The organism is Veillonella parvula (genome assembly GCF_040097785.1).
Lineage (GTDB): Bacteria > Bacillota > Negativicutes > Veillonellales > Veillonellaceae > Veillonella > Veillonella parvula_D.
Window position 1 is genome coordinate 288358 of the sequence record NZ_JBBNNS010000003.1, and the last position, 46825, is coordinate 335182.

47 protein-coding genes and 2 riboswitches (1 of these 49 cut by a window edge) are annotated in these 46825 nt (G+C 38.3%); of the genes, 39 read left to right on the plus strand and 8 right to left on the minus strand.

Annotated features, from left to right (window positions below):
• The 5 genes from AAA071_RS07515 to AAA071_RS07535 all read left to right on the plus strand — a co-directional run.
• Window positions 1-159 carry the final stretch of an amino acid ABC transporter ATP-binding protein gene (locus tag AAA071_RS07515; RefSeq protein ID WP_077708072.1) on the plus strand. Its footprint begins 597 nt before the window's first position, so 159 of the gene's 756 nt are visible here — the last part of the coding sequence; the start codon falls outside the window, past its left edge; its stop codon occupies window positions 157-159.
• An 8-nt stretch (window positions 160-167) separates the two neighbouring features.
• Window positions 168-1439, plus strand: a complete 1272-nt coding sequence (locus AAA071_RS07520) for a hypothetical protein (RefSeq protein ID WP_278456660.1) — start codon at window positions 168-170, stop codon at window positions 1437-1439.
• 169 nt (window positions 1440-1608) lie between these two features.
• Window positions 1609-2055, plus strand: a complete 447-nt coding sequence (locus AAA071_RS07525; RefSeq protein WP_004693853.1) for a universal stress protein — start codon at window positions 1609-1611, stop codon at window positions 2053-2055.
• Window positions 2056-2247: 192 nt separating this feature from the next.
• Entirely contained in the window at window positions 2248-2538 is a 291-nt protein-coding gene (locus AAA071_RS07530) for an ArsR/SmtB family transcription factor (protein WP_004693850.1), read from the plus strand.
• A gap of 119 nt (window positions 2539-2657) precedes the next feature.
• Window positions 2658-3533, plus strand: coding sequence for a DMT family transporter (locus AAA071_RS07535; protein ID WP_232192021.1), 876 nt, complete (start codon window positions 2658-2660; stop codon window positions 3531-3533).
• A 57-nt stretch (window positions 3534-3590) separates the two neighbouring features.
• Here AAA071_RS07535 and AAA071_RS07540 read toward each other — a convergent pair whose 3' ends face one another.
• Complete coding sequence (locus tag AAA071_RS07540; protein WP_316581470.1) at window positions 3591-4580, minus strand: AEC family transporter; 990 nt, start codon at window positions 4578-4580, stop codon at window positions 3591-3593.
• 383 nt (window positions 4581-4963) lie between these two features.
• Between AAA071_RS07540 and modA the strand changes: the two genes are divergently transcribed.
• From modA to AAA071_RS07555, 3 genes are all read left to right on the plus strand, one after another.
• Entirely contained in the window at window positions 4964-5752 is a 789-nt protein-coding gene (modA, locus tag AAA071_RS07545) for a molybdate ABC transporter substrate-binding protein (RefSeq protein WP_008715397.1), read from the plus strand.
• A 239-nt stretch (window positions 5753-5991) separates the two neighbouring features.
• The gene (modB, locus tag AAA071_RS07550) at window positions 5992-6660 is read left to right on the plus strand and encodes a molybdate ABC transporter permease subunit (protein WP_278618475.1); all 669 of its coding nucleotides are present in this window, start codon (window positions 5992-5994) and stop codon (window positions 6658-6660) included.
• 8 nt (window positions 6661-6668) lie between these two features.
• Complete coding sequence (locus tag AAA071_RS07555) at window positions 6669-7298, plus strand: ATP-binding cassette domain-containing protein (RefSeq protein ID WP_038125778.1); 630 nt, start codon at window positions 6669-6671, stop codon at window positions 7296-7298.
• Between the two features lie 135 nt (window positions 7299-7433).
• Here the strand turns inward: AAA071_RS07555 and cytX are convergent, their stop codons facing one another.
• Window positions 7434-8633, minus strand: coding sequence for a putative hydroxymethylpyrimidine transporter CytX (cytX, locus tag AAA071_RS07560; protein WP_316581471.1), 1200 nt, complete (start codon window positions 8631-8633; stop codon window positions 7434-7436).
• Window positions 8634-8685: 52 nt separating this feature from the next.
• A riboswitch (TPP riboswitch) is annotated at window positions 8686-8791 on the minus strand.
• An 81-nt stretch (window positions 8792-8872) separates the two neighbouring features.
• A riboswitch (TPP riboswitch) is annotated at window positions 8873-8967 on the plus strand.
• A gap of 64 nt (window positions 8968-9031) precedes the next feature.
• Here cytX and thiW point away from each other — a divergent pair.
• The 3 genes from thiW to thiM are packed head-to-tail and all read left to right on the plus strand — an operon-like array spanning window position 9032 to window position 11878.
• A complete protein-coding gene (thiW, locus tag AAA071_RS07565; RefSeq protein WP_004698006.1) occupies window positions 9032-9511 on the plus strand; it encodes an energy coupling factor transporter S component ThiW in 480 nt (159 codons plus the stop codon).
• Window positions 9511-10344, plus strand: coding sequence for a bifunctional hydroxymethylpyrimidine kinase/phosphomethylpyrimidine kinase (gene thiD / locus AAA071_RS07570; RefSeq protein WP_004697995.1), 834 nt, complete (start codon window positions 9511-9513; stop codon window positions 10342-10344). Before thiW ends, thiD begins: the two co-directional genes overlap by 1 nt.
• Window positions 10345-10357: 13 nt before the next feature.
• The gene (gene thiM / locus AAA071_RS07575) at window positions 10358-11878 is read left to right on the plus strand and encodes a hydroxyethylthiazole kinase (RefSeq protein WP_278622201.1); all 1521 of its coding nucleotides are present in this window, start codon (window positions 10358-10360) and stop codon (window positions 11876-11878) included.
• Between the two features lie 155 nt (window positions 11879-12033).
• On the opposite strand, the gene rbr is transcribed toward thiM, so the two are convergent.
• Window positions 12034-12579, minus strand: a complete 546-nt coding sequence (rbr, locus tag AAA071_RS07580) for a rubrerythrin (protein ID WP_004693830.1) — start codon at window positions 12577-12579, stop codon at window positions 12034-12036.
• A 750-nt stretch (window positions 12580-13329) separates the two neighbouring features.
• On the opposite strand from rbr, the gene AAA071_RS07585 reads away from it, so the two are divergent.
• From AAA071_RS07585 to AAA071_RS07615, 7 genes are all read left to right on the plus strand, one after another.
• Complete coding sequence (locus AAA071_RS07585) at window positions 13330-13533, plus strand: DUF951 domain-containing protein (protein ID WP_005387793.1); 204 nt, start codon at window positions 13330-13332, stop codon at window positions 13531-13533.
• Between the two features lie 9 nt (window positions 13534-13542).
• Entirely contained in the window at window positions 13543-14574 is a 1032-nt protein-coding gene (gene selD / locus AAA071_RS07590) for a selenide, water dikinase SelD (RefSeq protein WP_004697987.1), read from the plus strand.
• A gap of 128 nt (window positions 14575-14702) precedes the next feature.
• On the plus strand, window positions 14703-15302 hold the full coding sequence (gene yedF, locus AAA071_RS07595) for a sulfurtransferase-like selenium metabolism protein YedF (protein ID WP_316581472.1): 600 nt from the start codon (window positions 14703-14705) through the stop codon (window positions 15300-15302).
• Between the two features lie 124 nt (window positions 15303-15426).
• Window positions 15427-15684 carry a putative Se/S carrier protein gene (locus AAA071_RS07600; RefSeq protein ID WP_004693822.1) on the plus strand — a complete coding sequence of 86 codons (258 nt, stop codon included), beginning with the start codon at window positions 15427-15429 and terminating at the stop codon, window positions 15682-15684.
• Window positions 15685-15803: 119 nt separating this feature from the next.
• Window positions 15804-16511 carry an NAD(P)H-dependent oxidoreductase gene (locus AAA071_RS07605; RefSeq protein WP_316581473.1) on the plus strand — a complete coding sequence of 236 codons (708 nt, stop codon included), beginning with the start codon at window positions 15804-15806 and terminating at the stop codon, window positions 16509-16511.
• A 157-nt stretch (window positions 16512-16668) separates the two neighbouring features.
• The gene (locus AAA071_RS07610) at window positions 16669-16908 is read left to right on the plus strand and encodes a GlsB/YeaQ/YmgE family stress response membrane protein (RefSeq protein ID WP_012863894.1); all 240 of its coding nucleotides are present in this window, start codon (window positions 16669-16671) and stop codon (window positions 16906-16908) included.
• 78 nt (window positions 16909-16986) lie between these two features.
• Complete coding sequence (locus tag AAA071_RS07615) at window positions 16987-17223, plus strand: CsbD family protein (RefSeq protein WP_316581474.1); 237 nt, start codon at window positions 16987-16989, stop codon at window positions 17221-17223.
• A gap of 78 nt (window positions 17224-17301) precedes the next feature.
• On the opposite strand, the gene ychF is transcribed toward AAA071_RS07615, so the two are convergent.
• Window positions 17302-18408 (minus strand): redox-regulated ATPase YchF, encoded by a 1107-nt coding sequence (gene ychF, locus AAA071_RS07620; protein WP_316581475.1) that lies wholly within the window; start codon window positions 18406-18408, stop codon window positions 17302-17304.
• Between the two features lie 353 nt (window positions 18409-18761).
• Here ychF and AAA071_RS07625 point away from each other — a divergent pair, with 353 nt between their 5' ends.
• Window positions 18762-19934, plus strand: a complete 1173-nt coding sequence (locus tag AAA071_RS07625) for a cyclopropane-fatty-acyl-phospholipid synthase family protein (protein ID WP_316584269.1) — start codon at window positions 18762-18764, stop codon at window positions 19932-19934.
• 111 nt (window positions 19935-20045) lie between these two features.
• On the opposite strand, the gene AAA071_RS07630 is transcribed toward AAA071_RS07625, so the two are convergent.
• Window positions 20046-21017 (minus strand): diaminopimelate dehydrogenase, encoded by a 972-nt coding sequence (locus AAA071_RS07630; RefSeq protein ID WP_008602878.1) that lies wholly within the window; start codon window positions 21015-21017, stop codon window positions 20046-20048.
• Window positions 21018-21308: 291 nt separating this feature from the next.
• Here AAA071_RS07630 and AAA071_RS07635 point away from each other — a divergent pair, with 291 nt between their 5' ends.
• The gene (locus AAA071_RS07635) at window positions 21309-23531 is read left to right on the plus strand and encodes an autotransporter outer membrane beta-barrel domain-containing protein (RefSeq protein ID WP_349234103.1); all 2223 of its coding nucleotides are present in this window, start codon (window positions 21309-21311) and stop codon (window positions 23529-23531) included.
• A gap of 255 nt (window positions 23532-23786) precedes the next feature.
• Here the strand turns inward: AAA071_RS07635 and AAA071_RS07640 are convergent, their stop codons facing one another.
• The gene (locus AAA071_RS07640; RefSeq protein ID WP_120055584.1) at window positions 23787-25016 is read right to left on the minus strand and encodes an LL-diaminopimelate aminotransferase; all 1230 of its coding nucleotides are present in this window, start codon (window positions 25014-25016) and stop codon (window positions 23787-23789) included.
• A 337-nt stretch (window positions 25017-25353) separates the two neighbouring features.
• Between AAA071_RS07640 and AAA071_RS07645 the strand changes: the two genes are divergently transcribed.
• From AAA071_RS07645 to rpsR, 6 genes are all read left to right on the plus strand, one after another.
• Complete coding sequence (locus AAA071_RS07645) at window positions 25354-26436, plus strand: hypothetical protein (RefSeq protein WP_105086964.1); 1083 nt, start codon at window positions 25354-25356, stop codon at window positions 26434-26436.
• Window positions 26437-26445: 9 nt separating this feature from the next.
• Complete coding sequence (locus tag AAA071_RS07650; RefSeq protein ID WP_120055580.1) at window positions 26446-27621, plus strand: MBL fold metallo-hydrolase; 1176 nt, start codon at window positions 26446-26448, stop codon at window positions 27619-27621.
• A gap of 322 nt (window positions 27622-27943) precedes the next feature.
• Window positions 27944-29128: a multidrug effflux MFS transporter gene (locus AAA071_RS07655; protein ID WP_120055578.1), complete on the plus strand. Its 1185-nt coding sequence runs from the start codon at window positions 27944-27946 to the stop codon at window positions 29126-29128.
• Between the two features lie 142 nt (window positions 29129-29270).
• Window positions 29271-29555 carry a 30S ribosomal protein S6 gene (gene rpsF, locus AAA071_RS07660; protein ID WP_004693799.1) on the plus strand — a complete coding sequence of 95 codons (285 nt, stop codon included), beginning with the start codon at window positions 29271-29273 and terminating at the stop codon, window positions 29553-29555.
• A 19-nt stretch (window positions 29556-29574) separates the two neighbouring features.
• Window positions 29575-29973 (plus strand): single-stranded DNA-binding protein, encoded by a 399-nt coding sequence (locus AAA071_RS07665; RefSeq protein WP_004693797.1) that lies wholly within the window; start codon window positions 29575-29577, stop codon window positions 29971-29973.
• 39 nt (window positions 29974-30012) lie between these two features.
• Complete coding sequence (gene rpsR, locus AAA071_RS07670) at window positions 30013-30243, plus strand: 30S ribosomal protein S18 (protein ID WP_004693795.1); 231 nt, start codon at window positions 30013-30015, stop codon at window positions 30241-30243.
• Between the two features lie 88 nt (window positions 30244-30331).
• Here the strand turns inward: rpsR and AAA071_RS07675 are convergent, their stop codons facing one another.
• Entirely contained in the window at window positions 30332-30748 is a 417-nt protein-coding gene (locus AAA071_RS07675; RefSeq protein ID WP_316581477.1) for a MerR family transcriptional regulator, read from the minus strand.
• Between the two features lie 293 nt (window positions 30749-31041).
• Between AAA071_RS07675 and AAA071_RS07680 the strand changes: the two genes are divergently transcribed.
• From AAA071_RS07680 to AAA071_RS07735, 12 genes are all read left to right on the plus strand, one after another.
• On the plus strand, window positions 31042-32799 hold the full coding sequence (locus tag AAA071_RS07680) for a 1-deoxy-D-xylulose-5-phosphate synthase (protein ID WP_349234104.1): 1758 nt from the start codon (window positions 31042-31044) through the stop codon (window positions 32797-32799).
• A 329-nt stretch (window positions 32800-33128) separates the two neighbouring features.
• Window positions 33129-33815 carry a carboxymuconolactone decarboxylase family protein gene (locus AAA071_RS07685; protein ID WP_021147750.1) on the plus strand — a complete coding sequence of 229 codons (687 nt, stop codon included), beginning with the start codon at window positions 33129-33131 and terminating at the stop codon, window positions 33813-33815.
• Window positions 33816-34016: 201 nt separating this feature from the next.
• Window positions 34017-34676 (plus strand): tRNA (guanosine(46)-N7)-methyltransferase TrmB, encoded by a 660-nt coding sequence (gene trmB, locus AAA071_RS07690; RefSeq protein ID WP_227065516.1) that lies wholly within the window; start codon window positions 34017-34019, stop codon window positions 34674-34676.
• A 1-nt stretch (window position 34677) separates the two neighbouring features.
• A complete protein-coding gene (locus tag AAA071_RS07695) occupies window positions 34678-36003 on the plus strand; it encodes an FtsW/RodA/SpoVE family cell cycle protein (protein ID WP_316055554.1) in 1326 nt (441 codons plus the stop codon).
• A 128-nt stretch (window positions 36004-36131) separates the two neighbouring features.
• Window positions 36132-37415, plus strand: a complete 1284-nt coding sequence (gene uraA, locus AAA071_RS07700) for a uracil permease (RefSeq protein WP_101928946.1) — start codon at window positions 36132-36134, stop codon at window positions 37413-37415.
• Between the two features lie 197 nt (window positions 37416-37612).
• Entirely contained in the window at window positions 37613-38077 is a 465-nt protein-coding gene (locus AAA071_RS07705) for an NfeD family protein (RefSeq protein ID WP_004693763.1), read from the plus strand.
• Between the two features lie 36 nt (window positions 38078-38113).
• Window positions 38114-39070 carry a flotillin-like protein FloA gene (gene floA, locus AAA071_RS07710; protein WP_004693762.1) on the plus strand — a complete coding sequence of 319 codons (957 nt, stop codon included), beginning with the start codon at window positions 38114-38116 and terminating at the stop codon, window positions 39068-39070.
• Between the two features lie 8 nt (window positions 39071-39078).
• Window positions 39079-39735 carry a hypothetical protein gene (locus AAA071_RS07715; RefSeq protein WP_316581480.1) on the plus strand — a complete coding sequence of 219 codons (657 nt, stop codon included), beginning with the start codon at window positions 39079-39081 and terminating at the stop codon, window positions 39733-39735.
• A 252-nt stretch (window positions 39736-39987) separates the two neighbouring features.
• Window positions 39988-40719, plus strand: coding sequence for a sortase (locus AAA071_RS07720; RefSeq protein WP_287509537.1), 732 nt, complete (start codon window positions 39988-39990; stop codon window positions 40717-40719).
• Between the two features lie 54 nt (window positions 40720-40773).
• Window positions 40774-41712 carry a hypothetical protein gene (locus tag AAA071_RS07725; protein WP_287511241.1) on the plus strand — a complete coding sequence of 313 codons (939 nt, stop codon included), beginning with the start codon at window positions 40774-40776 and terminating at the stop codon, window positions 41710-41712.
• Between the two features lie 148 nt (window positions 41713-41860).
• Window positions 41861-42454 carry a DNA glycosylase gene (locus AAA071_RS07730; protein ID WP_008602839.1) on the plus strand — a complete coding sequence of 198 codons (594 nt, stop codon included), beginning with the start codon at window positions 41861-41863 and terminating at the stop codon, window positions 42452-42454.
• A 223-nt stretch (window positions 42455-42677) separates the two neighbouring features.
• On the plus strand, window positions 42678-43964 hold the full coding sequence (locus AAA071_RS07735) for an MFS transporter (RefSeq protein ID WP_323727139.1): 1287 nt from the start codon (window positions 42678-42680) through the stop codon (window positions 43962-43964).
• Between the two features lie 77 nt (window positions 43965-44041).
• On the opposite strand, the gene pepT is transcribed toward AAA071_RS07735, so the two are convergent.
• Window positions 44042-45265 (minus strand): peptidase T, encoded by a 1224-nt coding sequence (gene pepT, locus AAA071_RS07740; protein WP_287511240.1) that lies wholly within the window; start codon window positions 45263-45265, stop codon window positions 44042-44044.
• A 249-nt stretch (window positions 45266-45514) separates the two neighbouring features.
• Here pepT and AAA071_RS07745 point away from each other — a divergent pair.
• Window positions 45515-46825: OPT/YSL family transporter (locus AAA071_RS07745; RefSeq protein ID WP_349234105.1), on the plus strand; the 1311-nt coding region annotated here is incomplete at its 3' end.

Below are 46825 nucleotides of genomic sequence, written 5' to 3' on the forward strand. Positions count from 1 at the left end.
ATGATTATCGTAACTCATGAAATGAACTTTGCTCGTGAAGTATCGGATCGTGTTATCTTTATGGCTGATGGTGTTATTCAAGAAGAAGGAACACCAGAACAAATTTTTAGTCATCCGCAGAACGAAAGAACGAAAGCGTTCTTGGATAATATGTTATAGGAGGTTCTATGAAGTTACGTTTATTTGCGGCAACCTTAGCTGTCATGGCTTTGGGAACGACTTCTATTATGGCGGAAGGTTTACAGAAGACGCCTGATACACCTTTATCTATTGTGGAATCTCAGAAGGATTCCGCATCTATTTTGCCAGAACAATACAAATCCTATGCTACTAAGATGAACACGGTGGTGAAGGATTACAAAAATGGTTATATGTTCTCGATTCCTTGGCGTGTAGCTGATGGTGTTATGCTAGATATGGATGTACGTAGTGAAAGCGAACATATTCAAGGGTATTCCTTTAATTTAGCGGGCCCTACCCAAGAGGATTCCTATACAGTATCTTTTACTAAGCGCAATAATACACCGCAAGAAGGAGTATCTCAAAAAGAATGGAATACAACTTGGTATGGTGTACCTATTAAGGGCATGTCTAATGAGGAGTATTTGAATATTTGGCGCCAACATAGCAATAACTTTGAGCATAATGATATTGTTGGTGGGTTCTTTGCTAAGAAAGGTGCAGTTTCCGCACGCTGGGATAAGAGTACACCAAAATCTTATGCAGATATGACATCTACAGAGCCGGTTCAGTCTGTATTTGAAGCAGAATTTATCATGGAGAAAGATCCAACTCATCGGTACAATTTGTCTAGTACGTATGCACCTGTTCGTGCAGAGTTTATGGAGCTAGGTTTGATGGAGCATACAATTCCATCCTTTGAATTGATCAATAAGCGCGGTTCTAATGCTATTAAAGGGGTAAAAAAAATATTAACCGGCACAAGCGATATCAGTGTTGCAGAAGGTATCAAATTTACCTATCCAAAAGGTTTTACCCGTCTTAATGAAAAAGGTAAGATTGCTTTTACTAAACATAATGTACGCCTTGACATTGAGTCCTTTACAATTCCAGTACAAGCTGTCAGCTCCGGTATGCCAACTATGATGGCTAAGCAGATGCTTGGTGATTATTATCTTAAACAATTGGTTGATGTGAACAAGGCCACGATTACTCGTTATGAAACGCATATCATTGACGGTAATGTGATGTTCTATTTGGCGGGCCATATGAAAAATCCAAATACATCTGATACATCTGTAGCGGAACCAGTATCCTTTGGCGCAACAATTATTCTTGGCAATGAAGGTAATGTAGCAGTAGCTCGAATGATTGGTCCATCCACTAGCAATCTTGCTACTCAGGAACTTATAGATATATTAGATGGTTTTAAATTGACTACTACACTTAATACAAATCAATCGTCTCAGGTTCTTTAATATACGCATAATATTCTTTTATTTGTATAATTCTGTACGATTTGTGCTATAATGTAATAAATCCTCAGAAAAAAGAGGAGTTTTCCTTGATGGTCTAGAATATATTAGTATAGGCTAAACGATATTTGATCATATCCCCTTTGAGGGATTAGGAATAGGAGGGGTTATTATGGTTACCTACAAAACTATTGTCGTACCTACTGATGGTTCTGAAAATGCTAAACGTGCGTTGGAACATGCTCTCGCTGTAGCGGATCGCAACCAAGCTGAATTGATTGTTGTTCACGTTGCAAATATTGTGTCTGCTATTTCCAATTTTGATCAAACACCAATTTCTGGTGGATATGTATCTGAGCAAATTGCTGAGGATATGGAAGAAACTGGTAAGGAAATTCTTAATGATGTAGTGAAAGAAATTCCTGCAGGCGTAAAAGTTAAAAGCGTATTTGAAGTTGGCTCCCCTGGACCTGCACTACTTGCAGTGGCAAAAAAATATAATGCTGATCTCATCGTAATGGGTAGCCGTGGTCTTGGCCCTTTGAAAGGCTTATTCATGGGTAGCGTAAGTAGCTATGTAACTAGCCACTCCACTTGCCCTGTATTAATCATTAAATAATTTATATCTTATATCTTATATAGATATGATAAAAAAAGAGACTTTGGTTTCTCAAAGTCTCTTTTTTATGTTAAAAATGATATAATGTCTATATGTATGCCATACATATTGGTGTTATACGTTAAGACGTATCGATTAGTGACATAGAAGAGCTACAAAAAAGAATGGATAGGATTAAAAAAGGGGGATTATATGACCGACAAACAAGAATCATTGCTGAAGCTAGCAGAACTGTTTAAAATCTTGGGTGATCCTACACGCCTTAAAATAGTAGAGCTATTACTAGAAAATGAAATGTGTGTTAATCACATTGCAGAAACCATGGAGATGGGACAATCTGCTATTTCTCATCAATTGCGTGTATTGCGCCAAGCACGCCTTGTTACATATCGTAAAGATGGGAAAACAGCATACTATTCTCTAAACGATGATCATGTTGAATGTTTAGTTCGCATGGGGATGGAACACGTAGCTCATCAATAATTTAAATTTTTTATAATGAACACATTTCGTCCTACTTAGGATGAAATGTGTTTTTATATTTTATATATTTTATTTGAGTTGTATTTGATTATGGAGAAGTATATAAAGTGAATCTGTTAATGAAAAATATAGGAATATTAGTGGTGTTTTTAGCTACTGTATTCTTATCAACAAAATCTATATGGGCAAAACTAATTTATTTAGATTCACTGAGCCCCTTAAATGTTCTTGTGTGTAGGGCTGTTTTATCATTACCTTTTTTTCTTATACCAATGATTCGCTTTGATTGGAATAGCGTGAATAAAAGTAAGGTTTTTAAATACTCATTTTTGGGGGCTATTCTTTATGTATCTTCATCTATAACGGACTTCATAGGATTATTATATATATCTGCCTCATTAGAACGTGCTGTTCTATTTACATTTCCAATTTACGTTTTTCTGTTATCATCAGATTTATCACGCATTACATTTTCAAAAGTAGTTTTAATTGTATCTACTGTGCTAGGATTAGCAATTATGTTTAATCCTACCGTTGATAACCACCTTACAGATACTTTAATAGGCATTTCACTAGTCTTTCTTTCTGCCATCTTTTGGGCGTTGTTTATTATTTATAGTAAGAGGGCTGTTTCGAATATTAGTTCTACTATTTTTACCAGTACTTATATGTGTATAACTACAGTACTTTTACTTCTCGGCTTTATAATTGATAGCAAAAATTTTACTACATTTTCAACACTCCAAACACATACTATGATTTATTTAGTATTTTTGGCCATTTTTTGTTCTATCATTCCTTCATACTTGATGTCTTTTGGTCTTAAAAGAATTAATGCATCTCTTGCAGCCGTTATTAGTGCAATGGGACCAATAGTTACTTTAGCTTTAGATGTAGTTATTCTTAATCATAATTTAGCCTTGAATGAAATTATTGGTGCTATAATTGTTACAGCTTGTGTAACTTGTTTAACAAGGCTAAATGCTAAGGCATAAAAAATCACTCATAGTCATATGGCTATGAGTGATTTTTTATAACTATGATTTTTTATTTTAATATAATGGGAATAGATAATAGGCTATAGTAATAAACAGTGGCATAGTTATAGCGGATAAAATAGTTGTGCCCATTACGATTTGTGTAGCATATTCTGGATTATTCTTCATTTCAATAGCAATAAGAGACATATTGATAGCCGTAGGTACGCTGTAGGTTATGATGATGGTTTGTGCCGCTATTGGATGCATAGGACCGTAGAACATAATGAATAGTATGGTAATACCAGCGGCTATGAGTGGACTTACAATGAGCCGTAATGTAGTAGCAAGCATGACATCCATCTTAAAGAAGTTTAGCGGTGTTCTATTAATTTGAACACCCAAGGCAATCATAGCGACGCCAACGAAAGCATTGGCAAATATATTGAGCGGTGCAAAGAAGAAGAGACCGTGTAAATCGAAAGGGAATAGGTGGCAAAGTAGCGCCAGTGGGATAGCATATACCATGGGCATGTGGAATACGACTTTTAGTGCATCCCGAGGGGTTAATCGTCCTGCTCCCGCTTGGTAGAAACCGTAGGTATTACTGCTAATAGTTTGTATGATCATGATAGATACAACACTCACTAAACCTAGATTAGCATAGGGGGTAGCACCATCGATGACGTATGGAATGTTAGTAAATACAAAGATAGCAAGGGCGACACCCATATTCCCAACGTTATTAAACATAACGCAGTTTTTTAAGGTTGCAATCTTAGCCACATCATATCCTTGCATCTTACCTACCACATCTGAAAGGATGGAGTTTAATATGAGTACACAGAGCGCACAGAATACAATCTCCAAAGTACCTGAGTTAAGTTTAGCTTCATACATCGCTCGAAATATAAAGGTAGGTAACAATATATAAAAGTTTAGTTTACTCAGCGTATATAGATCGAGTTTAAATCTTCTATCTAATATAAATCCCACGCCTATAAGTACTAAGATAGGGACCATAGAATTCATAAAAATATGGCCTACTAATTCGAATAGATTCATCATCTCACCTAGAGTTTTTCTTTAATATATTAGTTAATATATAAGGCATAGTTTTAATTAATCGTATAACTATATGTAGTAAATATACAGTTGTTTTATATAAGCTGTAAGTGAATAAGTTTTTTAAAATATTTTTATCCTTTGTAGTATTATCATACCATAGTATCTATTGTTTGGGGCTTAAAAATTTATCGATTATAATTACTTATCATAATCATCAGAAATATCTATGCAATATGTGATTTTGGATATACGACTTTAACCATCGATTTATAGTATAATATGAATATATTGTATATTTTAGTTTGTTAGTACACGAGGTGTCTCTAGGTGTTACCATAGCTTTTACAGTGTGGCGTTTTAAGGGATGCACAGGAGGAATTATGAAACGAATTTTATTAGTGTTAATGAGCGTTTTCATGCTTGCCTTTTTAGTCGGTTGTGGCAATGATGCAAGTAAACCAGCTGAGTCAGCTAAACCAAGCACATCTGAAAAGATTACTGTACAAGCTGCAGCAAGCCTCAAAGGTGCTCTTACAGAATTGGCTGATGCTTACAAAAAAAGCCATAACTTAGCGGATGATCAAATCGCTATTAACTTCGCTGGTTCTGGTACATTACGTCAACAAATCGAACAAGGTGCACCAGCTAGTTTATTTATTTCTGCTGACGAGAAAAATATGAAAATGTTACAAGAAAAAGATTTGGTAACTGATGTAAAACCATTCGTAACTAATGAACTCGTTCTCGTAGTTCCAAAAGGTCAACCTAAGGTTGAGCTAAATCAAATCGCTACAGTAAAGCGTATCGTATTGGGCAATCCTGAAACAGTACCAGCTGGTAACTATGGTAAACAAGTATTAACAAAACTAGGCGTTTGGGAACAGGTAGAACCTAATGTAGTATACGCTAAAGATGTAAAAGCTGTAACAGCTTCCATTAGCCAAGGTGCTGGTGATGCTGGTTTCATCTATAAAACTGATGCTATCGCAGCGGGCGATGCAGTTGAAATCTCTGCAGTAACACCGGCTGATTCCCATGATCCAGTTATCTATCCAATTGGTATTATTAAAAAATATGACAACGCATTGGCAAAAGACTTCTACCAATACGTAATGAGCCCAGAAGGCCAAAAAGTATTAGAAAAATACGGTTTCTCTACTTCTAAATAAGAGTAAAGCGCTAGCTTTCAGGGCTAGCGTTTTCTTATGATACAATAGAGATATTATTGATATTACTAATCTTATGATTGCTCACTGTATGCTTTTTCTTTTACTCATTTGTAGTGATGAGTGCTTAATAATCTAGCATATGATATGATTTTGTGCATATAATTTGTTTGAAAAGTATTTTTGAATTAATAGATATAGCACATACTTTAGAGTTGTTGTGTATAGAAAGGGGGCGTGACATGAGTCCATTATGGCTGTCGCTATGGGTGGCAAGTATAGCTCTTATTATAGTTATTTTAAGTGGCTTAGCGACTTGTTACTGGATGAACCGTTGCAAGTGGGGTGGTATTGCCATTCTTGATGCACTTATTACCTTGCCACTTGTACTGCCTCCGGTAGTTGTTGGTTTTGCGTTACTTATGGTATTTACTCCAGGTTATGCGTTTGGTGCTTGGCTTGAAGCTCATGATATGAGTGTTGTTTTTGCTGCATCCGGTGCCGTGATAGCCTCCTCTGTAATTGCATTTCCGCTGTTTTATCAAACGGTGCGTTCAGCATTGCAATCCGTCGATCATAATATGGAGGACGTAGCGCGTACATTAGGTGCTTCAGAGTTACGTATCTTTTTTACTATCTCCGTACCACTCGCTTGGAAAGGCATTTTGACGGGCAGTATCTTAGCCTTCTGTCGTGCTATGGGCGAGTTCGGTGCCACAATCTTGATTGCCGGTAATATTCCAAAGGTAACGCGCACCATGCCACTTGCTATCTACTCTTACGTAGAGGCAGGGCAGTACATGGATGCTTTTGAATTAGTTATCTATATTTGTGTGCTCACATTGGCATTGTTGAGTGGGATTCACCTCATCACAAAGGGGTCCTTGTTCCGTCACATTGATAATAATTAGGAGGTCCGATGATTACATTTTCCTTTACCGTAGCTAGACCTTCTGTGACTGTGAAAGCCGATGGGGTACTTCCTTCTGGTATTACCGTTTTGACAGGTCAATCTGGCAGTGGTAAAAGTACTTTCATTAAATGCATTGCAGGACTGGTAAAACCCACTACAGGTAGTATTCACTGTAATGAAACAACGTGGGTGGATCGAGATAATAAGATTTGGGTTCCCGCTCAAAAACGTCAGGTAGGCTATATGCCACAAGGCAACATCGTATTCCCTCATTTGTCTGTGGAACATAATATTACCTATAGCAAACGAGGCACACCTGACATGTGCAATAGTCTATTGCAGCGTTTAAGCCTTGAGAAATATCGCAAAACGAAGGCTGGCAGTCTGTCTGGTGGCGAACAGCAACGAGTTGCTTTGGGACGTGCGCTCTACTCTAAACCGACTATCTTGCTTCTTGATGAGCCTTTATCTGCTTTAGATTGGAACTTGCGAAAGCATGTGCGCGAAGATTTGGTGTCCATTATTCGCGAGTGGGATGTACCTTGTGTATGGGTTACCCATGATGAAAGCGAAGCCGAAATGGTTGGAGATCGGCACTGGACCTGTGAAGAAGGCCAAATTCAAATATCTAAATAACAATAATGTAAATAAAAGAATCTAAATAACAAAACCCCTTCATACGAGTTATTGCTCCTAAAGGGGTTTTATTGTTTATATAGCAGTTCCTATTTAGTTAGTCTCCTATCTTGGATGCTTGTTGTATATATCCTATTATGGTTGTTTAACTTCTGTAGAGACCTTTACTGCTTTACTTACGAAACCAATGATAGTAGTTATGATAAAGGCCATTGTAAAGGCTGGTAATGTAGCACCTACGGTGCTTTCACTGTGTAACATATAGTGATATAAACCGACCGATACAGCCCAAATTGTGCCGCGTACTAAAAAAGCCGATAGAGTTTGCACTTGTTGACGATTCATAAAGTAGTCCGCTAGCAAGATGGCAATCATTGGGGTAAAGACAGATCCGATGAGGTATAAGAAGTCTGTAATATCGTCCATCGGATACAAGATAGCTGCAATAGTGCCAACGATGGTAACAATAACTGCAATGCCCTTACTAGATGCACTATTATAGATTGTGGTGCTAGAAACACCTGCAGAGTAAGCGTCCATAAAGGTTGTAGTGACAGTAGAGAAGATAATTACGAGGAGCCCTGCTAGGCCAAGGCCTGCATTCATCATAATGGTAATAATAGAGTCTCCACCACCAAAGATGGCCGCACTAAGACCTAAGGTATACATGACGATACTCGTTACCGTGTAGATTGTAGCACTTGTAAGTGATGCGGTGAAAGGATGTTTACTTTCACGCGTATAGTCACTGATGAGGGGCAGCCAAGATAATGGCATAGCAATCGATAATTCGAGGGCGGCTATAAAGCTCATTGAGCCATCTGAAACAAGGTTGCTTTCACTAGGCCATTGAGCGATCATATGCATCCCCATATAAAAGGTAAGACTTAGTAATAAAAGAGATACGATGGCTTGCACATAACCCGTATTATGGAGGCCGATGAAGAGCCATAAAATGACGAGCGCCCCAATAGCAATAGTCCAAATCATAGGAGATAGGGGCGCCAGTTCTTGTAAGGCAAGCATGGCATCGTAAATCATGATACTAGTCCAACCGATGAGTTGGACCATATTTAAAAAGGCAAAGCCCTTTGCCCCTAAGGGACCAAAGCTAAAGGCTGTCGTGTTCATACTGCCTTGCCGCAAACGGCCACCGATGAGTCCTGCTCCAAAGAGCAGAATACCGCCGATGATATGGCCTAAGATGATGGCATATAGTCCTTGAGTGAGGCCTAAGGGTGCCAGATAGGTGCCGGTCATAATCTCCGCTATAGATAGGGCGGCACCAAACCATATCATGGCGAACTGTGGTTGTGTAATGTGTGTATCTGTCATACGTCCTCCTTGCCAGGAAGTCATAGAAAAAGCCGAGCTCATGGGAACTCGGCTTTTAATCCTCTATGTTCCCTACGTTGGCATTATCCAAATCAGGTTATGGGTTAAAGCATTAGCTTACTCTCAGCCCACTCGTGTGAGCACCCCATTATGGCTTCATTATACGAGGTGGTGGGAGAACCGTCAATTCTTTTGTTGCATAGATTGTATAATGATGTTATAACTAGAGTATAAAAATATATGGCCACTAGGGGTGCTTTTGCTGAGATTGATCATTCAAAACCCTAGACCTGATCCAGATAATACTGGCGTAGGGAAGTGGAATGAAACATAATACCAAACTATTACGAGACCATTCCATTTGAGGTGGTCTCATTTTTTATTTAGTTGGAGGTATTATGAAAAAACTGATTATTGCTAGTATATGTGTAGCCTTAGGTGTCGTCTTATCGACTACGTCGATTCCCATTGGCCCGGCCCGAATTTTTCCATTTCAACATATGATAAATGTGATCTTAGCCGTTATAGTTGGGGCGAGATTCTCCGTAGGCGCAGCCTTTAGTACCTCTTGCTTACGTAATGTACTAGCACTAGGCTCTCCGCTAGCCTTTCCTGGTAGCATGATTGGGGCTTGGTTATCTGCTTATTTATATAAGAAATACAATTCCATATGGGCGGCGGCTCTAGGAGAAATCATAGGTACAGGTATTCTCGGGGCTTTTATTAGCTATCCAATTGCTAACTTTCTACTAGGCAAACCATTGGCCTTGTTGACCTTGATTACCTCTTTCTCCATGAGTTCTATTAGCGGAGCTTGTATTGGCTTCGTGGTATTACAAATCTTATCTCGACGTAATTTGTTACATAAGGAGGCATAATGAAACTACATACAGCATTAACAATTGCCGGTACCGACCCTAGTGGTGGCGCTGGCATTATGGCCGATCTAAAATCATTCCAAAGCCGCCATGTATATGGTATGGCAGTGGTTACCTCCGTAGTAGCCCAAAATACAACAGGGGTTCACCACGTAGAACACCTATCGCTAGAAAGCATAGAAAAACAGTTACACGATGTATATTCAGATATTCTTCCTCAAGCCGTTAAGACAGGTATGATTGCTTTACCAGAGATGATGGATCTCATCTATCCTTATGTGAGTAAGAACATCCCTTATGTGATGGATCCAGTTATGATTGCCACCAGCGGTGATCGACTTGTATCGGATGAGGCCGTCGATTTCTTAAAATCTAAACTCATTCCGGTCGCTACAGTTATTACACCTAATCGTAGCGAGGCAGAGGTGTTAGCGGATATGTCTATCTCTTGTGAAAGTGACATTACAACAGCAGCTAAGCGTATTTTACATGAATTAGGACCTCGAGTGGTTATTATAAAAGGCGGCCATATTGGAGATGATGCTACGGATTATGCTTTCACCAAAGATGGAGATGTGCGTACGTGGACAAGTCCTAAATATGATACTGTTCATACTCACGGTACGGGTTGCACCTTCTCGGCGGTTATTACGGCAGAGCTCGCCAAAGGGCGTGATGTAATGGATGCAATTGGCATTGCAAAGAACTATATTTCCCTTGCGATTAAGCATAATCCAGCACTTGGAAATGGCTGTGGACCTGTTAATCATATGGCTTATGGGTTATTGGTAAATGGCCCTCAAACGATGGATGAACTTTTGAAAAATGACTAGAGGAGATAGTTATATGACCTACAACAATCCAAATATAAATGGTTCAAATTGTTCCGAACTGAATATATTAGAGTCTCTACGCAAAAAAAATCCTCTTGTTATTTGTATTACCAATGATGTGGTGCGGACCTTTACAGCTAACGGTTTGCTAGCCATCGGTGCATCACCCGTGATGAGTGAGTGTAGCGAAGACTTAAAAGACCTTATCGTTCATGCTTCTGCACTGCTCATCAATATTGGGACCGTTACACCAGATAAGGTTACTTATTACAAAGAGGCTGTTAAATTAGCGAAGGCTCATGAGGTACCCATTATACTAGACCCTGTGGGTTGTCACGCCGGGGCTTATCGATTATCTGTTGTTTTAGACTTGATTAAAACTGGTGCTATTTCGTTGCTACGAGGGAACCAAAGTGAAATTAAAGCCATCTATGATGCTCTTAATACAAATCATAAGATTGATAGTTCTCTTTCGGGTAAGGGTGTAGATGGAGAACAAGTTGAGGATAGCGCAATTATAACGTATCGTCTTGCACGCCAAATTAACTGTCCTGTCGTCGCAACGGGGGAAGAGGACTACGTTTCTGATGGAACTCGCGTATTTGCAGTTCCTCATGGTCACTCAATCATGACAGCGGTAACAGGGACCGGCTGTCTATTAGGAGCTGTCTTAGCTGCATTCTTTAGTTCCTATTATCCATTTATGGATAACCTGTCTATCGGTGAGTTTCTTGCGTATGCACTGGCTTACTATGGACTTGCTGGTGAAAGTGCGGTTAAGGTGAGCGGTGTAAAACCTGGCATCTTTAGTGTGGCATTTATGGATGCCTTATATGAATTCGATGATGCGATGCTTTTATCTAAAAATCGAATACGCCCCGTAGTTGTACCTGATCAATTAAAGGTATATTTTATTAGTGGTACACAGGATGTAGGATTTAATGAAAGACATTTATTGGACACTGTTGAAGCTGCTTGTCGGGGTGGCGTTACATGCTTTCAGTTTAGAGAGAAGGGCATAGGAACATTAGAAGGACAACAGAAACTAGAATTAGCTCAGCAGTTAAAAGAAATTTGTGCTATGTATAATGTGCTTTATATTATTAATGACGATGTAGACTTAGCAGTGGCTGTTAATGCTGATGGTGTTCACGTAGGACAAGAGGATATGCGTTTAGAAGACGTTCGTAATCTTGTAGGAAATAAGGTTGTTGGTATATCCATTCATTCTGTGGAGGAACTTCATAAGACTGATGTAGTGTATGCAGATTGTGTCGGTGTAGGTCCTATGTATGCTACAAGTAGCAAACCTGATGCACAAGAGCCATGCGGACCAGATTGTATTACTGAGTTACGAGCAGAAGGCTTAACATTACCTTGTGTTGGTATAGGTGGGATTACGTTAGCTAACGCAACGCCTGTTTTGCAAGCTGGTGCCAGTGGAGTAGCCGTAATATCTGCTATTGCTCATGCAGATAATCCATATGAAGCAGCAGAAGAATTTAAAAATTTAGTAGATAAAATAAAAATCTAGCAAAAGAATGCAAAAAAAGACGATGACAAATGTCATCGTCTTTTTGTTAAGGAAGTTGTCAGTACTTACTGTAAGTTTAGATTGTACTTACAGGTATAGTTTTATTAAAATCTGTACTTACAGGTTATTAATCTAGTTAGTGTCGTACTTATAGATTAGATGGATTCAACGAAACGGTGGAAGAAAGCTTGTGGGTGTGCACATACAGGGCAAACTTTTGGAGCTTCTTCACCAACGTGTACGTAACCGCAGTTAGCACAGATCCAAGCTACTGGTTCGTCATTGTGGAATACTTTGTTACCGGATACTTGAGCTGCTAATGCAAGGTAACGGGCTTCATGACGAGCTTCGATTTTACCAACTTCGCGCATTTGGAAAGCGATTTTAGCAAAGCCTTCTTTTTCAGCTTCGTCAGCGAATTCTTTGTACATTGTAGTATGTTCGTAGTTTTCACCAGCTGCTGCATCGCGAAGGTTAGCTTCGATATCAGCGGAAATATCGCCACCATGAAGAGCTTTGAACCACAATTTAGCATGTGCAGATTCGTTGTGAGCTGTTTCTTCGAAATAGTCAGCGATTTCGTTCATGCCAGCTTTACGAGCTGCACTAGCGTAGAATGTATATTTTTGGAATGCTTGGGATTCGCCAGCAAATGCTGCTTGAAGATTTTTTTCAGTGTTAGAACCTTTTAATTCTGCCATTTTAATACTCCTTTGTACTTACGATAATTTTCAAAATTGTTACTTAACGTATATATTCATAACCACTTGGTTGTGAATGCAATGGAATAGAATACTTATTCTATCAATTTCGAGGGCGACTTCGCCTTAGTAAGAAAACTTATTCTTAGATTAAATAGACACTTGCTTAACTCTTAAAATAGTACTTACTTATTTGTGTGTTTCGGCACTTGCCGTCTTAACAGTTTTATATACAATGTGTTATCCGTATACTTAACGAATAATCATTGTTGACTATATTGTAACATACTAAATGAGAAATGCAAGTCTTTTTGTAAAATTTATTTCGAAAATTTTCTAAATGATAAATATTATCAATGTAGTAAAAATGTGGGTTTATAAAGATTGAATAGTATGGGATTTATAAAAAATCTTTATTTTGATATTGAGAATGATAACTAAATGAAAAATCATTATTGTTTAGTTATTAATGTTGATTTCTTTAGATGCACTAATATTTCCCTATAAAATATAATGATTAAGATAAACATTTTTGTGATCTTTTGGTGATTATATAATACTATTTTTCTTGTGTTATGGTTTTAATTATAAGAACAGCAGACATATCAAATCTGTACATTATATATTTAGGGCGAAAATTTTATGGTTATGTAATAGACGATTGAACTATAGAATCAGGATATATTTATAGAATCAACTATTTTATGTATAATAAATATATAAATACTGACAGAAGTTAAAGGAGGCGCTATGGCATTCGTTAGATATTACGTAGGCGATGTAGTGAAGATGAAAAAATCACATCCTTGCGGCAGTGATGAGTGGGAAGTTAAGCGAATTGGTACAGACTTTCTCATCGTATGTAATGGATGTGGTCATCAACTCTTGATGCCGCGCCCTAAATTTGAAAAGGCTGTTAAGAAAATCATCTCTCGATTGCCGGAAAATGAGTAAGGAGGGATTATGGTACGACTTACTGATTATGTGACAAGTGGAGGCTGCGCGTGTAAGATTGGGCCTCATATATTAAACCGTGTGCTGAAAGCTGTAACACCCGTTACTAACGAACATGTTCTCGCAGATATGACTGGTGCCGATGATGCAGGTGTATATCAAATCTCGGATACCTTTGCATTGGTGCAAACCTTAGATTTCTTTACACCTATGGTTAATGATCCTGGTTTATTCGGTAAAATTGCAGCTGCTAATGCGCTAAGCGATGTGTATGCTATGGGTGGAACTCCTTTAACAGCGATGAATATCGTAGGCTTTCCGGTTCCTCTCGTCGAGCAAGGTGTTTTGACGGATGTGTTAAATGGGGCTGGTTCGATTGTAGCCGAGGCTGGTGCAGCCATCGTAGGTGGACACAGCATTGAAAATAAGGAACCTATCTTTGGGATGTCTGTGACTGGTCAAGTAAATCCCCATCAGATTTGGAAAAATAAAGGTGCTCAAGTAGGGGACGTGTTGGTGCTAACAAAACGCATTGGTACAGGTATTATGAATAATGCGTTGAAAGCAGATTTATTCCCTGTAGGCACGGAACAGGCCGTCACTAGTATGAGTACTTTAAATCGTGTAGCGGCTGAGGTGGCGCATAACTTTACAGTTCATGCTTGTACAGATGTTACAGGCTTTAGCCTCATGGGACACTCCGTAGAAATGGCGAGTGCTTCTAATGTGACGATTCATATTAAAGTTTACGACATCCCTCTTTTTGATGATGTCATCGAGGCGGCTCAAATGGGGTTAATTCCGGCTGCATCTTATGGTAATCGCAAGGCTATAACTGAAGTACAAGTTGATGAGGACTTGGATCCTATATGGTCGGATATTGTATTTGATCCTCAAACCTCTGGTGGGTTACTATTCTCTGTTCCTGCTAGCGAAGGTGAGCCGCTTGTTCAGGCCTTTCATAAGGCGGGTATTGACTGTGCTGCTATTGTGGGTACTGTTGAAAGCTTCAGTGGTTTAGCGGTACGCGTTACAGAATAAAATTATAAAAATCAGGTCTATACTATTGAGGATAGATATTTAATTAAATTATTATTAGCTGATAGCTGATAGCTGATAGCTGATAGCTGATACTTTCACAAATTATATAATGTATATAGAGGTGTATGATGAGCAATACAAAGGAATTAACGGTAGATGTGCGCGGTAGCTTGTGTCCAAAACCTGTTATTGAAACTAAGAAGGTAAGTGATGCGAATCCAAATGCTGTTATTATTACAATTGTAGATAATGAAGTGAGCCGCGATAATGTAGAGAAGTTTGGTAAGTCTCGTGGTTATGGTGTAGGTATTCGCCAAGATGGCAAGGATTTTTATCTTACTATGACACCAAATGCAAATTCGGTAACGGAAGTAAGTTGTGAACCTATGAACTATGGAAATCGCGTCATTTTGATGACGAAGGATTATCTTGGTGAAGGTAGTGAAGAGCTTGGCCGAAATTTGATGAAAACCTTCTGGGTGTGCATGGTAGAAGCCGATGTGAAACCATCTAAGATCTATTTCATTAATAGCAGTGTTAAGATGGTAACTAACGATTCTGTTCATTTGGAAAATATTAGAAAGCTAGCTGATGCAGGTGTTGAAATTGCAGCCTGTGGCATTTGCCTAGATTTCTATGGTGAAAAAGAAAATGTTGGCGTAGGTAGTATTACAAATATGTACGCTATTACAGATGCAATCCTTGGAGATAATATTGTTAAGCTATAATATTAGTATTTTATTTTGATATATCGATTTAGAGCTACTGATTTAAAGTAGATTTCTTATTTCTAGAATGAATCATTGAGATGAAAGACATTTAATCGTATCTACTTTGGTAGGAGGTGAGGCATTGGAAAATAAAAAATTACTTGTCGTTTTTACATCCTATTATTTTGGTGATAAAGCGGATAAAGTATTAACCGAGTTAGAGGTGCCTCATCAGTTGATGGCCACCCCCCCAGAGCTTTACGATATGTGCGGTTTATCTATTGCAATAGACTCAAGTATAGTGGATCAAGTAAAGACCATTTTAAAAGAACATAAAATTAGTACATCTGGCTTATTTTGGTATGAAAAGGGCGAGCTAGCTGTACCGTATAAAGTCTAGACGTTGTCTAGGCTTTTTTTTACTTTACTGTTCATCTTCATATAACTTGAACGATGAGTGTGGTACTATAGAAACATGATATATTTTATCAATTACAGATATTAATTATGGAGGTATATATGAGTAAATTTGAAATAGAAAATGTAAAATTAACAGCCCCTAAATTTAATCGTAAAGATTTAGAATATGCTATGATATATCGTTACGCATGTAAGAAATTTGATAGTACTAAAAAGATTTCTGATGATGATTGGCAAGGTATCTTAACAGCGGCGCGATTGTCTCCAACCTCTTTAGGTTTTGAGGCTTACCAATTATTAGTTATTCAAAATCCTGAAATCCGTGAAAAGATGAAGGCTTATGGTTGGGGCATTCAAGCTGGTCTTGAAGCGAGTCATTTCGTAGTGTTCTTAACACGTAAAAAGGTGGATTTGGAATTTGATTCTCCTTATGTACGCTACATTCAAGAAGAGGTGAAACAATTACCTGCTGAAGTCGATGCTATTTATAAAGAAAAATATGCTCAGTTCACAACTGAAGACTATAAAACATTTGAGTCTGATCGTGCTGCCTTTGATTGGTCTTCAAAGCAAGTGTATATTGTAATGGCTAACATGATGACTATGGCTGCTTATGAAGGTCTTGATTCCTGTGCATTGGAAGGCTTTAATCAAGATAAGATGACAGTGCTCTTAGGTGATGAATTAGGTCTTTTTGATACAAAGCATTTTGGCATTGCTGTGATGGCTGCCTTTGGTTATCGTGATGAAGAACCACATCGAAATAAAACACGTCGTACAATGAATGAAATTGTTACCGTAGTTTAATCGATTGTGACTTTTATAACTACATCGAATTTCTTCATCTAATCTTTAGAAATGAATGGTATATTATAAATATACAAATTATTTATTATATTTATAAAGCCCATATAATTTGGTAGGATATTATAAATATATTGATTAAATAGGAAGGAGTGATCGTATGTTATGGTCAATTATTGTTGGTGGTTTTATCGGTTTTCTTGCAGGAGCCATCACTAACAAAGGTGGAGCAATGGGCATTATTGCCAATGTTGTTGCTGGTTTAGTTGGTTCGTCTGTAGGTCAAGCAATATTTGGCACATGGGGTCCTAGTTTAGCTGGCATGGCATTAATTCCTTCTGTTCTTGGCGCTGTAATTGTTGTTGCTGTTGTTTCGTTTTTCTTCGGGAAAAAGGGATAGTAATCTATTTTTAAAAGTATAGATAACATATATAGCTAACATAATTAAAAATGATTTTATATGAAAGGATTCATAATTATGGCATTAGAAGATAAATTAAATCAAGCTAAAGGTGCATTAAAAGAAAATGCCGGTAAATTAACTGGTGACAAAGAATTGGAAGCAGAAGGCGCTGTAGAAAATACAGCTGCAAAAGTTAAAGAGGCTGCACATGATGTTGCTGAAGATCTCAAAAAAGCAGCTGAAGATGTTAAAGATGCTGTAGATGGTGCGATTAGTGGCGTCAAAAATGTTCTTCATAAAGACGATAAATAATATTATATAAAGGTTATAATTAGTAATAAAAAAACCAGTAAATCCTGAGATTTACTGGTTTTTGTTATATAAGTTTGTTTATACATTGAAGCGGAAATGGGTTACATCGCCGTCTTTCATAACGTAGTCTTTACCTTCAAGGCGTACGAGGCCTTTTTCTTTAGCTGCATTTTGGCTACCACAAGCTTGTAAGTCGTCAAAGGATACGATTTCAGCGCGGATAAAGCCTTTTTCAATATCCGAGTGAATTTTACCAGCAGCTTGAGGTGCTTTTGTGCCATTTACGATTGTCCAAGCACGAGCTTCCATTTCACCAGCTGTGAAGTAATTGATAAGACCTAAGAGGGCATAACTTGCTTTGATAAGTTTTGTTAAGCCAGATTCTTCAAGACCAAGATCTTCAAGGAATGCAGTGGACTCTTCATCGGATAACTCTGCAATTTCAGATTCGATACGAGCGGACACAACAACGATGCCAGCGCCTTCGTTTTTCGCATATTCCTCTACACGTTTTACATATTCGTTGGAAGAGTAATCAGATACTTCATCTTCAGAAATATTGGCTACATAAAGAGATGGTTTTGCTGTAAGCAATGTTAACTCTTTAATCATTTCCAATTCTTCTTCTTCAAGACCTTGTGCACGAACAGGTTTCGCTTCGCCAAGACCTTCGATGATGCGTTCTAACAATTGTAATTCAGCACGCGCATCTTTGTCGCCAGATTTAGCAATTTTTTCAATACGTTGTTTGCGTTTTTCTACGGACTCAAGGTCTGCAAGGCAGAGCTCAGTATTAATGATTTCGATGTCGCGAATTGGATCAATAGAGCCAGAAACGTGAGTGATGTTAGGGTCATCGAAACAACGAATAACTTGTGCTATCGCATCTACTTGGCGGATATGGCTAAGGAATTTATTACCCAAACCTTCGCCCTTGGATGCACCTTCTACGAGGCCAGCAATATCTACGAAGCGCATAGCAGCAGGGAGGATGCGTTTGGAACCGAACATTTCAGCCAATACAGCTAAACGATTATCTGGAACGTCAACGACACCTACGTTAGGTTCAATTGTACAGAATGGATAATTGGCAGCTTCAGCGCCCGCTTTTGTGATAGCGTTGAATAATGTACTTTTACCAACATTTGGAAGGCCTACGATGCCTACTTCTAAATTTGTGCTCATGGTACCACCTTTTATTAACAAATTGATTTCGTTCTTTGTGAAAGTTTATAGCAATAGTTTGTTATAAACCTTATCAAATAAATATTATACCATACTAATAGGATGGTATTACTCAATAAATATAAAATAGATTATTTCAAAGTGCTATAATATAAATAGAGTTAAATATATTACTTAAATAATGTGATAAGTTCATATTAAAATATAGGATTAATATAGATTTTTATTCGCCGTAACTATATAGATATAATTTATAGGTGTATATATTAATAGGGTATGGAATGTATCCAATCATGTTAATGTATATATTTTTAAACCTATATAGTGAAAGCTAATAGGAAAGGAAGTTCAGTATGTTTTCCAAGCTATTTGATAGTTTCTTAGTCCATTATTTAGAACGCTTTAATGATCATTGTTTTACCGTAAAAATTGGAGATAATGAATATACAATCGGTGACGGAGAATCCGAGTTTACCGTCATCGTTAATCGCGATATTCCCAAAAAGGATTTGTTAATATCCGCAGAACTCGCCCTCGGTGAAGCGTACATGCGTAAAGATATCGAAATTGAAGGGGATTTGTTTAAAGCCCTTTGTGTAGTCCTTGGTCATGTAGGTAAGGACTCTATCAATCGTAAGGTACTTAGCTCGCTCTTTAATGCAGGTCTTAAAAAGAAAGATCAAAAACAACAAGTATCTTCCCATTATGATTTAGGCAATGAATTTTATAAATTGTGGCTCGATGAAACCATGAGCTATTCCTGTGCGTATTTTAAGCATGAGAATGATAGTCTCAAAGATGCGCAATATCAAAAGGTTCATCATATTCTCGATAAATTGTACTTAAAAGAGGGTATGACTTTACTTGATATCGGTTGCGGATGGGGATTCCTTCTCATTGAAGCGGCTCGTAAATATGGGGTTAAGGGCTATGGGTGTACTCTTTCCGAAGAACAATGGAAAAAAGGACAGGAACGCATTAAAGAATATGGCCTTGAAGGACAGGTTGAGATTGAACTTATAGATTATCGCGACGTAGCAGCTTCCGGGCGTACCTTTGACCGTATTGTCAGCATCGGCATGCTTGAACATGTAGGGCGGCCTAATTTTCCTCTGTATATGGAGGACGCATCGGATATGCTTAAAGACGGTGGTTTGTTCCTGCTTCACTATATCAGTGACCCATCTGAAAAGGAAACAAGTGCTTGGATTCGTAAATATATCTTCCCGGGCGGATGTTTGCCGTCCCTTCGCGAAATGGTCAGCCTCGCTTATGACTATGACATGAATGTCATCGATGTTGAAAGTTTACGGTATCACTATTATAAGACTTTAATGCATTGGTATAACAATTTCCAAGGTGTCCGTGAGCAAGTAGAAGTGAAACGAGGCAGTGAATTCGTACGCATGTGGGATTTGTATCTTTGTGGATGTGCGGCAGGTTTCTACATCGGTAATATGGACTTGCATCAAATTTTGATGACAAAAGGTGTTACGAACGAGCTGCCGTTAACACGTTGGTATTAATTAAGAGTAAAAATAGACTTATAGGACAAAAAAGAGACCATCTTAAGATGGTCTCTTTTAATGTGTATGAAAAAGGCTCTCATCTATTAAGTCGATGAGGGCCTCACTCTATTATAGAGAATGTGCTCTTAATTCTTCAGCAGATTGTGTGGAAATCCAAGCTGGTGGAATGTCGAATACTGTATAGCAACCTGTGCCGCCGTGTTTAGCAAGTCGGTAGAGACCACGAGCGTAAGCAACAAGTGCAGAGCCTGTGAATTCAGGGTTAGAGTCAAGTTTCAAGGAGTACTCAATAACGTGACGTGTGCCTTCTGTACTTTCACCAGAGCGAAGAACGAAGCCACCATGTGGAATGCCTTTGTGGTCGCGATCAAGTTCTTCTTGGGAAATGAAGTTGACTACAGTTTCATAGCCTACGAAGTAGTTTTCCATAGTTTTGATTTCATTTTCGATTTTAGCTTTGTCCGCATCAGGAGCAGCTACTACATAGCATTCACGAAGGTGGCCTTTATAGCCATCAACATCTGGAGTTTCGCCGTTACGGATAGCTTCTAGGTATTGTTCTTTAGGAACAGTGTATTGACGAGCGTCAAGAACACCATCGATACGACGGATGGCATCGGAATGACCTTGGGATACACCACGACCCCAGAATGTGTAGGATTTACCTTTTGGTAAGATTGCTTCCGCGTAAACGCGTTGCAAAGAGAACATGCCTGGATCCCAACCACAAGAAATTAATGTAGCCGTTTTGGCTTCTTTAGCTACTTTGTCTACATTAGCGAAGTGTTCAGGGATACGTGCATGTGTATCGAAGGAATCGATACAGTTAAAGTATTTTGTTACCATTGGTGTTTGTTCGATAAGATCTGTTGCAGAACCACCGCAAAGAACCATTACATCGATTTTGCCTTTAAAGTTAGGAATATCTTCCATCGTGTAAGTAGGTACACCAGATACAGTTTCAATACCTTGACGGCGAGAAAATACGCCGATGAGCTCCATATCAGGTTGTAACTGAACAGATGCTTCTACGCCACGAGCTAAGTTGCCGTAACCAACGATACCAATACGAATATTCATATTAGCCTCCTATATAAGTTGAAATTTAATAATTAACATATTTATTATAGCATAAAATTAATAGCTTTTAATATTTTTCTATAGAATTTATTAGATGGTATAGAAAATAATTAATATCTAATTTAAACAAGTAATTTGTGCACAATTATATCGATACATAGCGTGTTGTTATAGGGGACAAATAAAAAATCATATGAGTAGAAATTGACACATATACCCTGAATCTAGATACAATTAAATTGGTTATGTTAGTTAGTTATGTTCATAGTTGAAGTGTTAAGGAGGTATAACATGAGAAGAAATGTAAAAGCTGCTGTTATTGCTGCATTAATCGTAACAGGTGCTAATGCTTTTACCATGGTATCAGCCACAACTGTGGAAAGTCATACAGACGGAAAATCCATTGGCCTTAATTTGTGGGGGGAAAAGAGACATTATACAGATGACTTAACTGTTAATGTATCAGGTTTAGGTGTAAATGGAACAAAATATCATAATAATGTTACAGGTATTTATGCCCTTGATGGGACACAAGTTGCTATCGATAAAAATGTAACTGTAACAGTTAAAAATCCAGCACCAGCAGAAAGTGGCGCGAAACGTAGACCTGATTTGGCACATTATTACATGAGCGGTATCTATGCTGGTTATGGTGGACTTACTAATGATGGAAATAACGATGATACTCGAATTACCGTAAAGGGTAATGCTAAAGTCGATGCTGTTGGCGTTGGTTTGCAAGCTAATAAAGATGGATATATTCGCATACTAGGTGGGGCTGATATAAAAACATATCCTTTAGATACCTCTGATACCTATTCTGCATTATCTGAAGAAGGTTTTGTTTATGTAAATACGGGTATGGATGGCTTACATCCGGGAACGAATGATGTGAAGATGTATGGTAATATAGGATTTTTAGATAAAAACTATGGTATCGACAAGAATCCACATAACCATGGATCTGAAATTTCTTTAGGTTTAACAACACCAAATTCTAAATTGGTAGGTGGTGTGCTGAATGAATTTGATGAAAGCAACAACAATCCGTACCATGGTGGTTTGCGATTGTACTTACAAAATGGTGCGACTTGGCGCAATGAATGGCTAGGAGCTGAGCGCGTATATCCTACACAAGGTCGTCCTAATAATGCAAACTATTTATATACTGGTAGTCGTGTAGAACATTTTATTGGTGGTAAAGATATAAATAGTCAAGGTATTATTCAAGCCGTAGACTCAAGACCTATTACTATTAACAACTATGCTGGTCATGCAGCTATCGACTATGAAAAGGGAGCCCCTGCAGTGGCACAAGGTAAGGGTGAAGTCGTTATCAATCATGCTGATAAGGGTTCTTCTGTGACTATGCGCAGTTCGGCAGATGCACTTAAAGGGTATGCAAATATAGACAACCCACGAGGCACTTTGCAGCAGTTGGCTAATAAATTAACATATGCTGGCTTTACTAAGGGTGAGCGTAATTTAGATGTAAATGTTCAAGTCGATTCAGGCCTTATTAGTCCTGCATTTGCTACTAAGCTTGGTACAGATAGCTTTACTGTTGATGGGAAACCTAGTATTACTGACCAAGCGGTTGTGACAGCTCGTGAAAGCGAAGTTGTTTCTGGTGCTAAGAGTGCGTTAGCCTCCTCTGTGATGCAAATGAGAGCCGATACGAATGATTTACAACGTCGCCTTGGTGATGTGCGACTCAACTCCAATAAGCATGGTGTATGGGGGAAATACATCGGTGATAAATCTAAAATTACAGACAGCGCCTATGTAAACCAAACCTATAACATGGCGCAAGTAGGCTATGACACATTGCGTGGCGATTGGACTATAGGTGGTGCCTTACTATACGGTACAAGCAGTAGTGATTACGCACTAGGTTCTGGCTCTGGTAAAACTGCGGGTTTAGCATTATACGGTGCAAAACAATATAATGATGGTCGTTATTTAGATGTGATTGGTAAAGTAAGTCGTTTGAAAAATGATTTCACTGTACGCAATAGCTTGGGTACAAGCTTGAGCGGAGATTACCGCAATACAGGTACCTCTTTGAGCGTTGAATATGGTAAACGAATCAAGAAAGACAATGGTTTCTACATCGATCCTAACGCAGAATTGACGCTTAGTCGATTGTCTAGTGTAAACTTTGATGCTCGTACAAATACAGGTAGCACAGTGCATATTAACTCTGATGCGGTAAACTCCGTTATTGGTCGTATTGGTGTAGGCATTGGCAAGGAAAGTAAGAATAGCAACCTTTTCCTCAAAGCAGCATTAGCGCATGAATTCTCTGGTAAAATGAAAGCTACTTATAGCATGACCGGTGAGCCAACTACAGGCAGTGAAGTGAATCTTAAGGATACATGGCTAGATGTTGAGTTAGGTGGTTCATGGAGCGTACGTCCTAATACATATATTTATGGGACTTTCACTAAAAACTTTGGTGCTATCGTAGACAATTCCTATCGCATTGACGCAGGGATTCGTCATAACTTCTAATTAATAGTAAATATAGCGGACACAAATAATATGGGGATGTTATTTGTTAGTACTATGGAGTTAAGGAATACTTGAATTAAATATTCATATATGTAAGGGTATATAAAAAAAGACCGACTACATTCCTATTGAAGGATTGTAATCGGTCTTTTGGTTTTATAGATATAAACTATTTTAAATCACATAATCCAGATTTAATGTAATCTAAATATAAATCAAGATATAAATCTAAACCTAAATATAGACATAATCATATTAGAATTGTAATGTTTTGATTCTTTCAACGGCGCGAATTGTATTTTCACGACTGCCGAATGCTGTTAAACGAAGGTAACCTTCACCATGAGGGCCAAAGCCAGAGCCTGGTGTAGATACGATTTGAACTTGTTCGAGCAAGATGTCGAATAATTCCCAGCTAGTCATGTTGCCAGGTGTTTTTAGCCAAATATATGGAGCGTCCACACCGCCATATACAGTAAGGCCGATAGATTCAAGACCTTCTTTGATGATGCGGGCATTTTCTTTGTAGTATGCAATGTTAGCACGAGTTTGTTCGCGGCCTTCTTTTGTGTATACTGCTTCAGCACCGCGTTGGATGATGTAAGGAACACCATTGAATTTAGTGCATTGACGACGGTTCCACATAGGATTTAGCGGTTGGCGTTCACCAGATTTAGTTTTGCCAGTGACCTCTTTAGGTACTATTGCATAAGCACAACGTGTACCAGTGAATCCTGCAGTTTTAGAGAAGGAACGGAACTCGATAGCCACTTCTCGAGCACCTTCGATTTCGTAGATGGATTTTACAGTATCTTCTGTGCTGATGAAAGCTTCGTAAGCGGAGTCAAACATCAAAATCGCATCATTATCTTTACACCATTTGATCCATTCTGCCAAACGAGCACGGCTTAAAACAGTACCAGTGGGATTGTTAGGCGAGCAAAGATATACGATGTCTACACGTTCAGACGGGAATTCTGGAGAGAAGTTATTTTCTGCGTAAGTAGGAAGGTATACAACCTTTTGGAAAATGCCATCTACAGCTTCACCAGTACGACCACCCATAACGTTGGAGTCAAGGTATACTGGGTACACTGGATCAGTGATGGCAATGATATTATCTTCGCTGAATAACTCTTGGATATTACCAACGTCAGATTTTGCACCATCGGAAACGAACACTTCGTCAATAGCGATATCTACACCCAATGGTTTGTAATCGCCATCAATAATAGCCTGACGCAAGAAATCATATCCTTGTTCGGGGCCATAACCTCGGAATGTTTCTGCTTTTCCCATTTCTTGAACAGCTTTACTCATAGCGTCGATAATTGCTGGAGCAAGAGGTAATGTAACATCGCCGATACCAAGACGAATGATGTCTGCATCTGGATGAGCTGCTTGATAATCTGCAACCTTTTTAGCGATATTCGCAAATAAATAAGAACCTTGTAGGTTTAAATAGTTTTCATTAATATTAGCCATGATGACTCCTTTTTATAATCAGATTTCTCTATATATAGTAAATTATATAGAATAATGACGCAAGGATTTTCTATAGAATTTTTGCTTAATCTAAATAGTGTAAATATTTTTAATATAAAAGACTATAATATGAGGAAATTATTACTCGTTGATTGTATTAAAGTAAAAATATAGGAAGATAATATTCGCATAGAATTTTATTTCTTCATTATTTACTCATAAAAAGTCCACTGATATAATGAATTTATAATAATACATTGATCTATTGTGTATGATATGGGGTAATTTTAGTAGTTATGTGCAGTGAGGTAAATTGCTATTAAGGGAGGCATTTATAATGTTAAAGTCTAAAGAAGTATATGAATTTATTTGCAAAGGTATTAATCGAAAAGATAAAATTGATGAGTTTGAAACCCTTTTTGGGCAACCTAAGAACGATACAATAGAAGATACTGTTAATATAAAAAAAGTAAAGCCAAAAGATAACGATGGGGATATAAAAAGATTTGCAGCAAATTTTTATAAGGCATCTATTGTAAATTATAAAGGCTATGTACAAGGCGCGTCGCAAACGGACAAAAACCGCTATAGTGAAGCTATTGCCAGTACTCTTTTATCAAAAAATCTTTTAAAGACATGGACAGACTTAACGCCTGTACGATCTAATCATTTTGATACAAAGCATTCTCCTTCTGAAATAGTAGATATGAAAAAGCTGCAAGGCACAAATCGTAAAGAAGAAATTTTAGCGAAATTGTTGTTTTATCAACGTAAGGTTGATGGATTAGGTTATATTTTTGATTATCAAACACCATTAAAGGAAACACAAAATGATTCTTATGGAAAAATAGATTTATTAGGCTATAACACTGATGACGAATGTTATTCTGTAATTGAATTAAAATATCGTCCATCTGGTAGTGAGGAAACTTTACTACGCTGTATTTTAGAAGCTTATACATATTATAAGTTGCTTGATTTAAAACAGATTAAGGCTGATGTTGCTCACGAGGGTATAAATAACTTAAAGAAATTATCTGAATATAAACATACAAATGAAGCCGAGTTAGTTGTTTTGTTTGACGAAAAGTCTTGTATAAAAGAAGATGGTGGGGATAAAACAAATTTGATGCTTCGTATCGTTTCAAATGAACCAAATGAACCTAACTATCCATCTAAAACTGTTGTGTCAGAACAGTATAAAGAGTGCCAGGAATTAATTAATCCAAGTAAAAGAAAAGAATTACGAGCTTTATGTGAGGCTATATTAAAACAAGAGTCTAAATTGAAACAAATTCGATTTGTTGTATTACAAGCTCAAAAAGTAAGTAAATCGCCTTATAAAAATAAAGTAGATAATTGGTCAGAAAATTTGGATCGTTTATATCGAGCAGAAACATTGCTTACCATTTCTAAGTAAAGGTTGAATATGAATATTGTTGTTCATCGTGGCACACATCAGATTGGTGGTAGTGCTATAGAAATTAGTACAGCATCTACTCGCATTATGTTAGATTTTGGTAATGAATTAAGTTTAGATGAAAAGTACACACCTATAAATCTTGATATAGAAGGCGTTACAAAAGGAAAGTTGGATTGTGACGGTATTGTGATTTCTCATTATCATATGGATCACTTAGGCCAACTAACCTCTGCACTATCAGAAATTCCATTATATATGGGTGAATTAAGTAAGGAAATCGCGCTAATAGGTGCTGAGTATCAAGATAGAGGTTTATACTTGCGCTTATTAGGTGCTAATACATTTCGTGGGGGAGAGGCTTTCACTATTGGTGATATACGGATTAGGCCTTTGGTTATTGACCATAGTGCCGCTGATAGTTATATGTTTGTTATTGAGGCTGAAGGTAAACACATTTTATATACAGGTGATTTCCGGATGCATGGGCTGCGTCAACATGTATTAGAGAAGTTAGTTAAGACCTATATAGGTGAGGTTGATGTATTAATTACAGAAGGAACTTCATTATCTAGAGATGCCAATGACCCTATAGCTGAAGTAGCTGTATTAGATGATATTTCTTCTTATATTCAAGACGGAAAATATGTTTTTGTTATGTGTTCTTCTACGAATATTGACCGTATTATGGGGATTTGGCAGAATATGCCAACTGATAAAGTACTCATTTGTGATGCTTATCAGAAAAGAATATTAGATACTGTGATTAATAATGTATATTATGAAAGTTCTTTGTATCGTAGACATGATAGCCCATTAGTTATTGATAAAGGAAGGTATCCTAAATACTATATGGAACATGGATTTGTATCTTTAGTAAGAGGGACAGAAAATTTTATTTCTAAAATTAAAGAGTTCCCTAAAGATGATGTACGTATTATATATTCCATGTGGACAGGATATATTGAGGAGAATTTAGCATTGAAAGAATTGTTAGATATATATACATCTTATATATGTCATGCCAGTGGTCATGTCTCAAAGGACGATTTAGTTCAGTTCATAGAAATGGTTGATCCTGATATTGTTATTCCGGTTCATACTGATATCCCTGAAAAACTAAAGAGAATACTACCTAATAGAAATGTTTATGTCGTTAATGATAAAGAGCCATTTATCATATAATTCCTTTAAGAAATTCTATTTATGTTGTATAATAAGTAAAAAGAGAGCCATCAACGTGTGGTAGCGTTAGGCTCATCTTATAAACAGTTTTAAGAGGATTGCCTAGCGTGCGAGTATTTTGAATACTCTGTTGCGTTAGGCTTTTGTCTTTACACTATTTGAATAGTGCAAAGAGTGATATTGCTATAGACCAATTTTTGCGTAGTATTTTACTACGCTTTTTTGTTGAAAAATATCAAAACTATATAGGATTAACTTTGTTTTTGATATAATCTAAATAAATACATATTATAGTGCGATTTTATATGAAAGTGGTGTCTTTATGCTGACGATTAGCAATAAGGGATGGCTTTTTACTTCTATATTAAGTGCTTTGATGGCGTTTACATCGTTATCAACGGATATTTATTTGCCTGCTATGCCTGAGATGGGGCGTGACCTTAATGGTGATGCGGAGCTTACGTTGACCGGGTTCTTAATTGGCTTTGCGCTAGCCCAGCTTTTTTGGGGCGCCGTTAGCGATAAAATTGGTCGTAAGAAGCCACTGATTATAGGGATAGTTTTATTTATTATTGGTTCTGTAGGTTGTGCCTTGAGTTCCTCTATGATGGAGTTATTGGCTTGGCGTGTGTTTCAGGCCTTTGGTGCCTGTGTAGGACCGATGCTATCGCGGGCTATGATTCGGGATTTATATGGTCGGACTGAGGCGGCTAAAATGTTGTCTACATTGGCCATTGTTATGGCCATAGCGCCTATAGCAGGCCCAATGTTAGCCGGACATTTACTTGTATGGTATACATGGCATTCTATATTCTGGTTGCTTGTTGGTATAGGGCTTTTAATGCTCGTTGCCGTATTAGTGCTTCCGGAAACACATCCCGTAGAGAAGAGGAGCAAAAAGTCCATAGGTCATACCTACAATAACTATTGGATTTTATTGCGCAATAAGGGCTTTATGAAATATACCCTATGTGTGAGTTCCTTTTATATTGCCATTTATGCGTTCTTAACGGGATCGCCTTATGTATATATAGATGTGTATGAAGTGCCCAAAGAATATTTTGGTTATCTCTTTTCTGTTAATATTATTGGTGTTATGTTGTTAAGTGCCATTAATCGTCGTATTGTTAGTGCTATACGCCTTGATAGACTATTGAAATATGCCACACTATTTGCTGCTGTTTGTGTATCCGTTGTTATGGGCTTGATGTTCTTAGGTTACCATTCATTGTGGTTAATCGTTATTGGCTGTTTTTTATTCTTCTCCATGAATGGTATCATTGCCGCTGTAACTAATGCATTAGCTTTAGATAGAGCAGGTAGAATGGCTGGATCTGGGGCGGCACTATTAGGTGCCATGCAATATGGTAGTGGTATTGTGTCATCGTTGATACTTACCTTCTTACCAAATGATACGGCCTATCCTATGATGGGTGTAATAGCCATATTTGTAATTATCTGTGCTATGATTGCCTTTCCTGAGGATGAAAAATATAATCGTATATAATATTGGTAAAAGCAAGGGTTTTAATTTGAATCCTTGCTTTTATCATTTTTTTAGGTTATAATAGTAAGGCTTATTGATGGTAAGCACTTCCTACCCCTATGTGTCGATAGGGGCATTAGTCCGAAAGAGGAGGTGATTTTGTATGAACAAATACGAAGTCATGTTTATTGTGAAACCAGCTGAAGAGGAAGCAACTAACGCTGTTATTGAAAAAGTAGAAGCTTTAATTGCTCGTGTAGGCGGCACAGTAGAAAAGGTAGATCGTTGGGGCAAGCGTCGTCTTGCTTACGCGGTGAAGAAATTCACTGACGGTTTCTATGTATTGATTAACTTTGAGGCAGCTCCTGCTGAAATCAAAGAAATCGATCGTGTATTGAAAATCAACGATGAAGTCCTAAGACATCTAATTGTTAAACACGAAGCATAATTAAAGCCTGGAGGAAAACATGAACTCTGTACAAATTCTAGGTAATTTAGCTCGTGATCCTGAAGTACGCTATACCAAAACTGGTCGTGCGGTAGCAACTTTCACAGTAGCTGCCACAAACACCTATATTGATTCCACAACAAATGAGACGAAAGAACAAACTGCTTTCATCAACTGCGTTGCTTGGGGTAAACTTGGTGAAGCGGCAGGCAATCTTCGTAAAGGCAGTCGTTGCTTTGTAGAAGGTCGTTTGCAAACTCGTTCTTACGAGACTCAGGACGGTCAAAAACGGTACGTTACTGAAGTGGTAGCGAACTTTGTGGGCCAATCCCTTGATATGAATACTAATTCTTTCGAAGGTGGGTCCAATTTTGATAGTTTCAGTACAGGCGGCGATGACGAAAACATCCCGTTCTAGTGTCAGGGACTCCTACTAATTCGAAAAGGAGGATTCGCAATGAGAAGAGATAGAGGCAGAAAGCCAAGAAGAAAAGTATGCGTTTTCTGTGCAGACCATATCGATCAAATCGACTATAAAGATGTTGCTAAACTTCGTCGTTTTACGACTGAACGCGGTAAAATCTTACCTCGTCGTATTTCCGGTACTTGCGCAAAACATCAACGCAAATTGACTACATCTATCAAACGTGCACGTGCAATTGCTTTATTGCCATTCACTGCTGAATAATTGATGAATCAAGGCGGTACAACCATTTGGTTGTGCCGCCTTTTTGCTATACAAAAAAAGGAGCTATTCGTTGGATAGCTCCTCTTTGTTATACAGCTTTATATTTTTTAGGTGGTTCACCTTTTTCGGCGGCTTCTTTATCGGCGCGCCATTTGCGTTCGAAATACTTATGATACTCAAGTGGGATATCATCAGGGGTTGCTGTTTCATAAAAGCTGCAAGTACCTCGACGTTGTGCTTCTTCATAGAACCATGTTTTAAACTCTAACATAGATAAGCGAGCTTGTAGGTGCTCAATTTCTGCTAGCACACGATCTCGTTGATTTCTGATAATAGATAATCGATCGTTGATGCGGCTATCGCCTTCAACGCAGCAGTCGATAAAATGTTTGATTTCTTTTATAGGCATGCCGGTACATTTCATGCATTCGATTAGTTCTAGCCAATCCATATCTTCTTCGCGAAATATACGGATACCTCCGCTAGAACGTTCTACGAAGGGCAATAAGCCCTCCTTGTCGTAATAACGCAAAGCAGAGGGGGGCTATGTTTAGTTTTTTTGCGATTTCGCCAACAGTATATGTCATTGAACCTCCTAATATATATGTCATTTATAGATGGATATAAAAATTGTAAATGTAAGATGTATTGACTTAAACCTAACTTTAAGTTTTATACTAGGTACATACTTGAAGTATAACACTAGTTATTTTTAGTGACAATCTTTATAATCTTTATACTATTTGATGTATAGTGATTGTAGTTGAAGTAATTATAATTTGTATTGAAAGGATTACCATGAACTTAATTGATGTAAAATCTCCAGCCGATTTAAAAGGCTTATCTATTTCTGAATTAACAGATTTAACGGCACAAGCTCGTCAAGCACTCATGACAAAGGTCTCTGAACACGGCGGTCATTTTGGTCCACCTATGGGGGCAGCAGAAATAATTATGGCCTTACACTATGTATTTAATTCTCCTGTAGATAAAATCGTATATGATGTATCCCATCAATCGTATGTACATAAGATGGTTACAGGACGTGCCTTAGCATTTTTAGATCACGACCATTATGATGATGTAACAGGTTATACAGATCCTACTGAAAGTGAGCATGATTTCTTCAATATTGGTCATACGTCCACATCTATCTCCTTAGCATCTGGCCTAGCTACTGCTCGGAATTTAAAGGGGGACACTGAAAATATTATCGCTATTATCGGTGATGGTTCTTTATCTGGTGGGGAAGCCTTTGAAGGTCTCGATTATGCAGCAACATTAAACAGTAATATGATTATCATCGCCAACGATAATGACCAATCCATTGCAGAAAACCATGGCGGTTTGTATCGTGGTCTTCGAGAATTGCGCGAGACTAATGGTGAAAGTCCTAATAATATTTTTAAGGCTCTTGGTTTAGATTATCGTTTTGTAGCAGATGGTAATGATTTGGAAACCTTGATTGATGTATTTAAGGATGTAAAAGACATTGATCATCCAATCGTGTTACATATAGTTACTCAAAAAGGTAAGGGCTATGCCATTGCAGAGCAAAATAAAGAAGCCTTCCATTGGACAATGCCCTTTGATTTAGAAACAGGCAAACCAAAAGAAGAGGAGAATGGTCCAACGTATGCTGGTACCATCGCTAATTACTTGATGGAGCAAATCAAAGTAGATCCAACTGTGGTAGCTATTAATGCGGGCACACCAGGTGGCTTTGGTTTTACTCCAGAATGGCGCAAGGCGGCAGGCAAACAATACATCGATGTAGGTATTACAGAAGAACACGCTATTGCGATGAGCTCTGGTATTGCGAAAAATGGCGGTAAACCAGTGTTTAATGTATATAGTACGTTCTTACAACGTACCTATGACCAATTGGTGCAAGATCTTTGCGTCAATAATAATAGTGCTGTTATTATCAATCACTATGCCTCTGTATACGGCATGAACGATGTCACTCATTTAGGGTTCTTTGATATTCCTATGCTTACTAGCATTCCTAATTTAGTATACTTAGCACCTACTAATAATGAAGAATTGTTAGCTATGACCGAGTATGCAGTTCATCAACATGAGCATCCTGTAGCAATTCGTGTTCCTGTATGTGAATTCACAACTACAGGTGTAGCGGATACAACGGATTATAGCATTTTGAATAAATCTGAAGTGACTCGCCGTGGTGAAGGGATTGCTTTATTAGGTCTTGGTAATTTTTATCCTTTGGCTAATCAAGTGGCTGATGAATTGGCTAAAGACGGTATCCATGTAACTGTAGTAAACCCTAAATTTGCATCTGGCCTTGATGAAGAACTACTAGAAGAATTGAAAGCAAATCATTCTGTAGTATTTACGTTAGAAGATGGTGTAGTTGAAGGCGGTTGGGGCCAGCGTGTAGCTAGTTTTTATGGACCATCTAACATGCGTGTTAAGAACTATGGTATTGCTAAAGAATTCCACGATCGTTATGATGCAACTGAATTGTTACGAGAAAATGGCGTTTCTCTAGATCAGATTGTGGCGGATGCAAAACAAGTGTTATCTGTTTAGTTTGATAAAATATTAAATAAATAATTCTCTGTAAATACAGTAGAACTCTGGAATTGGCAGATTTCTACTGTGTTATTTTTTTATTTGTCCAATTTCATTCTATAATTAAGTGTGGTTTATAAATATATAATTTTTATAGATAAATATATATAATTTATTAAAAGATTATAGATTTTTTTCGAATAGGACTATAAAAATTAGATGAAGTATTATATAATAATATCTACAGTATGTATTACAGTAGAACAGTAAAATAAATCCATTGATAATATACGCTACTATTGCAGTATTATACAATTAGTATTAATGATAAGGGAGATTGTAAGACTTTGAAAAGAGTATTAACCTTAACATTAGCCGTGGCCATCGTTGCCGGTGGCTATATGTTTGAGGCTAATGGGGCGGGAGAACAACCTTCTAAACAGGCACCATCTATATCTGAGATAAATATATATACGCCAAAAGAGCTTAATGCACGTCAAAAAGACTTGGTTGAAATCGGCCGCTATACTGCGTCTGGTGATCAAGGTGCATTAAAGAGTGCAATTGCATCTGCTATTGAGCGAGGCACGTTGACGCCACAAGAGGTGAGTATTGCCATTCGTCAGCTTTACTCTGCTGCTGGCTTGAAACAAATGAATGCTGCTTTAGCTACATTTGATCAATTACGTGATGAACGCCCTGAGTTTGGCGATGAGTACGAAAAATTGGTACCAAAGCAAACAGGACTTAGTGCTTTATTGGGGAATGGCACTAATGGGGCACCTTTAACAAAGCCGAAAGCTGAGGAAACAAAAGAGGGGGTTCAATATAATACGTTCCGTATGAAAAAACCAAAACCTCAAAATCGTAATCGTTCACGTTTAGGTAAATTGGACCGTGAATTGGTCGCTGCGGCAGCACTAGGTACTCGAGTTGGTAAAAATAATCTTTTTACTGCAGCTGAAAAGAGTTTATCTGAACTTGGCCTAAGTCAATATCAAATTGAAAATTTAGAAGCTATGATTTTCCAATAAAATGTAGACCTACTTCTTTCGGAAGTAGGTCTTTTTTTATGGCTTCTACTTTCACAGTTTTAATGATTAGGGTTAAATCCATAGAATGTAATTGACGTTTAAGGTTCCCTTTTCTATAATTAATAAGATAGGTATATGACCTGTAATAATAAATATAAACAAATATAAATATATTATTAAAAATAGATGTAAGGAGAAAGTATGCGCCTTCGTAGAAAACCATGGATTGATGAAGCTATCCACGAATATGACTCTCACATCATTTTGTCTGGTCAAGAAGAGTTTAAAGGCAAGTGGCGTGAATTATTTGAACATCCTGAGTACCCATTATATATGGAACTAGGGACGGGGAAAGGTCGCTTTATTGCGGGGATGTCTGAAGCGTATCCAAATGCTAACTTCGTAGGTTTTGAAGTACAAATGGGTGTTATCTATTATGCAGCACAAAAAATCTTTGAAGGAGAGCGAAACAATGCAAAGGTCTCTCTATTTGATATTGCAGGTATCGAAGAGATAGTGGCACCTGGAGAAGTTGATCGTTTCTATATTAACTTCTGTGATCCTTGGCCTAAGGCTAAACATGCAAAACGCCGCCTTACATATCACACATTCCTCGATCGTTATGCCCGCCTTTTGAAAGAGGGTGGAGAAGTTCACTTTAAGACAGATAATGAAGGGTTGTTCATGTTCTCTCTTGAAGAGTTTAAAGCGTGTGGTTGGGAGCTTAAAAATGTAACGTATGATTTACATAGCACAGACCTTCCAAATGTAAAAACTGAGTATGAAGAGAAATTTAGTAAAAAAGGACAACCTATTTTTCGCTTAGAAGCAATTAAGCCAAAAGTTCAAAAGGAGGCTTAACATGCAAACACCGAATAAGGGGGATAGTCGGTGGGGCTCACTTTTTAAAAATGATTTACAAGGTATGCTCTTACCTATTCTTCTCATTACAATTATAGGCAGTGTAAATATCTTTAGTGCTACGTATATCAGCTCTATCTATGAAAATACGGGATTATTAGGATACTTTTTAAAACATATGACATTCTTGTTTTTGTCTATGGCGGCAGGTGTTATATTGTATCGTTACGATTACCGTCAGTTACAGAAGCCTCACATGTTGCAAAGAATTATGATTGCTACACTAATTGGTATGATTTTGGTTCTTGTGATTGGTGCAGTCATTAATGGTGCACGTCGTTGGATTGTTATTGGGCCTGTATCGATTCAACCTTCAGAATTTGCGAAATTGGCTGCCTTGATATGGACGTCCGCTAAATTGAGTACCATGCGGAAATGGGGAAAACCAAAGCATACTAACCCTCTCATTAATTTACAAGGTTATTTTAGTGAACGTATAAGTTATATGTTGCCAATGTTAATATGGCCAATTATATTTGCAGGCTTAACAATCTTGCAACCAGATATGGGTACGACCGTATTGATTTTTGGTTTTTCCTTTGTGCTCATTTACTTAGCGGGCTTTGATGGAAAATTCTTTGGCGGAGCTTTTGTGATAGCTGGATTTCTTGGCTTTATTGCAGCTCGTATGTCGCCATATCGCTGGGAACGTATTCAATCTTGGTTTGATCCTTGGCCTCATGCGCAGGATATGGGGTATCAAACAGTTCAAGGGCTGTTGGCCGTAGGTTCTGGCGGTATTTTAGGCGAAGGCTTTATGCAAGGTACATCAAAGTATTTTTACTTACCAGAAGCACATACAGACTTTGCTTTTGCTGTATGGGCCCAAGAAATGGGTTTCATTGGTGCAGTGTTTGTTGTCGTTCTGATTGCAGCTTTTACCTATTTTGGGTTCCGCATTTCTAATAAGGCTCGTGATGAATTCGGGAAATGGTTAGCAATGGGCATAACATTGCTTATCAGTGGTCAGGCCTTGTTTAACATCGCCATGGTATGCGGTATCATGCCTGTAACAGGGGTACCATTACCGTTTGTTAGTTATGGGGGCTCTTCATTATTGATGAATTTCATGGCTATTGGGTTGTTGGCAAGCATTGGTCGTCGTAATGTAGAAGGGGTAAAACAAGTTGGTACAGCTGAACCATTACCATCTTTGCGTGAAGAAACACAAAGTCGTTTCAAGCCTGCTGCTACGACGCGTATTAATAAGACAAATATGCCTGGACCGTTTAAACCACGGCCTTCTAAAAAGTCGACTCGTAGATAGATTAAATTTGAACGTTAATATCTAACGTATGTATCATAAGATGAATCTGTTTGTGTAAATTCATAGAGTATATTTAAGGACTGTACTATATGAACTTAGCATCGTTATATTGTGTGTGAGGAGAAACGATGAAAGATTATATTGATATTCAAGAACGCCCATCATGGGGCCGAATGTTACCACTTAGTTTTCAACATTTATTTGCCATGTTTGGCTCTACTGTATTGGTACCGTATTTATTAAAAGTAGACCCTGCAACAGCATTGTTTATGAATGGTATTGGTACATTATTGTACTTATTTGTGTGTAAGGGTAAGATTCCTGCATATCTTGGTTCCAGCTTTGCTTTTATTGCGCCTGTAGCAGGTGTGTTATCTGCAGGTCTTGGTTATGAAGCGGCAAAAGGGGCCTTTGTTGTATTTGGTCTATCTTTTGTAATTTTATCTGTTCTCGTCCGTTATATTGGTACGCGTTGGATTGATAAATTATTCCCACCAGCGGCAATGGGTGCTATCGTAGCGATTATCGGCTTAGAATTAGCGCCAGTAGCGATGAGTATGTCTGGCCTTATCGGTAATCAAGATTTAGGCATGAGTCATAGCCAAGCTGTTATTATCTCTATGTTTTCCTTAGTTGTTACCTTGCTTGGAACTGTTGTGTTCCGTGGTTTCTTAGCTGTTATTCCTGTTCTTATCGGTGTTGTCTCCGGTTATGTATTGTCTGCTGTGATGGGAGTTGTTGACTTCTCTGGTGTAGAAGCTGCTCCTTGGCTTTCCTTGCCTCAGTTCTACGGCATGCCTGTATTTGATATCAATGCGATTATTATGATTATGCCAGCCCTCTTTGTAGTATTTGCAGAGCATGTTGGTCATTTAGTTGTTACTAGTAATATCGTCGCTAAAGACTTGATGAAAGAGCCAGGTCTACAAAGATCCTTGCTTGGTGATGGTCTTGCAAATATTCTCTCTGGTTTCTTTGGTGCGACACCAAATACGACATATGGTGAAAACATTGGCGTACTTGCCATTACTCGTTGTTTTAGCGTATGGGTAATTGGCGGTGCTGCAGTTCTTGCGATGATCATATCCTTTGTTGGTAAAGTGGCAGCACTTATTCATGCTATCCCAGTACCTGTTATGGGTGGGGTTTCCATCCTCTTGTTCGGCATTATCGCAGCATCTGGGTTGCGTATGCTTGTAGAACGTAAGGTAGATTATACAAACCCTGTTAATATGATTCTTACATCTGTTATCCTTGTGGTAGGTCTTAGCGGTGCAGAACTTGCGGTTGGACCTGTAGTGTTAAAAGGGATGGGTCTTGCTACGGTAGTAGGTATGGCGATGAGCATTTGTTTGTTGATCCTTCAAAAAACAGGCATTGGCAATGACCAATTGAAAAAAACAGAAGTATAACCTTATACGACTTCGAGCTCTTGGCGTAGAACCTTGAGATTAAAGTGAATTGACTTGTATTCAATATAATAAATGACTACTGAATCAGATTGTATCTGTGAAAGTAGTCGTTTTTGTTTAGTATCTTTATAATTTATCTTCAATATTGTATAATAAACATATAAGTTGTATAAAATTAATTTTAGAGAGGAGGGCCTATGGAGTTTTTAATATGGATGGCTATCGGTGTTTCTTTGATGGCTGTAGAACTCGTAGTACCAGGCGGTATTTTAGGTCTTATCGGTTATTGCGCATTCCTATGGGGCGTTTATGTAGCTCTTGGGGAAGGTACGGTAGCATTGTATGCTGTGCTAGGATTAACAGCCTTGTTAATTGTCATTATCATCGTGTTCTTTAATCACTTTGAAAAGACGTGGATAGGCAAATTGTTTACCTTAGGGCAACGGTCTACGACAAAAGCCGGTTATGTATCTAATGATGTATTAGAAGATTTGGCTGGCAAGGAAGGTGTAGCTCATACAACACTACGCCCTGCAGGTATTGCTAAGATTAATGGTAATTTGGTAGATGTTGTAACCGAAGGTGACTTCATCGATGCCGGTTCACCTATTGTGGTCCTTCGAGTCGTAGGTGGTCGCAATATTGTTAGAAAGCGAGATTAAGCTTTCACAACATCGTCGTAAATCATGGAGGTTATTATGGATGTAGGTATTTTAATTTTGATTCCCATTCTGCTGATTGGTATTATGGTATTTTTATATGTTGTGCCATTAGGCCTTTGGGTATCTGCTTTAGCAGCGGGCGTTAATGTTGGTATCTTTACACTTGTAGGTATGCGCTTGCGTCGCGTAAACCCGTCTCAAATTGTAATGCCGTTGATTAAAGCTAATAAAGCGGGGCTTGATGTGAATGTAAATCAGTTGGAAGCGCATTACCTTGCAGGTGGTGACGTTGACCGCGTTGTGGATGCTTTGATTGCCGCTGAACGGGCATCTATTCCGTTGACTTTTGAACGTTCCGCAGCTATCGACCTCGCCGGTCGTGATGTATTGGAAGCAGTTCAAATGTCCGTTAATCCTAAAGTGATTGAAACTCCAATTATTTCTGCGGTAGCAAAAAATGGTATCGAATTGAAAGTTCGTGCTCGTGTTACTGTACGTGCGAATATCGATCGCCTCGTTGGTGGTGCTGGTGAAGCCACAATTATTGCCCGTGTAGGTGAAGGTATCGTAACGACTGTAGGTTCCTCTGAAGAACATACAGATGTATTGGAAAATCCAGATCACATTTCCCGTACTGTATTGGGTAAAGGCCTTGATGCGGGTACTGCATTCGAGATCTTGTCCATCGATATTGCTGACGTAGATGTGGGACGTAACATCGGTGCTCAATTGCAAACTGACCAAGCGGAAGCAGATAAGAAAATTGCTCAAGCTCGTGCCGAAGAACGCCGTGCAATGGCGGTTGCGACAGAACAAGAAATGCGTGCTAAAACACAAGACATGCAAGCTAAGGTTGTGGAAGCACAAGCTGAAGTTCCTAAAGCATTGGCAGAGGCTTTCAGAAACGGTAATCTAGGTGTTATGGATTACTATAATATGAACAATATTATTGCAGACACTAAAATGCGTGAAAACTTAGCAGATGGTGAATAGGAGTAGCTATGGACTCTATTTTGTCTTCGGTGCTATCCATCTTTTCGCATAATCCAATCTTTGTTTTAGGTATCATTGCGTACATTGCTTTTTCCATTATAAAAAATAAGAATACTGAAGAGTCTGAAGAGTATGATGAGTATGAAAGCTCTGGTGGCGGAACTTGGGAAGATATGGAGCGCGAATATGGCATCTCCATAGAACGCAAGGTAGATGAACCATCTATGGATGATTTATCTAAGGTTGATGACTTTTATGGGGACTCTTATGAAGATAAACCGATTGTAAATCAGCAACGAGAAGCTCCATCGCAAACTATGGAGGACATACATTTCAATGAAGAGGCTGCAGCAGCTCAACGAGATATTGAAGCCTTATCAATGAAAAGTTCCAGTAGCACTCCGAGTTATACTACCAGTAAGACTCGCTTAGATAGAGAAGCTGTTACGGGACCGACCTTAAGTGAAAGACTAGCTGAGTTTAAACGAGATAAAGCAGCTAAAGAGGGACAAGTTCTTGTTGAAAATGTAGGCATTACAACTGCGCCTACTGCTCTAGCTGCGACTTCAACTCGTGGGCGTAAATCTAATCATGCTTTAAAAGAGGGCATGAAATGGTCCATCATTTTAAGTAAACCTAAAGCTCTTGAACGTAGATACCGTTAATGAAGCAATCTATTTATAAGCGTATAAACTAATTATGGTTTTATTAGAACATAAATAATAACGGATTGTGCACTGATGTGGTATAGCAACCATACTGTCACATATCATAATGTGGGTCATATAATTACATATTGAAAGAGGTTCCTATTGGTCACCTATGTGACTATTAGGAACCTCTTTTTTATTGTTTTTTCCTAGTGAAACTTTCACAATAATAGGGGAAGGAGTTCGTTTATAAGGAAGGGCAAAATTATGTATCGAAATGTGCGTGTTATACCAAAACAGTTGTTGCACCAATTATATATAGAGAAACAATGGAGCGTTCGCGATGTGGCGGATTATTTTCAATGTAGTGTTGATACCATCATGCGGCGTATGAAAGCGTACGATATCGAACGGAGGCCTCTGAAGAAAGAAATCAATATGGTTCATGTACAAGCTTTGTATGAGACCGGTAAGTGGTCGCTCCATTCATTAGCAAAGCGTTATGATGTGTCTATTACGACGATGGCGAATCGCTTGAAGGAATATGGATTGGTTTGTCAGCAATCAAATAAAAACGTCTCTATAGATGTAGTACGTATATGTAGGGCTTATAAAAGTGGAAATAGTACAGATGCTATTGCTCGTATGTATGGTATATCGCGATGGAAAGTTCACCATGTATTGCGGCATATGGGAAATTGCTTACTTCCTAAAGCGCGAAAGCCTATGCGCGTAGAGGAGATGGCTTATTTATATATTCATCATCACATGAGTACAGATGACATTGGATTGGCTTATGGGATACGTGGTTCTACAGTGGCAATGTATTTGCGAGAGCAAGGTATAGAAATAAGGGCAAATACTCTTGATCTAGACGAAAATAAGATTAAAAAACTCCGTGCACAAGGTTATGGAGTTGCAAAGATTGCACAGGTGATGGGATGCTCTACCTCTGCTGTGCGAAAGCGTCTAGCTATGAAAAAATATATCTCTCCTTGATGTAGTGTGGTAGATACTATATACTTAAATTTATACAATGATGGGAGGAATATTATGCTCGAAATTATATCTGCTTTAACACCGTTTTTATTACTGGGCTTAGTGGCTGCTGGCTTATCTCGCCTTTCTGGAGTAGCCTTATCAATGGTTGTAGTACCAACCTTATTGATTTGGGGTGCCACTGCGGTTGACGTAATCGCTTTTATGTTGCTTTTTGTGGTGTACAACAACTTCACTATGGAAACACAAGATATTCGTTTAGATTATAAAGATCTTGCCTTATTCCCTAAATGGCGCCTGTGCATTCCCTTCATTTTGAGTTTGGTGAGTGCCTTCTTTGTTCCTGCTGCAGGCATTGCCGTTTTTATGGCTTGCTTTGTTTTAGAGTTATTGGCTACTGTGTATAAACGCATTCCTGAAAATAAACGGCCTCGTTTACAGCGTGTAATAGTGGCATCGATTTTGAGTGCCGTTGTAACAGCTGTAGGCGCCTATATAGGTCCTAAAATTCCTAGTGAATTCTACTTTGTCTGTGTAGGCTTAGCCATTTTAATCGTTACGGACTTTGCATGGTATGCCGGCAAGCATAGAGATGCTTTTAGAAGCGCATGGGATAGCATTTGGGCTGGTTTTAATATATTCTTAGGCATGTTTGGCGTAGAGGCTTCATATTATCCAGCTGCACTAACGCGATCTATTCCAAATCCAATGGATCGCATGTTGCCTATGGTTACTGTAGTAGGTGGCTATGCAGGCCTTATGGTAGTATTCGGCTTTTATAACATTTTTTCTATACCGTCTTTGATTACAGCTATTGGTGCTACTATAGGGATACGCCTCTTTGGTATGTATGAATTTCCTCGGAATGGCAGTTTCTCTTATTTGGCAATCGGTTTTGCCGTGGCTGCTGTAATTTGCTTGTATCTCGTATCTCCGACACCAGTTGGTTTTGATCATATTAATACCTTAGTTTCTCAACCAATTGGCCAATAATAATAGATAATGTAAGTCTATTGATATATTTTAATAAGTTCTTTAGTTGCTTTCACCTAGGAGCTAATTGGATTATAATGTGTGATATATCTCATATATTGTATTGAAAATTAAGTTCATATTAGAATGTGAAAGGAGTTGATGCTATATGGCAGAAACAATTGAAACAAGACCATTCCCTCCATTCTTACCAAAGAAGGCAACAGTCATGATGATGGGCACATTTCCTCCAGAACAATCAAAACGTGCTATGGAATTCCATTATCCAAATTTCCAAAATGATATGTGGCGTGTTTTTGGCCTCGTATTCTTTGATGAAAAGGATCATTTTAGAAATGGTGAGGAAAAAGCGATGGATCCTGAGAAGATTAAAGCCTTTTTGTCTGAAGCTGGAATTGCATCTTGTCCTACTGTTTTGAAAGCTATTCGCGAAAAAGGGAATGCATCTGATGCATTTCTTAAGGTCGTTGAACCAGTTCCACTTGCGGACGTACTGGAGCAAATCCCTGACTGTAAGCATATTGGTACAACAGGCGGCAAGGCTACGGAGATTTTATTGAGCCTTTTACCAGAAAAGGTTAAATTACCTAAAACTGGTGAAACAATTCCTTTTGTATTTAATGGTCGGGAATTGACATTGACACGTTTGCCATCTACATCACGTGCCTATCCGTTGAGCCTACCGAAAAAGGCTGAAGCGTACAAGAATTTCTTCAAAGCTTGTGGTCTAAAAACAAAATAAATATTTAAAGTAGCACCTTTAATAGTTGGCTTTGAGTCTTTTGGTCTCATCTGTCGCTATTGAAGGTGTTTTTATATCGTAAAAATATATGAGGTATTAAAATGGAAATTAATGCATATTTATTGTGAATATGTAGTTTATTATAAATAAAATTGATGAGATATATAATATTTTAATTCTTGTTTTTTATAATGAGAGGTTTATAATTAACCGTTGTCGCAAACTGGTTGACAATAATTTAAAAAATGGAGTTGATAATATGGATAAGGCTAAGGAGGCCTTGTGGACAAAATCCTTTGTCCTTGATACTTTGATTAATTTCTTAGTATTTTTAATTTATTATTTATTAATCGTTATTATTGCGGTTGTAGCAAAAGATAATCTTCATGCTACGGCTAGTCAAGCGGGACTTGCTGTTGGTATATATATTATTGGCACCGTTGTAGCCCGTTTGTTGGCAGGGCGGTTTATCAGTATCCTAGGGTGTCGCAAGATGCTCTATTTAGGGTTATTGATTTACTTGATTTCAACGGCTATGTATTTCTACACACCTAATTTACTAATGCTTGATAGTGTTCGTTTCTTAAATGGTTTTGCTTATGGTATTACATCTACTGCTACAAGTACTATCATTGCTGCTATTATTCCTACGTCACGCCGTGGGGAAGGGATTAACTATTATGGCTTATCTACCTCTCTTGCCGCTGCAGTAGGGCCATTCTTAGGTATCTTGATGCTTCATAGTCTTGGTTATGATTTTATCATCGCATTCTGTGTTGCACTTATCATCCTTTGCGGTATTGGCTCTGTCATCATGAAATTTAATGAACCTAAACTTGGTATCGAATCAGAAGCACATAAGGGTATTAGAATCTCGGACTACATTGAACCACGGATGAATTCAATCAGTCTTGTTTCTATTCTAGTCGGCTTTGCCTACTCTGGTGTTATTGGCTTTATGGCAGCCTACACAAAAGACCTAGATCTTATTATGGCGGGCACCTTCTTCTTTGTTGTATATGCTGTAGTTATTACTATAACAAGACCATTGCTTGGTATTGTGTTTGATATGAAGGGTGAAAACTTCGTTCTTTATCCTTGTTTTGTATCCTTAGCACTTGGTATTTTCTTATTATCCATCGCCCACTCTACATGGCTTGTGCTTTTATCGGCTGTGTTTGTTGGCCTTGGATATGGTACATTTATGTCCAACGGACAAGCTGTTACTGTTAAAATAGTACCTGTTCATCGTATTGGTGTTGCCACATCCACATACTTCATTGCCTTGGACATGGGGCTAGGCTTTGGCCCCTATATTTTAGGCGCTGTTAAAGAGGTTGTAGGTTATACTAGTATGTTCCATGTAAGCGTTGTTGTGGCGCTCCTTGCACTAGTTGCTTATTATTTATTATATGGTCGTTATGTGGGGACTGAAAGAGATCTTTCTTTAAAAGCTCGCGCTGAAGAGGAAGAAATTAGAAATCGTAAGCGTAATAATAAGCTTGCGTAATATGTAAATTAAAAGGACTATACGAACCTAGGCTCGTATAGTCCTTTTTGTTATCTACTACTGCTTTGCTAATGCTATTATTTTTCAATATTTACAATATTAACGATAACTTCAACCGCTTTTTTCATATCATCGATACATGCAAATTCATGACGGCCATGTAGGTTTTCTACACCTGTAAAAATATTGGGTGTAGGAATGCCCATGAAGGAGATTTTGGATCCATCTGTGCCACCGCGAATAGGATCACAAATAGGTGTAATCCCAGCTTTTTCCATAGCTGCTTTGGCTACATTTACACATTCCATATTATCTTTGATGATATCGTACATGTTGTAGTATTGGTCTTTTACAGATACTTCACATACTTCACGACCATATATTTCGTTCAATGTTTGACCTGCTTGTAAGAAGAATGCTTTTTTGGCTTCGAATAGTTCTTTGTCATGGTCGCGGATAATGTAGTTCATTTTACCGGTATCTACTTGTGTTTCCATGCTCATGAGCATAAAGAAACCTTGGCGCCCACAGGTGTACTCAGGAACAGCTGCTCCTGGTAATAAAGCGTCAAATTGCATAGCTAGTTTAGCACAGTTGATCATAATGCCCTTGGCTGTGCCTGTGTGAACAGAAACACCTTTCAGGATAACGGTACCGCCTGCGGCATTAAAGGTTTCGTATTCGAGTTGACCTAGGCTTTCACCATCAATAGTGTAAGCATAGTCTACAGGGAATTGTTTAACATCGAAGTGGTCTGCGCCAGTACCGATTTCTTCGTCTGGACCGAAAGCACACATGATTCTACCATGTTTAATTTCTGGATGAGCTACGAGATAGGCGAGAGCTTCCATGATTTCACAGATTCCAGCCTTGTCGTCACCACCGAGGAGTGTTAAACCGTCAGTTACAACTAAGGACTTTCCAATGTAATTTTTTAGATTTGGAAAGTCGGCACGTCGGGTGAAGATTTGGTGTTCTTCGTTGAGGCAAATATCACTACCATCATAGTTTTCTACGATACGAGGTTTAATATTTTCTGCATTATAATCAGCTGTATCCATATGGGCAATGAAGCCGATGGAAGGAGCTTTCTCATCAGTGTTAGCATGTAATGTGCCGATGATAAAACCATTTTCACGATTATAAATAACCTCATCTAAACCTATTGCCTTTAAATCGGGAACGAGCACATTCGTAGCAAAGTCTACTTGAGTTTGAGTACTAGGAATGGTTGTACTTTCCTCATTAGACCGTGTATTTATGCTCGTATAGCGTACAAAACGTTCGACCATTGATTCCATAATGAGCCTCCTCGTAAGTAAACATACGTGTTATACAGGGCAGTATACGATACCGTTACATAATAATAGAGATTCTTAATATACTTTCATTGTAGAACAGGGACGCCAAAAATGCAAAATAATTATTTATAGGGGGTGTATTGTTTTATTCGCATAGTGCATAGAAAACCATTGAACCATGTGTAGTACCGTGTTAGTATAAAGGTGAATAGTTATACGTTTGTACTTTTTCTGTGAGGAGGTTTTACTATGTCGGACGAGGTTCGTTCCATTCCACCCATAGAACCGGTGTTAGATCCTAAGAAAGATTACGTAGAGATTAATTCATATGTAGTATTCTGGGGCTTGTTCTATGCGGCAGTTTTCACACTGGCTGTTGGCTATTTATGTTTGAAAATCGGTCAAACAGTAGATGCCTTTGCACCAGTATCTGTACTTGCTATGGGTACAGCAGTTATTCTAAAGCGGCAAAATGCTTTTGCCGAAACGGTACACATTCAAGCTATCGCTAGTTCTAGTACGAACACATTAGCAGGGGCTATGTTCTTCTTGCCAGCTCTTTACATCTGGAATGTAACAGATGTATCATTCGTACAAATGGCGATTCCTATCATTCTTGGCGGCGTTTTAGGTGTTTTATTATGCGTTATGTTCCGTCGCTATTTCGTTGAGGAAATGCACTATGTGTATCCGTTCCCAAGTGGTCGTGCTGCAGCGGAAGTATTGATGAGTAATGAAGGTAGCAAAGCAAAACTTATGCTTGGCTCTGGTTTAATTGCTCTCGTGTATGACTTTATTCTTAATAGTTTAGGGTGGTGGCAAGAGGTTATTCGCACTGCTACCTTTAAGTGGGGGGCAGCCCTTGCAGATCAAACTAAGCTAACCGCAGCGGTAGATACTGATGCAGCATTGCTTGGCCTTGGTTATTTCACGGGCCTTCGCTATGCGGCTATCATTGCAGCTGGTTCCTTCTTCTCTTGGTTTGTATGTATTCCGATTGTGTACTATTTAGCGCCTGAACATATCATGCAAATTGGCGGCCATGCAGTTCCATTAGGGGAGGCCCCAATTCGCAAGGTATTCCTTGATTATGTTCGTCATATTGGTATCGGCATGCTCGCTATGGCAGGCATCATCGGTCTAATTACAATGTCTAAAGTCGTAGCAAATGTTGTTAAAAATGCAGTGCTTGACATCTTTAGTTCTAAAACTGTAGATGTTAATTTGCTTCGTACACAACGTGATGTACCTACATCTTGGATTGGTGCTGGCATCTTGTTATGTACAGTTTTATTTGCAGCATATTTCCATTTTATGTATGCTGAAAGCTTCGGACAAACAATTGTAGCGTTCTTAATCGTTCTTATTATGTCTTTCCTATTGTCTGTAGTGGGGATTAGCTCCATCGCTTATACAGGTACGGAACCAGTTTCAGGTATGACAATCTTTATGATTATCATCTCCGCTGTATGCTTAACCGCAGCAGGTATGACTGGTAAGGTCGGCATGATTGCGGTCCTCATGATGGCATCTTTTATCGGTACTACTATTGGGATGGCT

Excerpts from the sequence above, each read along its gene's own strand:
- floA (WP_004693762.1), top strand. The coding sequence starts at position 38,114 with ATGGATGTAGGTATTTTAATTTTGATTCCCATTCTGCTGATTGGTATT.
- selD (WP_004697987.1), top strand. The coding sequence starts at position 13,543 with ATGGTACGACTTACTGATTATGTGACAAGTGGAGGCTGCGCGTGTAAG.
- AAA071_RS07635 (WP_349234103.1), top strand. The coding sequence starts at position 21,309 with ATGAGAAGAAATGTAAAAGCTGCTGTTATTGCTGCATTAATCGTAACA.
- cytX (WP_316581471.1), bottom strand. The coding sequence starts at position 8,633 with ATGACAGATACACACATTACACAACCACAGTTCGCCATGATATGGTTT.
- AAA071_RS07730 (WP_008602839.1), top strand. The coding sequence starts at position 41,861 with ATGGCAGAAACAATTGAAACAAGACCATTCCCTCCATTCTTACCAAAG.
- trmB (WP_227065516.1), top strand. The coding sequence starts at position 34,017 with ATGCGCCTTCGTAGAAAACCATGGATTGATGAAGCTATCCACGAATAT.
- AAA071_RS07535 (WP_232192021.1), top strand. The coding sequence starts at position 2,658 with ATGAAAAATATAGGAATATTAGTGGTGTTTTTAGCTACTGTATTCTTA.
- rpsF (WP_004693799.1), top strand. The coding sequence starts at position 29,271 with ATGAACAAATACGAAGTCATGTTTATTGTGAAACCAGCTGAAGAGGAA.
- AAA071_RS07525 (WP_004693853.1), top strand. The coding sequence starts at position 1,609 with ATGGTTACCTACAAAACTATTGTCGTACCTACTGATGGTTCTGAAAAT.
- AAA071_RS07530 (WP_004693850.1), top strand. The coding sequence starts at position 2,248 with ATGACCGACAAACAAGAATCATTGCTGAAGCTAGCAGAACTGTTTAAA.
- AAA071_RS07645 (WP_105086964.1), top strand. The coding sequence starts at position 25,354 with ATGTTAAAGTCTAAAGAAGTATATGAATTTATTTGCAAAGGTATTAAT.
- thiM (WP_278622201.1), top strand. The coding sequence starts at position 10,358 with ATGACCTACAACAATCCAAATATAAATGGTTCAAATTGTTCCGAACTG.
- rbr (WP_004693830.1), bottom strand. The coding sequence starts at position 12,579 with ATGGCAGAATTAAAAGGTTCTAACACTGAAAAAAATCTTCAAGCAGCA.
- AAA071_RS07555 (WP_038125778.1), top strand. The coding sequence starts at position 6,669 with ATGATTACATTTTCCTTTACCGTAGCTAGACCTTCTGTGACTGTGAAA.
- AAA071_RS07705 (WP_004693763.1), top strand. The coding sequence starts at position 37,613 with ATGGAGTTTTTAATATGGATGGCTATCGGTGTTTCTTTGATGGCTGTA.
- yedF (WP_316581472.1), top strand. The coding sequence starts at position 14,703 with ATGAGCAATACAAAGGAATTAACGGTAGATGTGCGCGGTAGCTTGTGT.
- modB (WP_278618475.1), top strand. The coding sequence starts at position 5,992 with ATGAGTCCATTATGGCTGTCGCTATGGGTGGCAAGTATAGCTCTTATT.
- AAA071_RS07720 (WP_287509537.1), top strand. The coding sequence starts at position 39,988 with ATGTATCGAAATGTGCGTGTTATACCAAAACAGTTGTTGCACCAATTA.
- AAA071_RS07520 (WP_278456660.1), top strand. The coding sequence starts at position 168 with ATGAAGTTACGTTTATTTGCGGCAACCTTAGCTGTCATGGCTTTGGGA.
- AAA071_RS07625 (WP_316584269.1), top strand. The coding sequence starts at position 18,762 with ATGTTTTCCAAGCTATTTGATAGTTTCTTAGTCCATTATTTAGAACGC.
- AAA071_RS07630 (WP_008602878.1), bottom strand. The coding sequence starts at position 21,017 with ATGAATATTCGTATTGGTATCGTTGGTTACGGCAACTTAGCTCGTGGC.
- AAA071_RS07615 (WP_316581474.1), top strand. The coding sequence starts at position 16,987 with ATGGCATTAGAAGATAAATTAAATCAAGCTAAAGGTGCATTAAAAGAA.
- thiW (WP_004698006.1), top strand. The coding sequence starts at position 9,032 with ATGAAAAAACTGATTATTGCTAGTATATGTGTAGCCTTAGGTGTCGTC.
- uraA (WP_101928946.1), top strand. The coding sequence starts at position 36,132 with ATGAAAGATTATATTGATATTCAAGAACGCCCATCATGGGGCCGAATG.
- AAA071_RS07655 (WP_120055578.1), top strand. The coding sequence starts at position 27,944 with ATGCTGACGATTAGCAATAAGGGATGGCTTTTTACTTCTATATTAAGT.
- rpsR (WP_004693795.1), top strand. The coding sequence starts at position 30,013 with ATGAGAAGAGATAGAGGCAGAAAGCCAAGAAGAAAAGTATGCGTTTTC.
- modA (WP_008715397.1), top strand. The coding sequence starts at position 4,964 with ATGAAACGAATTTTATTAGTGTTAATGAGCGTTTTCATGCTTGCCTTT.
- AAA071_RS07680 (WP_349234104.1), top strand. The coding sequence starts at position 31,042 with ATGAACTTAATTGATGTAAAATCTCCAGCCGATTTAAAAGGCTTATCT.
- AAA071_RS07650 (WP_120055580.1), top strand. The coding sequence starts at position 26,446 with ATGAATATTGTTGTTCATCGTGGCACACATCAGATTGGTGGTAGTGCT.
- AAA071_RS07715 (WP_316581480.1), top strand. The coding sequence starts at position 39,079 with ATGGACTCTATTTTGTCTTCGGTGCTATCCATCTTTTCGCATAATCCA.
- AAA071_RS07725 (WP_287511241.1), top strand. The coding sequence starts at position 40,774 with ATGCTCGAAATTATATCTGCTTTAACACCGTTTTTATTACTGGGCTTA.
- ychF (WP_316581475.1), bottom strand. The coding sequence starts at position 18,408 with ATGAGCACAAATTTAGAAGTAGGCATCGTAGGCCTTCCAAATGTTGGT.
- AAA071_RS07695 (WP_316055554.1), top strand. The coding sequence starts at position 34,678 with ATGCAAACACCGAATAAGGGGGATAGTCGGTGGGGCTCACTTTTTAAA.
- pepT (WP_287511240.1), bottom strand. The coding sequence starts at position 45,265 with ATGGAATCAATGGTCGAACGTTTTGTACGCTATACGAGCATAAATACA.
- AAA071_RS07585 (WP_005387793.1), top strand. The coding sequence starts at position 13,330 with ATGGCATTCGTTAGATATTACGTAGGCGATGTAGTGAAGATGAAAAAA.
- AAA071_RS07610 (WP_012863894.1), top strand. The coding sequence starts at position 16,669 with ATGTTATGGTCAATTATTGTTGGTGGTTTTATCGGTTTTCTTGCAGGA.
- AAA071_RS07640 (WP_120055584.1), bottom strand. The coding sequence starts at position 25,016 with ATGGCTAATATTAATGAAAACTATTTAAACCTACAAGGTTCTTATTTA.
- AAA071_RS07605 (WP_316581473.1), top strand. The coding sequence starts at position 15,804 with ATGAGTAAATTTGAAATAGAAAATGTAAAATTAACAGCCCCTAAATTT.
- thiD (WP_004697995.1), top strand. The coding sequence starts at position 9,511 with ATGAAACTACATACAGCATTAACAATTGCCGGTACCGACCCTAGTGGT.
- AAA071_RS07665 (WP_004693797.1), top strand. The coding sequence starts at position 29,575 with ATGAACTCTGTACAAATTCTAGGTAATTTAGCTCGTGATCCTGAAGTA.
- AAA071_RS07540 (WP_316581470.1), bottom strand. The coding sequence starts at position 4,580 with ATGAATCTATTCGAATTAGTAGGCCATATTTTTATGAATTCTATGGTC.